Annotated in this window: 50 protein-coding genes; 27 read left to right on the forward strand and 23 right to left on the reverse strand. The window is 65.3% G+C overall.

Annotated elements, in window-relative coordinates:
- Positions 1–191: 191 nt before the first annotated feature.
- On the reverse strand, positions 192–1,139 hold the full coding sequence (locus ACK41V_RS13385; protein ID WP_409783090.1) for an EamA family transporter: 948 nt from the start codon (positions 1,137–1,139) through the stop codon (positions 192–194).
- 97 nt (positions 1,140–1,236) lie between these two features.
- On the opposite strand from ACK41V_RS13385, the gene ACK41V_RS13390 reads away from it, so the two are divergent.
- The 5 genes from ACK41V_RS13390 (at position 1,237) to ACK41V_RS13410 (ending at position 5,049) form a co-directional block, all read left to right on the forward strand.
- Positions 1,237–1,698, forward strand: a complete 462-nt coding sequence (locus ACK41V_RS13390; RefSeq protein ID WP_409783091.1) for an Lrp/AsnC family transcriptional regulator — start codon at positions 1,237–1,239, stop codon at positions 1,696–1,698.
- Positions 1,695–2,417 carry a DUF1045 domain-containing protein gene (locus ACK41V_RS13395; RefSeq protein WP_409783092.1) on the forward strand — a complete coding sequence of 241 codons (723 nt, stop codon included), beginning with the start codon at positions 1,695–1,697 and terminating at the stop codon, positions 2,415–2,417. The genes ACK41V_RS13390 and ACK41V_RS13395 overlap by 4 nt, the downstream gene beginning before the upstream one ends.
- 56 nt (positions 2,418–2,473) lie before the next feature.
- Positions 2,474–2,896 (forward strand): arsenate reductase (glutaredoxin), encoded by a 423-nt coding sequence (gene arsC / locus ACK41V_RS13400; protein WP_409783093.1) that lies wholly within the window; start codon positions 2,474–2,476, stop codon positions 2,894–2,896.
- The gene (arsH, locus tag ACK41V_RS13405; protein ID WP_409783094.1) at positions 2,889–3,665 is read left to right on the forward strand and encodes an arsenical resistance protein ArsH; all 777 of its coding nucleotides are present in this window, start codon (positions 2,889–2,891) and stop codon (positions 3,663–3,665) included. The genes arsC and arsH overlap by 8 nt, the downstream gene beginning before the upstream one ends.
- A 151-nt stretch (positions 3,666–3,816) precedes the next feature.
- Complete coding sequence (locus ACK41V_RS13410) at positions 3,817–5,049, forward strand: MFS transporter (RefSeq protein ID WP_409783095.1); 1,233 nt, start codon at positions 3,817–3,819, stop codon at positions 5,047–5,049.
- Here the strand turns inward: ACK41V_RS13410 and ACK41V_RS13415 are convergent.
- Both ACK41V_RS13415 and ACK41V_RS13420 read right to left on the reverse strand, forming a co-directional pair.
- Positions 5,046–5,291: a hypothetical protein gene (locus ACK41V_RS13415; protein WP_409783096.1), complete on the reverse strand. Its 246-nt coding sequence runs from the start codon at positions 5,289–5,291 to the stop codon at positions 5,046–5,048. The two genes, ACK41V_RS13410 and ACK41V_RS13415, sit on opposite strands and share 4 nt — an antisense overlap.
- A gap of 299 nt (positions 5,292–5,590) precedes the next feature.
- On the reverse strand, positions 5,591–6,250 hold the full coding sequence (locus ACK41V_RS13420; protein ID WP_409783097.1) for a DNA-3-methyladenine glycosylase I: 660 nt from the start codon (positions 6,248–6,250) through the stop codon (positions 5,591–5,593).
- 72 nt (positions 6,251–6,322) lie between these two features.
- On the opposite strand from ACK41V_RS13420, the gene ACK41V_RS13425 reads away from it, so the two are divergent.
- The 4 genes from ACK41V_RS13425 (at position 6,323) to ACK41V_RS13440 (ending at position 9,782) form a co-directional block, all read left to right on the forward strand.
- A complete protein-coding gene (locus ACK41V_RS13425; protein ID WP_409783098.1) occupies positions 6,323–7,477 on the forward strand; it encodes an aminopeptidase in 1,155 nt (384 codons plus the stop codon).
- Between the two features lie 11 nt (positions 7,478–7,488).
- Positions 7,489–7,914 (forward strand): polyhydroxyalkanoic acid system family protein, encoded by a 426-nt coding sequence (locus tag ACK41V_RS13430; RefSeq protein WP_409783099.1) that lies wholly within the window; start codon positions 7,489–7,491, stop codon positions 7,912–7,914.
- 11 nt (positions 7,915–7,925) lie between these two features.
- Positions 7,926–8,663, forward strand: a complete 738-nt coding sequence (locus tag ACK41V_RS13435; RefSeq protein WP_409783138.1) for a nitroreductase — start codon at positions 7,926–7,928, stop codon at positions 8,661–8,663.
- 144 nt (positions 8,664–8,807) lie between these two features.
- The gene (locus tag ACK41V_RS13440; RefSeq protein WP_409783100.1) at positions 8,808–9,782 is read left to right on the forward strand and encodes a hydroxymethylglutaryl-CoA lyase; all 975 of its coding nucleotides are present in this window, start codon (positions 8,808–8,810) and stop codon (positions 9,780–9,782) included.
- A 91-nt stretch (positions 9,783–9,873) separates the two neighbouring features.
- On the opposite strand, the gene ACK41V_RS13445 is transcribed toward ACK41V_RS13440, so the two are convergent.
- Positions 9,874–10,128 carry an acyl-CoA-binding protein gene (locus ACK41V_RS13445; protein WP_409783101.1) on the reverse strand — a complete coding sequence of 85 codons (255 nt, stop codon included), beginning with the start codon at positions 10,126–10,128 and terminating at the stop codon, positions 9,874–9,876.
- A 160-nt stretch (positions 10,129–10,288) separates the two neighbouring features.
- Between ACK41V_RS13445 and ACK41V_RS13450 the strand changes: the two genes are divergently transcribed.
- Together ACK41V_RS13450 and ACK41V_RS13455 are read left to right on the forward strand one after the other, a co-directional pair.
- A complete protein-coding gene (locus ACK41V_RS13450; RefSeq protein WP_409783102.1) occupies positions 10,289–11,923 on the forward strand; it encodes a wax ester/triacylglycerol synthase family O-acyltransferase in 1,635 nt (544 codons plus the stop codon).
- Positions 11,920–12,513: a DUF922 domain-containing Zn-dependent protease gene (locus ACK41V_RS13455; protein ID WP_409783103.1), complete on the forward strand. Its 594-nt coding sequence runs from the start codon at positions 11,920–11,922 to the stop codon at positions 12,511–12,513. Before ACK41V_RS13450 ends, ACK41V_RS13455 begins: the two co-directional genes overlap by 4 nt.
- 27 nt (positions 12,514–12,540) lie before the next feature.
- On the opposite strand, the gene ACK41V_RS13460 is transcribed toward ACK41V_RS13455, so the two are convergent.
- Positions 12,541–13,140 carry a TetR/AcrR family transcriptional regulator gene (locus ACK41V_RS13460; protein ID WP_409783104.1) on the reverse strand — a complete coding sequence of 200 codons (600 nt, stop codon included), beginning with the start codon at positions 13,138–13,140 and terminating at the stop codon, positions 12,541–12,543.
- Between the two features lie 89 nt (positions 13,141–13,229).
- On the opposite strand from ACK41V_RS13460, the gene ACK41V_RS13465 reads away from it, so the two are divergent.
- The 6 genes from ACK41V_RS13465 to ACK41V_RS13490 all read left to right on the forward strand — a co-directional run bounded on the left by ACK41V_RS13465 (position 13,230) and on the right by ACK41V_RS13490 (position 19,636).
- Positions 13,230–13,697 (forward strand): DUF1348 family protein, encoded by a 468-nt coding sequence (locus ACK41V_RS13465; protein ID WP_409783105.1) that lies wholly within the window; start codon positions 13,230–13,232, stop codon positions 13,695–13,697.
- Positions 13,698–13,811: 114 nt separating this feature from the next.
- Positions 13,812–14,237 carry a PaaI family thioesterase gene (locus ACK41V_RS13470; protein ID WP_409783106.1) on the forward strand — a complete coding sequence of 142 codons (426 nt, stop codon included), beginning with the start codon at positions 13,812–13,814 and terminating at the stop codon, positions 14,235–14,237.
- A gap of 429 nt (positions 14,238–14,666) precedes the next feature.
- Entirely contained in the window at positions 14,667–16,229 is a 1,563-nt protein-coding gene (locus ACK41V_RS13475; protein ID WP_409783107.1) for an acyl-CoA synthetase, read from the forward strand.
- 53 nt (positions 16,230–16,282) lie between these two features.
- Entirely contained in the window at positions 16,283–17,425 is a 1,143-nt protein-coding gene (locus ACK41V_RS13480) for a MaoC family dehydratase N-terminal domain-containing protein (RefSeq protein WP_409783108.1), read from the forward strand.
- A gap of 3 nt (positions 17,426–17,428) precedes the next feature.
- On the forward strand, positions 17,429–18,637 hold the full coding sequence (locus ACK41V_RS13485) for a CaiB/BaiF CoA transferase family protein (RefSeq protein ID WP_409783109.1): 1,209 nt from the start codon (positions 17,429–17,431) through the stop codon (positions 18,635–18,637).
- 33 nt (positions 18,638–18,670) lie between these two features.
- On the forward strand, positions 18,671–19,636 hold the full coding sequence (locus tag ACK41V_RS13490) for a Bug family tripartite tricarboxylate transporter substrate binding protein (protein WP_409783110.1): 966 nt from the start codon (positions 18,671–18,673) through the stop codon (positions 19,634–19,636).
- Positions 19,637–19,711: 75 nt separating this feature from the next.
- Here ACK41V_RS13490 and ACK41V_RS13495 read toward each other — a convergent pair whose 3' ends face one another.
- The 3 genes from ACK41V_RS13495 to ACK41V_RS13505 all read right to left on the reverse strand — a co-directional run bounded on the left by ACK41V_RS13495 (position 19,712) and on the right by ACK41V_RS13505 (position 23,088).
- Positions 19,712–20,536 (reverse strand): IclR family transcriptional regulator, encoded by an 825-nt coding sequence (locus ACK41V_RS13495; RefSeq protein WP_409783111.1) that lies wholly within the window; start codon positions 20,534–20,536, stop codon positions 19,712–19,714.
- Between the two features lie 151 nt (positions 20,537–20,687).
- Positions 20,688–21,785 carry a M14 family metallopeptidase gene (locus ACK41V_RS13500; protein ID WP_409783112.1) on the reverse strand — a complete coding sequence of 366 codons (1,098 nt, stop codon included), beginning with the start codon at positions 21,783–21,785 and terminating at the stop codon, positions 20,688–20,690.
- Positions 21,786–21,876: 91 nt separating this feature from the next.
- Complete coding sequence (locus tag ACK41V_RS13505; RefSeq protein WP_409783113.1) at positions 21,877–23,088, reverse strand: M20 aminoacylase family protein; 1,212 nt, start codon at positions 23,086–23,088, stop codon at positions 21,877–21,879.
- A 78-nt stretch (positions 23,089–23,166) separates the two neighbouring features.
- Between ACK41V_RS13505 and argE the strand changes: the two genes are divergently transcribed.
- Entirely contained in the window at positions 23,167–24,324 is a 1,158-nt protein-coding gene (gene argE, locus ACK41V_RS13510; RefSeq protein WP_409783114.1) for an acetylornithine deacetylase, read from the forward strand.
- Between the two features lie 45 nt (positions 24,325–24,369).
- On the opposite strand, the gene ACK41V_RS13515 is transcribed toward argE, so the two are convergent.
- On the reverse strand, positions 24,370–25,500 hold the full coding sequence (locus ACK41V_RS13515) for an ABC transporter substrate-binding protein (protein WP_409783115.1): 1,131 nt from the start codon (positions 25,498–25,500) through the stop codon (positions 24,370–24,372).
- 131 nt (positions 25,501–25,631) lie between these two features.
- A complete protein-coding gene (locus tag ACK41V_RS13520) occupies positions 25,632–26,780 on the reverse strand; it encodes an ABC transporter substrate-binding protein (RefSeq protein ID WP_409783116.1) in 1,149 nt (382 codons plus the stop codon).
- Positions 26,781–26,909: 129 nt separating this feature from the next.
- On the opposite strand from ACK41V_RS13520, the gene ACK41V_RS13525 reads away from it, so the two are divergent.
- Entirely contained in the window at positions 26,910–29,021 is a 2,112-nt protein-coding gene (locus ACK41V_RS13525) for a molybdopterin-dependent oxidoreductase (protein ID WP_409783117.1), read from the forward strand.
- 163 nt (positions 29,022–29,184) lie between these two features.
- On the opposite strand, the gene ACK41V_RS13530 is transcribed toward ACK41V_RS13525, so the two are convergent.
- The 5 genes from ACK41V_RS13530 to ACK41V_RS13550 all read right to left on the reverse strand — a co-directional run bounded on the left by ACK41V_RS13530 (position 29,185) and on the right by ACK41V_RS13550 (position 33,000).
- Entirely contained in the window at positions 29,185–29,865 is a 681-nt protein-coding gene (locus ACK41V_RS13530; RefSeq protein ID WP_409783118.1) for a type 1 glutamine amidotransferase domain-containing protein, read from the reverse strand.
- A 120-nt stretch (positions 29,866–29,985) separates the two neighbouring features.
- Positions 29,986–31,149 (reverse strand): iron-containing alcohol dehydrogenase, encoded by a 1,164-nt coding sequence (locus ACK41V_RS13535; RefSeq protein ID WP_409783119.1) that lies wholly within the window; start codon positions 31,147–31,149, stop codon positions 29,986–29,988.
- 89 nt (positions 31,150–31,238) lie between these two features.
- Positions 31,239–31,586: a hypothetical protein gene (locus ACK41V_RS13540; RefSeq protein ID WP_409783120.1), complete on the reverse strand. Its 348-nt coding sequence runs from the start codon at positions 31,584–31,586 to the stop codon at positions 31,239–31,241.
- A 3-nt stretch (positions 31,587–31,589) separates the two neighbouring features.
- Positions 31,590–31,934, reverse strand: a complete 345-nt coding sequence (locus ACK41V_RS13545) for a hypothetical protein (protein WP_409783121.1) — start codon at positions 31,932–31,934, stop codon at positions 31,590–31,592.
- Positions 31,935–32,040: 106 nt separating this feature from the next.
- On the reverse strand, positions 32,041–33,000 hold the full coding sequence (locus ACK41V_RS13550; RefSeq protein WP_409783122.1) for a LysR substrate-binding domain-containing protein: 960 nt from the start codon (positions 32,998–33,000) through the stop codon (positions 32,041–32,043).
- A 141-nt stretch (positions 33,001–33,141) separates the two neighbouring features.
- On the opposite strand from ACK41V_RS13550, the gene ACK41V_RS13555 reads away from it, so the two are divergent.
- Positions 33,142–34,281 carry an alkene reductase gene (locus ACK41V_RS13555; protein ID WP_409783123.1) on the forward strand — a complete coding sequence of 380 codons (1,140 nt, stop codon included), beginning with the start codon at positions 33,142–33,144 and terminating at the stop codon, positions 34,279–34,281.
- A gap of 58 nt (positions 34,282–34,339) precedes the next feature.
- Entirely contained in the window at positions 34,340–35,362 is a 1,023-nt protein-coding gene (locus ACK41V_RS13560; RefSeq protein WP_409783124.1) for a zinc-binding alcohol dehydrogenase family protein, read from the forward strand.
- Positions 35,363–35,468: 106 nt separating this feature from the next.
- Here the strand turns inward: ACK41V_RS13560 and ACK41V_RS13565 are convergent, their stop codons facing one another.
- Both ACK41V_RS13565 and ACK41V_RS13570 read right to left on the reverse strand, forming a co-directional pair.
- Complete coding sequence (locus ACK41V_RS13565; protein ID WP_409783125.1) at positions 35,469–36,449, reverse strand: Bug family tripartite tricarboxylate transporter substrate binding protein; 981 nt, start codon at positions 36,447–36,449, stop codon at positions 35,469–35,471.
- A gap of 248 nt (positions 36,450–36,697) precedes the next feature.
- Positions 36,698–37,708 carry a fumarylacetoacetate hydrolase family protein gene (locus tag ACK41V_RS13570; protein ID WP_409783126.1) on the reverse strand — a complete coding sequence of 337 codons (1,011 nt, stop codon included), beginning with the start codon at positions 37,706–37,708 and terminating at the stop codon, positions 36,698–36,700.
- 104 nt (positions 37,709–37,812) lie between these two features.
- Between ACK41V_RS13570 and ACK41V_RS13575 the strand changes: the two genes are divergently transcribed.
- The 3 genes from ACK41V_RS13575 to ACK41V_RS13585 all read left to right on the forward strand — a co-directional run bounded on the left by ACK41V_RS13575 (position 37,813) and on the right by ACK41V_RS13585 (position 40,438).
- On the forward strand, positions 37,813–38,595 hold the full coding sequence (locus ACK41V_RS13575) for an IclR family transcriptional regulator (RefSeq protein WP_409783127.1): 783 nt from the start codon (positions 37,813–37,815) through the stop codon (positions 38,593–38,595).
- A gap of 23 nt (positions 38,596–38,618) precedes the next feature.
- Entirely contained in the window at positions 38,619–39,794 is a 1,176-nt protein-coding gene (locus ACK41V_RS13580; RefSeq protein WP_409783128.1) for a DUF3108 domain-containing protein, read from the forward strand.
- Positions 39,795–40,138: 344 nt separating this feature from the next.
- Positions 40,139–40,438, forward strand: a complete 300-nt coding sequence (locus tag ACK41V_RS13585; RefSeq protein ID WP_291434102.1) for a DUF3567 domain-containing protein — start codon at positions 40,139–40,141, stop codon at positions 40,436–40,438.
- Positions 40,439–40,536: 98 nt separating this feature from the next.
- On the opposite strand, the gene ACK41V_RS13590 is transcribed toward ACK41V_RS13585, so the two are convergent.
- The 4 genes from ACK41V_RS13590 to ACK41V_RS13605 form a co-directional block, all read right to left on the reverse strand.
- Positions 40,537–41,616 (reverse strand): AbrB family transcriptional regulator, encoded by a 1,080-nt coding sequence (locus ACK41V_RS13590; protein ID WP_409783129.1) that lies wholly within the window; start codon positions 41,614–41,616, stop codon positions 40,537–40,539.
- Positions 41,617–41,908: 292 nt separating this feature from the next.
- Positions 41,909–42,505, reverse strand: coding sequence for a hemerythrin domain-containing protein (locus tag ACK41V_RS13595; protein ID WP_409783130.1), 597 nt, complete (start codon positions 42,503–42,505; stop codon positions 41,909–41,911).
- 79 nt (positions 42,506–42,584) lie between these two features.
- Positions 42,585–43,289 carry a nitroreductase gene (locus ACK41V_RS13600; RefSeq protein ID WP_409783131.1) on the reverse strand — a complete coding sequence of 235 codons (705 nt, stop codon included), beginning with the start codon at positions 43,287–43,289 and terminating at the stop codon, positions 42,585–42,587.
- A 67-nt stretch (positions 43,290–43,356) separates the two neighbouring features.
- Complete coding sequence (locus tag ACK41V_RS13605) at positions 43,357–46,914, reverse strand: LAGLIDADG family homing endonuclease (protein ID WP_409783132.1); 3,558 nt, start codon at positions 46,912–46,914, stop codon at positions 43,357–43,359.
- 265 nt (positions 46,915–47,179) lie between these two features.
- Here ACK41V_RS13605 and ACK41V_RS13610 point away from each other — a divergent pair, with 265 nt between their 5' ends.
- Complete coding sequence (locus tag ACK41V_RS13610) at positions 47,180–48,088, forward strand: ChaN family lipoprotein (protein ID WP_409783133.1); 909 nt, start codon at positions 47,180–47,182, stop codon at positions 48,086–48,088.
- A 64-nt stretch (positions 48,089–48,152) separates the two neighbouring features.
- On the opposite strand, the gene ACK41V_RS13615 is transcribed toward ACK41V_RS13610, so the two are convergent.
- Entirely contained in the window at positions 48,153–50,456 is a 2,304-nt protein-coding gene (locus ACK41V_RS13615; RefSeq protein ID WP_409783134.1) for a putative bifunctional diguanylate cyclase/phosphodiesterase, read from the reverse strand.
- Positions 50,457–50,507: 51 nt separating this feature from the next.
- On the opposite strand from ACK41V_RS13615, the gene purU reads away from it, so the two are divergent.
- Both purU and ACK41V_RS13625 read left to right on the forward strand, forming a co-directional pair.
- The gene (gene purU / locus ACK41V_RS13620; protein ID WP_409783135.1) at positions 50,508–51,356 is read left to right on the forward strand and encodes a formyltetrahydrofolate deformylase; all 849 of its coding nucleotides are present in this window, start codon (positions 50,508–50,510) and stop codon (positions 51,354–51,356) included.
- Positions 51,357–51,373: 17 nt separating this feature from the next.
- Positions 51,374–52,279 (forward strand): LysR substrate-binding domain-containing protein, encoded by a 906-nt coding sequence (locus tag ACK41V_RS13625; RefSeq protein WP_409783136.1) that lies wholly within the window; start codon positions 51,374–51,376, stop codon positions 52,277–52,279.
- A gap of 31 nt (positions 52,280–52,310) precedes the next feature.
- Here ACK41V_RS13625 and ACK41V_RS13630 read toward each other — a convergent pair whose 3' ends face one another.
- On the reverse strand, positions 52,311–52,745 hold the full coding sequence (locus tag ACK41V_RS13630; RefSeq protein WP_409783137.1) for a hypothetical protein: 435 nt from the start codon (positions 52,743–52,745) through the stop codon (positions 52,311–52,313).
- Positions 52,746–53,096 lie beyond the last annotated feature (351 nt).

The following is a 53,096-nucleotide window of genomic DNA, read 5'->3' on the forward strand; positions in this document are numbered from 1 at the left end:
ACTGGGGGTCGCCTTTTCTTTGGTGACTTTCTTTTGGCGACGCGAAAGAAAGTTACTCGCTCGCCGGGCGACTCCCGGCCTCCGCCCTCAACACAAGCATGCTTTCCCAACCAGCACGCCAAGGCTTCGACAAGCTCAGCCCGAGCGGACCACAGAAGCGCACACAGCTTCAATACCCCCAACGCCAAGCCCTAGCCCGCGCGATACCCCGTCACCGAAGCCCGCCGCCCCGACCACCACCCCTGCAACGCCTTTCCATACAAGATAAAACCCAGCGCCGCCCCAATCAGCGGCAACGCCGCAAACACCCACCCCGTCAACAACTCCCCTCCCAGCGCCACCCCCACCAACAACGCCACCGCCGGGTTCACAAACGAATAACTCCCCGCCAATGCAGCCGACGTGTTCTGCAACAACCACAAATACGCATTGAGCGCCACCAGCGTGCCAAACACCAGCAGATAGATCCACGCCGCCCAGGACCTGGCACTGACCTGCCCCAGCGCACTCAACGGCTCAAAACACAACGCAACCACCAGCCCCATGGCCCCACCCGCAAACCACTGCGCCGCAGATGCCATGGCCGGTGCTGGCAACGACAGCTTGCGCGATGCGTACGACCCAACACTCCAGGCCAAGGGCGCACCAAAGGCCAGCAACGCACCGAGCCAGGTGGCCGAAAAATCGCCCTCCAGCGCCAGCAGCAGCGCGCCCACCACGCCCAGCGCCAAGCCGACCCAACTGGTCACCGGCACGCGCTCGCCGCCCCAGCGCGACCACAGCGCCAGCCACATGGGCATGGTGGTGACCACCGTGGCCATCAGGCCCGAGCCAATGCCCAGCTTTTGTGCAAAGCCGATGAAGTTCATCGCCAGAAACACCATGAGCCCGCCCACCAGCGCAGAGTTGCGCCACTGCAGCGCCGTGGGCAGCGCGTGCCCCTGCCACAGGGCAACCAACAGCATCACGCCGCCCGCGCACAAAAACCGGATGGCATTCATCAACAGGGGCGGCATGCTTTGGAGCGCAATGCCAATGGCGAAGTACGTGGTGCCCCACACCACATAGACCAGCAACAAGGCCACGGCAACCGCCAGGGGGCGGTGCACACGGGCTTGCGCATTGAAAATTGCCGGCATATTCTTCACCTTACCGAATAATTTATGGAAACCACGAGGTTTTCGGAATTTTTACCAAAATCAGGCGGCTATGCAAGCAAATATTCAGACAGATGACATGGACGCCAGAATTATTTCAGCCCTAGGGGCAGATGGCCGACGTTCGTATGCCGATGTGGGCGCTGAAGTGGGCCTGTCTACCGCCGCGGTGCACGAGCGGGTGAAGAAGCTGCTGGACAAGGGTGTGATCCGCCGGTTTTCGATCAGCGTGGCTCCCGAGCGGGTGGGGTTGAACTTCACGGCGTTTGTGGCCATTCGCAACGACGGCGGCATTCATTGCCGCGACGTGGCGCCCCGTCTGCGTGCCATGCCCCAGGTGGAAGAGCTGCACAGCGTGGCCGGCGAATACGATTTTTTGGCCAAGATCCGCACCACCCACGCGCGGGCGCTGGAAGACGTGATTTACGAGATCAAGGCCATTGCGGGCGTGGCGCGCACCACCAGCACGGTGGTGCTCAACACCGAGTTTGAAGACCGCCCCCTGGACCTGGGGTGGATGACGGCGGACAAGGACCTGTGAGCCGCGTGCCCCCTGTGGTCTGCCCGCCCATCAGCAGCCCACCCACAACGGCGCACCGCTATGCCGTGTGTTTTGCGCCTAACCCCGGCAGCCTGGGCTGGCTGGCTGGCAGCCACTGGCTGGGACGCTGCGCCGCCTTGTTGCAGCCCTTGCCACAACTCGACATCCACGGCGTTGCCGCCGAAGACCTGGTCCGCCTGACGGCCGCGCCCCGCCGCCAGGGCTGGCGAGCAGCGCTCATGGCACCTTTTGCGCTGGCACCAGGCGCCGACTGGATCACGCTGCACCAAACCGTGCAGGCCTTGGCGCACAGCCTGAAACCCTGTGCGTTGCCCCCGCTGCAGGTGGAACGCATCGGCGACATGCTGGCGCTGGTGCCACCCGCCTCCCATGCCACAAATGGGTTGATCCACCAGGCCGCTGCCGCCTGCGAGGCGCAGTTGCAGCCGCTGGTCGAAGCACCACGAGGCGATACGGAAGACCTTGCCGACCTGCGCGCGGCCGGGCCGACGCCGCAGCCCAGCGGGTTCCGGTTTCACTTGCCGATCACGGGCAGCCTCGACCTGGTGGATGTGCCAACACAGGCCTTGGTGCTGGACGCTGCACAAGAGTTCTTCTCGGACCTGCCGATCCTCCAGTTCAACAGCCTGGCCCTGTTTGCCGAGCCCACGCCGGGGGCAGACTTTGTGCTGCTGGACCATCTGGAAATGGCACCCTGAGCATGCCTGTTCTGGCCCCGCAGCCCTTTCCCAAAGACTGACCCATTGACCCCACCATGCCGCACGTCACCATCTATCACAACCCCCAATGCGGCACGTCCCGCAACACCCTGGCCATGATCCGCAACAGCGGCATCGAGCCCGAGGTGATCGAGTACCTGAAGACGCCGCCCGACCGCGCCACACTGCAAGCGCTGATTGCCGCCACGGGCGAGCCGGTGATCAACGCCGTGCGCGCCAAAGAGGCTGTGTTCACCGAGCTGCAATTGGGCGCTCCCGGCGTGACGGACGAGCAGCTCATCGACGCCATGCTGGCGCACCCCATCCTGATCAACCGGCCCATCGTGGTCACGCCGCTGGGCACGCGGCTGTGCCGCCCCTCTGAAGTGGTGCTGGACCTTCTGCCAGCGCCGCAACAAGGCGCGTTTACGAAGGAAGACGGCGAGGCGGTGGTCGATGCGGAGGGGAAACGTGTCTGAGCCTCTTGCACTACCCACACCACCCACGCTTCCGACACCAACGTCTCCGTCTCTTGTGGACCTGCCCCAGCTACAGGCCGACCTGTTTCGCGTGCCCGACGTGGCGCAGTTGCTGCCGCTACAGCCCAGCAGCCATGCACCGCGGTTCTTGCTGCTGTATGGATCGCTGCGCGCCCGCTCGTTCAGTCGCCTGGTCACCGAAGAGGCCGCGCGGCTGCTCACCGCCATGGGTGGCGAGGTGCGCATCTTCAACCCTAGCGGCCTGCCGCTGGCCGATGACGCGCCCGACACCCACCCCAAGGTGCAGGAGCTGCGCAGCCTGGCCCAATGGGCCGAGGGCATGGTGTGGTGCTCGCCCGAGCGCCACGGCGCCATGACCGGCATCATGAAAACGCAGATCGACTGGATCCCGCTCGCCGTGGGCGCGGTGCGCCCCACGCAGGGCAAGACGCTGGCGGTGATGCAGGTCAGCGGCGGCTCGCAGTCGTTCAACGCCGTCAACCAGATGCGCGTGCTGGGCCGCTGGATGCGCATGGTCACCATCCCCAACCAGTCGTCGGTGGCCAAAGCGTTTCATGAGTTTGGCAACGACGACCGCATGAAACCATCGGCCTACTACGACCGGGTGGTGGACGTGGTGGAAGAGCTTTTCAAGTTCACGCTGCTCACGCGCGATGTGGCGCCCTACTTGGTAGACCGCTACAGCGAGCGCAAGGAGAGCGCTGAAGCGCTGTCGCGGCGGGTGAACCAGGCCAAGGCGGTTGAGTGACAGCGTCTCCCTTCACCCCACCCACCACCGTTCGGGCTGAGCCTGTCGAAGCCTGGGCGCACATCAGTGAGAGCCCTTCGACAAGCTCAGGGCGAACGGGTGACGGGAGGTCGCGGATTCTGAAACCTCTACGGCCCCCAGCATCGACGGCATGACCGCCCCTTCACAACGCTGGGCCGTGGCGCGCCTGGGCACCGCGCAGACGCTCGCCTGGGCCTCGTCCTACTACCTGCCCGCCATGCTGGCCGTGCCCATGGCGCGCGACCTGGGGGTGGCCACGCCCACGGTGTTTGCAGCGTTTTCCGTGGCGCTCATCGTGTCTGCGCTGCTCGGGCCGCTGGCAGGCCGAGCCATCGACCAGCATGGCGGGCGGCCCGTGCTGGTGGGCACCAACCTGTTGTTTGCCGCGGCCCTGACTGGGATGGCGCTGGCACAAGGCCCGGTGGGCCTGTTTGCCGCCTGGGTGCTGATGGGGGTGGCCATGGGGTCGGGCCTGTACGAGGCTGCTTTTGCCACACTGGTGCGGCTGTATGGGCAGGGCGCGCGCGGCGCCATCACCGGCATCACGCTGATTGCCGGCTTTGCGAGCACCGTGGGCTGGCCGCTGTCGGCCTGGATGGAGGTGCAATGGGGCTGGCGCGGCGCGTGTTTTGGCTGGGCAGCGCTGCATCTGCTGGTGGGCGTGCCACTCAATGGATGGCTGCCGCGCGTTCGCCCTGCAGCCCAGGTGGATGATGCTCTGGCCGCGGCTGCAACGGCTGCACCCATCGCCAACGCCGCCACCGCAACGTCTGCAGCACCGTCAACGGCAGGCTCCACCCCGCCCACCCAGCCACTGCGCGCCACCGTGCTGCTTTCGTTCGTGTTTGCCGTCACCTGGTTCACCAGCACGGCCATGGCGGCGCACTTGCCACGGCTGCTGCAGGCCAGCGGCACATCGCTGCAAGCTGCGGTGGCGATGGCAGCGCTGGTGGGCCCCGCGCAGGTGGTGGCGCGTCTGCTGGAGTTTGGCCTGTTGCGCCGTGTGCATCCTTTGCTGTCGGCACAACTGGCGGCGGCAGCCCATCCGGTCGGCGCGGTCATCTTGCTGGTGGTGGGTGGGCCCGCCGCCGCGGTGTTTACCGTGCTGCACGGTGCGGGCAACGGCATTCTGACCATTGCCAAGGGCACGCTGCCGCTGGTGTTGTTCGGCCCCGCGGGCTACGGCGCGCGCCAGGGGCTGATGATGGTGCCCGCCCGGGTAGCGCAGGCCTTTGCCCCGGTGCTGTTTGGCATGCTGCTGGACGGCGTGGGCGCTGCAGCCGTGTGGCTTACTGCGTTGCTGGGCGTGGCGGCACTGGGGGCGTTGTGGGCCCTGCGGCCCGCACGCACATTCCACAGTTAGCCGAAGAAGACAAAGACGGCAGCAAAAAAAGTAGCGGCCCAGCTGGCGCGATTGGCAGCCTGCGCGGCCTGTTTTTCGATGGGAAACAACTCGCAGCGGCGCCACATCCACACATTGCCGACGACCATCAACAACAACCCAGCCGCCACAATCCACCCGGACGACAAGACCACACCCAGCACCAGACAGCCAATCAGTGTCATCCAGGTGAACACGCCGATGCCGCCAGAGGTGCTGGCCAACACATGAGAAAGCCCCGTGCAATAACTGCATTGCGCAGGGCTTTCTCGCGTGGCCCAGCGAAGTGCTGCATTGCTGACGCCAGGCTTTTGGCAGTGGGGGCAAATGTGCTTCATGCGGGAGAGGTGGATGGATGAATGGATCTCTGGCCTGTCATGGTATTTCAGTCGCCAGCCTTGGACTTAAAACACCCGTTCGGGCTGAGCTTGTCGAAGCCTCGCGCAGCGCTTCGACAAGCTCAGCGTGAACGGTTCCGAGTGGATTGGTGCCGACTCCATAGTTGAACAACGCTGCGCGCCCCTCATGGCACCACGAACTCTGCCCGGGCTTTCAACGCCAAGGCGCGCGAGTGGCAGCCTTCGAGGTGGTCGTTGACCAGCCCCATCGCCTGCATGAAGGCATACACGGTGGTGGGGCCTACAAAACTCCAGCCGCGTTTTTTGAGGTCTTTGGACATGGCGATGGACGCGGGCGATGTGGACAAGGTGCGAGCCACCGCGCGCGTGATGCGCTCGGGCCTGTCTGCGGCAGCGGGTTCAGACCGCCATACGTAGTGCGCCAGCGAACCAAACTCGTGCTTTAGCTCCAGCACGCGCTGCGCGTTGTTGATGGTGGAGGTGATCTTGCCGCGGTGGCGCACGATGGCGGCGTCCTGCACCATGCGCTCGACGTCCTGCTCGCCAAACGCGGCGACCTTTTCTGCGTCGAAGTTGGCAAAGGCGGCGCGAAAGCCTTCGCGTTTGTTCAGGATGGTGAGCCAGCTCAGACCCGACTGAAACCCCTCCAGGCACAGTTTTTCGAACAACCGCCGGTCATCTGCGACCGGGAACCCCCATTCGTTGTCGTGGTACTGGCGGTAAAAGGGGGTCGCTTGGCACCAGGTGCAGCGTGGGCGCCCAGCGTCGTCGGCAAACAGGCCATCGGGTAGGTTGGCAAGGGGTTCTGCGGTCATGCTGTGCATTCTAGAAACCGCCGCGGCCAGGCTGCTGACAGGCGAACGGCGCAGCGCACCATCTGCCCATAAACTGCCTGTATGCGCCAGCCTTTCTCCCGCCTGCGGGCTTCGTCCACCCTTGCGATCAGCCTTGCCTTGGCGGGCTGCGCCAGCACCACCGGCCCCACCAGCGCGTTGGGCTACTACTGGCAGTCGGTGCGGGGCCACATGCAGCTGATGCACGCGGCCGAGCCCATTGACCGCTGGATCGCCCGCACCGACATCCCGCCCGCATTGCGCGAGCGCCTGCAACTGGCGCAGCGCGCCCGCGCCTTCGCGGTGGCCGAACTGGGCCTGCCCGACAACGCCAGCTACCGCCGCTATGCCGACCTGAAGCGCCCCGCCGCCGTGTGGAACGTGGTGGCCGCGCCACCGTATGCGCTGACGTTGCACACCTGGTGTTTCCCGGTCACGGGCTGCATCGGCTACCGCGGCTATTTCACCGAGGCCGATGCGCAGGCCGAAGCAGCCGAGCTGGCCGCGCAGGGACTGGAGGTGGAGGTGTATGGCGTGCCCGCCTATTCGACGCTGGGCTACATGAACTGGGCGGGCGGCGATCCGCTGCTGTCCACCTTCATCGCCTGGCCTGAGGGCGACTTTGTGCGCCTGCTGTTCCACGAACTGGCGCACCAGGTGGTCTACGCCAAAGACGACACGTTGTTCAACGAATCTTTTGCCACGGCGGTCGAGCGCATCGGCATTGCGCAGTGGCTGTCCACACAATCTACGCCCGAGGCGCGCGACGCCTTTGCCACCAGCGAGGCGCGGCGCAGCGCCTTTCGCGCGCTGACACGGGCCACGCGGGCACGGCTGGCCACGGTTTATGAGCAAAAAGAGGCTCTAGCGCTTGATGTACAAGCGCTAGCAGCTATGAAAACAGAAGCAATGCAACAGTTTCACGCAGACTATGCCGCACTGCGCACACGCTGGCTGCAGCCACAGAACGGCAGCGCGCCCCAGGCGAGCACCGCGCAAGTGGCGGGCTACGACCGCTGGGTGGCCAAGGCCAACAACGCCAGTTTTGCCGCCCAGGCCGCCTACGACGAATTGGTGCCCGCGTTTGAAGCCCTGTTCGAGCGCGAGCGCCGCGACTGGCCCCGGTTTTATGATGCGGTGCGACAGCTGACCCAACAACCGCTGCCGCAGCGCCATGACACCCTGCGCGCATTGCTGCCACCCAAGAACACGCCCTAAGGAGACGCCCCGTGCCAGACATCCACATCCACCGCGACCACCAACTGGGCTTCAAGGAAGCCCGCAAGATTGCGTTCTCGTGGGCCGAGAAGGCCGAAGAAAAGTTCGACATGGAGTGCACCTACGAAGAAGGCGACACCGAAGACACGCTGACGTTCAGCCGCTCGGGTGTCAAAGGCACACTTCTGGTGGATGCCCACCAGTTCGAGATGAAGGCGCAGCTGGGTTTTCTGTTTGGCGCGTTCAAGGACCGCATCGAATCCGAAATTGGCGAGCAGTTGGACGCGCTGCTGAACGCCCCGCACCCTGCCGCCAAAAAGGCTGCGTCCACCAGCGCAGCCAAGAAGAAAGACAAACCCGACAAAGCCGAGAAGGCGGCCGACAGCGAACCGAAGAAGGCCGCGGCAAAGCCTGCGCCCAAAGCCAAGAAGGCGTGAACGGGCGCACCATGACAGCGCCCGGCACCGCCCCGCTCCATCCCGCTCTGGCCCCAGCGCCCGCTGCTGTGGCAGACAGCGCGGCGTTCCACACGCTGTCGGAGCTGCTCCACACGCGCTACAGCTGCCGCGCCTTTCTGCCCCAGCCCCTGCCCCGCACCACTATCGAACGCATGCTGGCCACGGCACAGCGCACCGCATCCTGGTGCAACGCTCAGCCCTGGCAGTTGCACATCGCCAGCGGCAACACCCTGGAACGCCTGCGCAGCGCGCTGCAGGCGCATGTGGCCGCCTCTGCACCCACCCCCGACCTGCCGTGGCCGCGCGAATACCGCGGGGTGTACCAGGAGCGCCGCCGTGAATGCGGCTACGGTCTGTACGAAGCGCTGGGCATCGCCAAGGGCGACCGCGAAGCGTCGGCCCAGCAGGCGGCACAAAACTTCGCCATGTTTGGCGCCCCGCACGTGGCCATCGTCACCAGCGACGAGGCGCTGGGTGTGTATGGCGCGGTGGACTGTGGCGCCTATGTGTCGAGCTTCATGCTCGCGGCGCACAGCCTCGGGGTGGGTTCCATCGCGCAGGCAGCGCTGGCGGCGTACCTGGGCGTGTTGCGCGAGGTGTTGGGCATTGGCGCCGACCGCAACGTGGTGTGTGGCATCTCATTCGGCCTGCCCGACCTGGCGCACCCTGCCAACCAGTTTCGCACCACACGCGCCGGGGTGGCCAGTGCCGTGGTGTGGAAGGACTAGTGCAGTGTTTAACGCTATCTGGCACATAAAAAGGCGTCTTTTCGCCTCTGGCAGCGTTGCAAATCCTCGCGATACACACGGTATCGCTCCGGTTTGCGCCTTGCCAGTGCCAAAAATCCATCCTTTTTGTTGGTGCCATCAAGCATGAAACATTGCACTAGCGCCATGGTCGCAGACCCCATCCCAGCGCCGCTGGACGCGGTGCTCATCAGCGAAGTGGGCCCGCGCGACGGCCTGCAGTCGGTAAAAGCCACCATGCCCACCGCCCACAAGCTCTTGTGGATTGACGCGCTGGTGGCCGCGGGCCTGCGCGAGATTGAGGTGGGCTCGTTTGTGCCCGCGCGCCTGTTGCCACAGATGGCCGACGTGGCCGAGGTGGTGCGCCACGCGCTCACCCACCCGGGCGTCACGGTGATGGCGCTGGCCCCCAACCTGCGCGGCGCCCAGGCAGCCATTGCGGCAGGTGTGCACAAGGTCACGCTGCCGGTTTCTGCCAGTGCTGCGCATTCGCTGGCCAACGTGCGCAAGACGCGCGAGGCCATGGTGGACGAGCTGCGTGCGGTGGCGCAGTGGCGCAACGACGTGGCGCCCGGCGTGCTGGTGGAGGTGGGCTTGTCCACAGCGTTTGGCTGCACGCTGCAAGGTCAGGTGCCCGAGGACGAGGTGCTGTGGCTGGCCGCCCAGTGCGCCGAGGCGGGCGCTGACGAGGTGGGGCTGTCGGACACTACCGGAATGGCCAACCCGGCCCAGGTGCGACGCCTGTTTACCCGCTTGCAGGCCGAGCTGGGCACCCGCGCGGGCGCGGCCCACATGCACAACACCCGGGGACTGGGCCTGGCCAACTGCCTCGCAGCCTATGACGTGGGTGTGCGAACGTTTGACGCATCACTGGGCGGGCTGGGTGGCTGCCCGTATGCGCCGGGCGCGTCAGGGAATGTGGTGACCGAAGACCTGGTGTTCATGTTCGAGGCCATGGGAATTGCCACGGGGGTCCACCTGGACCGGCTGATGGCGGCGCGCCAGCCACTGCAGGCGGGGCTGCCGGGCGAGCCGATCTATGGGATGACGCCTGAAGCGGGGTTGCCCAAGGGCTGGGCGCAGGGCGCCGCAAGCCGTTGAGATCACTGCGCTGCAACGCAAAAAGGCGACCTGGGTCGCCTTTTTTTTGATGTCTGGCACTGCGGCCAGATGACACACAGCAGCGGTCGGATCAGCTCAGTTCGGCGATCAGGTCGATGTACTGCTGCTTGGCCGCATCGGCCTCGGTGCCCTTGAGTTTTTCCCAGGCGTCCCACTTGGCGCGGCCCACCATGTCGGTGAAGCTGGGCTTCTTTTCGGCGTTGTCGCCCGTGGTGGCCTGCTTGTACAACGCGTAAATCTTGAGCAGCGTGGCGTTGTCTGGACGCTCGCTGAGGTTCTTGGAATTGGCCACAGCGGCTTCGAAGGTGGCGTTCAGATCGGCCATGTCGGTTGCTCCTTGGATGGAAAACGAAAGAAGATGGGGGAGGGAAAGAACGGTGTCAGCAAGGGATTGCGGCGTTGTATCTTACGGGCTGCGCGCCACGCCAAGTAGCGCCATCCATAGAGGCAAGCCCCCAAAAACAACCACAACAGGTGTACATCTGATGGTGACCCGCATTTCATCCCCCCCTGCTACAGCCGCAGAAAGCGCCGCCCCCATCTTGCGCAAGGTGCGCGCGCAGGCTCCCGACGTGGCGCGCAAAGCCGCCCAGGCCCTGCCCCCCGCCGCCCGCAAGGCCGCCACTGTGGTGCAAAAGAACATGCGGCGCGCGGCCACCGGCATGCTGGGCCTGTCGGGTGAGCGCATGAGCAAGGTGGATACCGCCTGGCTGCGCATGGACTCGCAGAGCAACCTCATGATGATCAACGGCGTGTGGACGCTGTCGCCCGGGGTCTCCTGGGCGGACCTGTGCGAACGCGTGCAGCAGCGCTTGCTGCAGTACCCAAGATTTCGCCAGCGGGTGGTGGAAGACGCCGCAGGTGCCACCTGGGTCGAAGACCGCAACTTTGACATCGCCGCCCACATCCTGCGCGAAACGCTGCCCGTCACTGCGGGCCGCAGCATGCAGCGCGCGCTGCAAGACCGAGTGGGCGAACTGGCAATGCAGCCTTTGGACAAGCGCCGCCCGCTGTGGCAGATGCACCTGATCGAAGATTTTGTGGGCGACGACGGCCAGCCCGGCAGCGCGCTCATCGTGCGCATCCACCACTGCATTGCCGACGGCATTGCGCTGATTTCCGTGACCATGACCATCGTAGACGGCGGTGCCGAGCCGCCCAAGCGCACCCGCAAGGAGCGCGAGCAGGCCGCCACGGCCGAGGACTGGATTGCAGACGCGCTCATCAAGCCCTTTACCGACATGACTGTGAAGGCGCTGGATCTGGCCGGGGACGGTGCCGCCAAGTCGTTCAAGATGCTGAGCGACCCCGAGAAAACCATGCACCATGGGCTGGCTGGCACCATGGACATGGCGCGGGTGGCGTACCAACTGGTCAGCGATGCCGCTGCGCTGGCACTGATGCCCGACGACTCTCCCACGCGCCTCAAAGGCCAGCCGGGCAGCGCCAAGCGTGTGGCGTGGTGTCCGCCCATTCCTCTGGAGGAAGTCAAGGCGATAGGCAAGGCACTCAACTGCTCCATCAACGATGTGCTGCTGTCGTGCGTGGCGGGCGCCATCGGTGGATATTTGCGCAGCCAGGGCGACGACCCCACGGGCCAGGAGATCCGCGCGATGATCCCGGTCAACCTGCGCCCTATGGAAGAGGCGTGGAAGCTGGGCAACCGCTTTGGCCTGGTGCCGCTGGTGCTGCCCATCGGCGTTGCCAACCCGGTCGAGCGGGTGTACGAGGTGCGCAAGCGCATGAATGCCCTAAAGGGCAGCACCCAACCCATCCTGGCGTTTGCGATGCTGGCGGTGGCGGGCCTGATGATCAAGCCCGCACAAGACGCATTGCTCAACCTGTTCGGCCGCAAGACCACAGCGGTGATGACCAACGTGCCCGGCCCCAAGGAGCAGCTCACGCTGTGCGGCGCGCGCGTCACGCAGTGCATGTTCTGGGTGCCGCAGTCGGGCGACATTGGCCTGGGCGTGTCTATCCTGAGCTATGGCGGCGGCGTGCAGTTTGGCGTGATCACCGACACCACGCTGTGCCCCGAGCCGCAGCTGATCATCGATGCGTTTGCGCCCGAGTTCAACCAGCTGTCGCTGCTGACGCTGATGCTGCCCTGGGGCGAATGACCACGATGGGCGCAGCGCTGACGCCCGCAGCGCGCCTGGGCGTTGTGGCAGCCGCCTTGGTCGCCTCCAGCACGGCGCTGGCGGCGGTGCAGGAAGAGTTGCTCGCCAAGCCTTACGCGGTGCACGCTCGGGCTGACGAGCCCCTGCTGCAGGCAATCAACGCGGCCACACCCATCACCGTCAATGGACAGCGGTTTCATGGCTACACGCGCTGGAATGTGCGCTGGACGTTTCGCTGGTGGCGGGAGACGTCGGGGCGCTGCACCATCACCGCAGTGACCACGAGGCTGCATGTAGAGCTGCAACTGCCCGAGCTGCAGCGCGCCACGCCCAGCCAGCAGGCCGAGTTCGACCGCTATCTGCCCGCACTGAAGCAGCATGAACAAGGCCACGTAAAGTTTGGGCGCGACGCCGCACGCGCAGTGGACGAAGGCATTGCGCAACTGCCCGCCGAGACCGAATGCGCCACGCTGGAGCGCCGTGCCAACGCGCTGGGCCAACGCATCGTGCAAGACCACGTCGAGCGCGAAAAGCGGTACGACCTGGACACCAGCCACGGCGCCACACAAGGCGCCAAGCTGAAGCGGTGATCGCCTCCTGCTGCTTGCGTCGCTTGCTCAGCAGCTCTGGACCGCGGCGATCCCCCGCAGCAGCCGCTCCACACCGGCCAACACATCCTTGAGCGGCTCACCCATCTGCACCCGCACGATGGCGCCTTCCACCACGAGGGTCAGCGCCTGTGCATCCGGCTCGCGCGCAGGGGCGGGCGGCAATAGCGCAGCCAACAAATCCGTCATGTCACGCTTGTGCCGCCGGGCGATCTCAACCACCTCGGGCAACGTGCCCCCCAGCTCGGTCACTCCGTTGATGAAAGCGCAACCGCGATAGTCGTCGCGACCCAGCCATTCGGCCAGCGCGGGGGGCAACGCAGCCAGTCGCTGGCCCGGATCTTCATGAGCACCACCATGGCGCAACAAGGCCGCGGAAAACCACGCGATCCAGCGCGTGTGCCGATACTCCAGGTACGCACACACCAGGTCGTTCTTGCTGGGGAAATGCCGGTAGAACGTGACCTTGGTGACACCCGATTCGGCGATCACGCGGTCAATGCCCGTGGCGCGAATACCGTCGCGGTAGAACAGCGCGTGTGCAGTGTGCAGCAGGCGGTCGCGGGCGGGCTGGTCTTTCCAGCCCGGGGGCTGAGGCGCAGGGATCATTCGGCCATTGTAGACAAGTCGGTCTACATACCTTTATGATGCACACATAGACAGATCTGTCTACATCTAAACCACTCCGAGGTACGCCCATGGAAGGCCGCCCGCCCCCGCCCCCTTTCACCCTGGAGACTGCGATCCAGAAAGTTCGCCTGGCCGAAGACGGCTGGAACTCGCGCGACGCGGCCCGTGTGGCTCTGGCCTACAGCGAAGACACCCGTTGGCGCAACCGCGCCGAGTTTCCGGTGGGGCGTGCCGCCGCACAGCAGTTTCTGGAGCGCAAGTGGGCAAGCGAGTTGGACTACCGCCTGATCAAGGAACTCTGGGCTTTCAGCGACCACCGCATTGCTGTGCGGTTTGCCTACGAATGGCATGACGACGCAGGCCAATGGTTTCGCAGCTACGGCAACGAGAACGGGGAGTTCAACCATGCGGGCTTGATGGCCGTGCGCCACGCGAGCATCAATGACCTTCCCATCGCCGCGGCGGAACGGTTGTTTTTCTGGCCACTGGGCCGCCGCCCGGACGGACATCCGGGGCTGACGGAACTGGGGTTGTAAGAATTTTTTTGCGATCTCCCAGTCGTTGGTAGACGGCAAAAATTTTGTACATACGCAATCTGATTTCATATGTAGAATTTTTTTCCCGAACGCCACCCCCAGGAGCCACCCGCCATGACAACCGCACTTCGTCACCAGTTGCAATCCGTCGGATGGCAAGAGCGCACCCTGCCAGGTTTCATTCAAACCGCCGGGCCTTTGTGGACGCGGCGGGAGTCTGATGGATGGGCCTACGGAATGCTGTTTGATCAGCAACATCTGAACCCTGCAGCCCGCGTTCATGGGGGCGCATTGATGACCTTGCTCGACCATGCCATCAGCTCAACGGCCTGGGAGGCCTGCGACCGCCAGCCCTGCGTGACGGTGCAGATGGACACCCAGTTTCTGGGTGCGGTAGAGGCGGGGCAGTTTGCGCAGGCGCGTGCCAGCATCTCCCACAGGACGCGCGGCACGGTCTTCTTGCGCGGGTCCATTGATGTGGATGGCACGCCCGTTTTGATGGCGCAGGCCATTCTCAAAGTTCTCTCCAACCATCGCTGACCGCGTTGCAGCGCAGGCGGCTTGGGCACCTCTGCGCGACGCCAAAACGCCCTGCATTTGATCGCAACGCAGCGCGCACCAACACGCCCGCTCCCAGGTGACTAAGGCGCCGCCCACGCAGGCGGCTCAGTCACATGCGCAAGTTAGCGCGACGCCTCCAGACACAACCCCGTTATCGCGAATCCAACCGCACAGCCGCAGTGCGGTTGCTGCTGCGCGGGCTCTTCGCCACACCCCAATGCGCGGCGCGTATTCAAACCACTCCGACGGACTGGAATGAATCAGAGGCACGGAGTCACTCCCTCAAAACCACCGGAACAGATTTGATGCTGCTTTCAATTTTTTGTACCAATACAATTTAAAGTGCTTATTGACAAAACAATTCAAAATACACAAACTGCATAGCACTACCACTGCAGACCCAAAGACATGACACGACTGACTGACACCCTGCGCTATGCGGACGCCCAGGCGCTCTTTTCATCCGACCGGCTTTGGGAGCTGTTTGATGGCAATCGCGAGTTCTGCAACATTGCCCACGAATGTGTGGACCGGCATGCGGCGTCGGGCCGCGACGCGCTGATCGTTGCGCATGCCACTGGCGAAGACGAGGTGCTGACTTATGCAGAGCTGTCGGCCGATTCGTCGCGTTTTGCGAACTACCTGGAGCAGCAGGGCGTGTTGCCGGGCGAGCGCGTCGCGATCATGTTGGAGCCCTCACGGGCGTTCTACACAGCCATGTTTGGCGTCATCAAACGTGGCGCCATTGCGGTGCCACTGTTCACGCTGTTTGGCCCCGACGGCATCCGCTTGCGTGTGAACGACTGCCAGCCGCGCCTGCTGGTCACCAACGAGCAAAAGGCCGATGTCGCCCACTCGATCACCGAGACCACCACCGTCGTGTTCCACGCCGCTTTTGCCGAGCGCCTGCAGGCGTTTTCTGCAAGCTACACCGTGCAGACACGGGCGGATGACCTGGCGGTTTTCCAGTACACGTCGGGCACCACCCGGGAGTTGCCCGAGGCGGTGAAACACACCCACCGCGCGCTGGTCACCTTGATGGTGGCGGCGCTGTATGGCACGGGTTTGCGCCCTGGAGACCGATTCTTCTGCCCCTCTTCGCCCGCCTGGGGACATGGCTTGTGGCACGGCACGCTCGCCCCGCTGGCACTGGGCCTGACGGTAGGTGCCTACAGCGGGCGGTTCAATGCAGAGCGCTTGTTGAAAGCGCTGTCAGAGCACCGCTTCACCAACATGTCGGCCGCTGCTACGCACTACCGCATGATGCGAAACAGCGGCAAGTCGGACGACTTCCGCTTCAGCTTCGAGAAGCTGTCGTTCACAGGCGAGCCCATCGATGACGAAACGGCGCGCTACATCTGGAAGACCTTTGGCCTGGAGGTTTGCAGCATGTATGGCACGACCGAAATCGGCGTCGTGCTGGTCAGCTACCCCGGCGCTCCCGACTTCATCGTCAAGCGTGGCTCGCTGGGCAAGGCCGTTCCGGGCACGCGTGTCGAGGTGCACGACCCCGAAGGCAATGTCTGCCCGCCGGGCGTTACCGGCCAACTCATGGTGTGGCGCCGCAGCGGCTGGGTGCCCACCAAGGACCTCGGGCGCACCGATGCCGATGGCTATTTCTACCATGGGGGCCGCGCGGACGACGTGATCATTTCCGCGGGCTGGACCATGAGCGCGGTCGAGATCGAGAACGTGGTGCTGATGCACCCCGATGTGCTGGAAGCCGCCGTGATTGGAGTGCCCGACGCCCTGCGCGGCCAGGTGGTGAAGGCCTTTGTCGTGAGCAGCCGCGGCGCCGATGAGGCGTTTGCCCAAGAGATCCAGGAGCTGGTGCGCACCAAGCTCAGCCAGCACGAGTACCCGCGCCACGTGGCCTTCGTGGCGGAGCTTCCCAAAACCCCCGCAGGAAAAGTCCACCGCAAGGTGCTTCGCGAGCGCGAGCTTGCAAGCCTTGCGGCGGCCACCGCCTGATTCCCCCTCCCTTTTTCACCCCGGCCTACTTTTACAACCAAGGAGACTTGTCCATGTCCGAAACCACCCAACGCAGCTTCCCTAAGATCACCGAGAGCGGGCTCGATGAGCTGCGACAACGCATTGGCATCAAGATCGGACAGACGGCCGAGCCATGGTGCTACGAAGCCACCCGCGACAACATTCGCCACTATGCACACGGCATTGGCGACGACAACCCACTGTGGTGCGATCCGGACTACGCGGCCAAATCGCACTACGGCGGCCTCGTGGCGTTGCCAAGCTTCCTGTTCTCCACCAGCCGCATCGTGTCGGGCTATGTGGGCGGCCTGCCTGGCGTGCACGCTATGTGGTCGGGCGCCGACTGGACCTGGCACAAGCCTGTGCACCGCAATGACGTGATCAGCACAGAAGCCCATCTCAAGGACCTGATCGAACACCAGACCAAGTTTGCGGGCCGTGCCGTGCAGCAGATTTACCACGTGGACTTCTTCAACCAGCAGGGGGACAAGGTGGCCGAGGCCGACAGCTGGTGCTTTCGCACCGAGCGCGACCATGCCCGCGAAGTCGGCACCAAGTACAAGGAAGCGCGTTCACGTGAGCCACGCCGTTACACCGATGAAGAGCTGGCGGAAGCCTACAAGCTGTACCGCGACGAGGAAATCCGCGGTGCGACACCCCGCTATTGGGAAGATGTGAAAGAAGGCGAGGCACTGCCCGTGATGTTCAAGGGACCGATGACGGTGACCGGGTTCATTGCCTACGCCCAGGGCTGGGGCGGCCTCTACATCCGCGCCAACAAGCTGGCCTGGAAGCTCATCGACGCGCACCCTGGCGTCGGCATCAAGAACCGTTTTGGCATTCCAGACTGCCCAGAGCGTGTGCACTGGGAAGAAGACTTCGCGCTGGAAGTCGGCGCCCCTGGCGCCTATGACTACGGCCCGGAGCGCACCTCGTGGCTCACCCACCAGTTGACCAACTGGATGGGCGACACCGGCTTCCTGCACAAGGCCAGCTGCAAAATCCGCCGCCACAACCCCGAGGGCGACATGCTGTTCATCAAGGGCAAAGTGGCGCGCAAATGGGTGGAAGACGGCAAACACATGGTCGAGATCGAGCAAGAGGCCCGCAACCAGGACGACGAACTGTCGGTGCTGGGCACCGGTATCGTGATCTTGCCCAGCCGAGGCCAATGAGCCATGCGCACCACCAGCGGTGGTGCGCTGCAGGGCCTGCGAATTGTTGACCTGACCCGGGTTCTCGCAGGCCCTTTGTGCACCCAGATTCTTTCAGACCACGGCGCCGAAGTCGTCAAGGTCGAGCCGCCTTCGGGGGACGAAACTCGCCGGTTGGGCCCGCCGTTTGACAGCTCGGGGAGCGCGGCGTACTTCTCGGCCCTGAACCGGGGCAAGCAGGCCATCAGCCTGGACCTGTCCATGCCCGACGCCCAGGAGGTGCTGCACCGGTTGCTCAGCGAGGCCGATGTGCTGGTTGAAAATTTCATGCCCGGCACCCTGGAAAGGTGGGGCCTGGGCTACGAGCAGACGCTGGCGGCACGTTACCCGAAGTTGGTCTACTGCAGCATCACCGGCTTCGGTCAGGACGGCCCGCTGGGTGGCCTGCCGGGCTACGACGCTGTGCTGCAGGCGCTGTGTGGGCTGATGAGCGTGAACGGTGACCCTGCCAGCGGCGCCACGCGCATAGGGCTGCCCGTGGTGGACCACCTCACAGGCTACGTCGCGCTGTCCGGCATTCTGTTGGCACTGCAGGCGCGCCAGCGAACGGGGCTGGGGCAACGGGTAGAAGCCACGCTGTACGACACGGCCATGAGCTTGCTGCTGCCGCATGCCTCCAACTGGTTTTCGTCCCACCAATCGCCTGAACTGCTGGGCAGCGCACACCCCAACATCGCACCGTACGAGAAATTCCGCGCGAACGATGGCGAGGTGTTTATCGGCATCGTCAGCGACGGACAGTTCCGAAAGTTCTGCAGCCACATTGGCCAAGAAGGCTTGGTCAGTGATGAACGTTTCCATACCAACGCGGCGCGGGTCACACACCGCGCCGAGCTCAAGGCGGTGATCGAAAACGCCATTGCCAGCCTGGGCGGCGGCCCACTGTGCGAGTCACTGATGCGCGCTGGCGTACCGGCAGGCGTGGTCAATTCCTTGCCCCAAGCCTTGAATCACCCTCACACAGAGCACCGCCAGATGCTGGTGCGGCGAGGCAACTACACCGGCTTGCGCGCCCCCATGCGCCTGTCAGCCACCCCCGACCAGCCGGGCGCAGCCCCGCCCACTTTTTCACAAGACTCCGGCGACATCCTTGTTCGCCTGGGTTTTTCAACACAGGAGATTTCCACCCTGCGCACATCCGGCGCAGCGCCTTGTCCCGCATCGCCCTCGTGACTTTGATACCAATACCTATATAAGGAGACAATCATGAAAGTGTTCGCTGCCATCTTGAGCCTCGCGTGTGCCGCTGCCGTGCTACCGGCCGGCGCCTCACCCCCGCCCTATCCCAACAAGCCCATCCGCATCGTGGTGGCCTACCCGGCGGGACAGGGCACCGACATTGCCACACGCTACCTGGCCGAACAACTGTCCAAAGACCTGGGCCAGCCGATCATCGTGGACAACCGGCCGGGCGCTGGCGGAAACCTGGGGACCGAGCTGGCAGGCCAGGCTGCGGGGGATGGCTACACGTTGACCATGGGCACCAACGCCACCCACGTGCTCAATCAGTACCTCTTCGCCAAACTGGCGTTTGACCCGGACAAGGACTTTGAGCCGGTGGCGCTGGTGGGCACCTTCCCCATGGTGATCGCCGTGCACGCCAACTCTTCCCTGACATCCATGGCCGACCTGTTCGGCGCGGTGCAAAAGAACCCACGCTCGGCCGATATCGCCATGCCCAGCACCACAGCGCGGCTGGTGGTAGAGCTGCTCAAGGAGCGCTCCAGCGCCGCCCTGTTTGGCATTCCGTACAAAGGCTCGGGCACCGCAATGACCGAAGTGCTGGGCGGACAGTTGCCGGTGATGGTGGACACACCCACCGCCCTGCGACCGCACCTGGCGGCGGGCAAGGTGCGCGCCATCGGGGTGACCTCCAGCAAGCCCAGCAGCCTGGCTCCGGGCGTGAAGCCCGTGGCAGACCAGGGCATCAGCGGTTTTGAAGTGATTGCCTGGAACGGCTTGTATGCGCCCAAAGGCACTCCCGCACCCATCATCGCCCGCCTCAATACCGCCATGAACTTGGCCCTCGCCCGGCCCGAAACCCAGCAAAAGCTGCTGGACCTGGGCTTTGAACCGGCCGGCGGCACACCAGCACAGCTGGCGGATTTCGCCCGGGCAGAGCGCACCAAGTGGCAGCCGCTGATCAAGGCGGCAGGGCTGAAGGCAGACTGATCACTCGCGGGCCCACCGCGCGGGTGGGCATGCGCTGCAGCAACCGCGGTAACGGCAGCGGCAGCGCTGCGGACATCAACCGCCGCGGGCCAGCATCAGGTCCGCAACGGCCTTGGCCTCGTACTGCATGGCCTGGGCCACCTTGACGGTGGTGGCGGGGTTGAGCTGGCTGGACAACCCCGCGGCCACCAGCGTGTGGGTCAAGCGGCGGGACGCATCAAAAATGGGTACCGCCACCACCGTGAGACCGCCAATGAAGTTGTCGCGGTCCACGCTCCAGCCTTGCACCCGCGCCAGTTCGACCTCTTCCTTCCAGGTGTCAAACGATGGGGCTTTGTCCCACTGGATCGCCTGGAACTTCTTGCGCAGCTGGGTCCAGTTCTCGTCGCCGCAGGCAGCAATCAGGCGCCCGGTGGCACTGGCCAGGTGATTGAACTGGCTGCCCACATCGGTGTGCAGCCGAAACGGCTGGCTGGACTTGGACAGGGCCAGCACCACCACGCTTTGTTTGGGCGTCACCTCCACCCCCATGGCGGTCACACTGAAGGTGGATGCAATCTTGTCGAGCGCTGACTGCGCCAATTGCGCAAAACCGCTGCCCGCCAGCACACTGCGCGCCAGCGCAATCATTCCGCCCGCCAATGAATACCGCTTCGACGCCGGGTCGACATGCACCAGTTCTTCTGCCACCAGCACCCGCAGAATGTGCAGGCAGGTGCTGGGGACCAGATCCAGCGTGTCGGCAATGGCCTTGACCCCCATTCCGGCCTTGTTGTCCCCCAACAAGCGCAGGATGGCGATAGACCGGCTGACGGCGGGCACGGGGCGCAATCGCACCCCTTTGACGGGCTTGGCGTCGGCTTTGGTGTTGTCTTTCAGGGGGGCGCTCTTGGGGGGCATGTCTTCACTCGGTGGCGGCGATGCGCGATGGTAACGCCGCAGCCCGCAGCGACCGTTGGCGGCGGCGGGGGCTGAGCAACCCTCAAAATACTCAAATTTGATAGCTACTAGCGCTTATCCATCAAGCGCTAGAGGCCATTTTCATTCAAATTTAGGCTGCCAACCCATCCACGGCCTGAAACATCGACTGCCGCGCCTGGCTCACGATCTGGCCCTTCCACTCCGGCGTGTCGGTGTAGAACGCGGCCAGCATCTGCGCCTTGATCTGCGCGGCCTTGTCTGCGGGGGTGTCGGGGTGCAGATTGAGCCATTGCTCGGCGCGGACGGCGTTCATCACGTCCAGCACCGGCACCGTGCCGTACTCCATCGCGATGCCGGTGGTCTCGGCGTGTGGGCATTCGTCATAGATAGCGCCCCACATCAGGCCCGTGAGAAATGCTGAGGTGGACGATCCGTCATAGATCGACGTGACTGGCGTGGCCCCGCCGCCATCCCACCACGCGCGGGCGCGGGCGATGGACACCGCGTCGTCCTCGCCGGCATAGATGCGCTCGCCGTGGCCGCTGGGGCCCAGGCCCGTGTGCAAGTCGATCCACGCGATGCTGCGGGCGCTGGCGCCATGCTTGTGCAGCACACCGCGAAGCGTGCGGTTGCTCCAGGTGGGCTCGGTACCGCCAAAAAAGATGCCGTCCGCAAACTCATGCTGACCCTGCGAAATCGCCGCCTGCCACGCGGCCTCACCCTTGGTCGCGATGTACTGCATCACGGCAGCCTGGTTGTCTGCTGACGGAGGCCATTGCTCGGGCAGCAACAAGGGATGCACCTCGCGGTACGCCTCGTTCACGGGCAGGGGTTTGGAAAAATCCTGGAAGTTGCGGTTCAGGTCCACGTTCTCGTGCGTGAAGCGGCGCACGTGCGAGAAACCATAGGGGTTGAGCGCATGGATGTAGAGCGTGGCCACACCCGCGGCATGCGCCTTGGCGCGCCACTCGGCGTCGTGCAGCGCAAACACCTGCACACCGCTGCCGCAGTAACCCTCCACACCGTGGCAGGCGCTGCTCACGATGAGCAGTTTGTCGGCGTCCACCGGGCCGTCCCGTACCACGTCCATCGCCAGGTCTTCGCCGTCGCGGCCCTTGAGCGGGTGCGCATGCGATTCAATCGGCAGGCCTGCTGCGGCCGCGGCCTCCAGAAACTTCTTGCGGGCCTGGGCGTAGCTGGGCGAGAAGGCGTCGACGAGTCCGGTCATGGGCGTGGGCTTTCACAAAAGAGGGAGAGAGGAAAAAAGAAAACCCGGGCACGCGCGGTGTGCGCCCGGGGTGGGGTCAAGGCAACAAGCGTCAGGCCGAGGTGGTGGGCTGTGCCAGCCACTCTTCGGCCAGCTTGACCCAGTACGTGGCACCCAGCGGGATCAGGTCGTCGTTGAAATCGTAGCTGGGGTTGTGCAGCATGCAGGGGCCGCCGCCATGGCCCATCTCGCGGTGCGTACCGTCGCCGTTGGCGATGAAACAGTAGGCGCCCGGTTTGGCCTGCAGCATGTAGGCAAAGTCTTCGCCCCCCATGGTGGGCTCCTGGGCCAGCACCCGCTCCTCACCCACGATGCCGATCATCACCTTGCGCGCAAATTCGGCTTCGGCAGGCGAGTTGATGGTGGGCGGATAGTTGCGGTCGAACTCGAACTCGCAGGTGGCGTCGTGCGCGGCGCAGGTGTGCTCTGCCACCTGGCGCATGCGCTTTTCGATCATGTCGAGCACTTCCACAGTAAAGGTGCGCACCGTGCCCTGCAGCTCGACGCTGTCGGGCACCACATTGGTGGCCTCGCCCGCGTGGATCATGGTGACCGAGATCACGCCCGCGTCCACCGGCTTCTTGTTGCGGCTGATGATGGTCTGGAAGGTCTGCACCATCTGGCAGGCAATCGGCACCGGGTCGATGCCCGTGTGTGGCAGCGCCGCGTGGCCGCCCTTGCCACGCAAGGTGATCTTGAATTCGCTGGTCGATGCCATCACCGGGCCGGGGCTGACGGCAAACGTGCCCACCGGCATGCCGGGCCAGTTGTGCATGCCGTACACGGCCTGCATGGGGAACTGCTCGAACAGGCCGTCTTCGATCATCACGCGGGCACCGCCGCCACCTTCTTCGGCGGGCTGAAAGATCAGGTACACGGTGCCATCAAAGTTGCGGTGCTTGGCAAAGTGCTGCGCCGCCGCCAGCAACATGGCCACATGGCCGTCGTGGCCGCAGGCGTGCATCTTGCCTTTGTGGACGCTGGCATGGGCGAAGGTGTTGAACTCCTGCATGGGCAGGGCGTCCATGTCCGCGCGCAGGCCAATGGCCCGGCCGCTGGCGCCGCCGTCACGCCCCTTGACGATGCCCACCACGCCGGTCTTGCCCAGGCCGCGGTGGATGGGAATGCCCCATTCGGTGAGCTTTTGCGCCACCACGTCGGCGGTGCGCACTTCTTCGAAGCACAACTCAGGGTGGGCGTGAATGTCCCGGCGCACCGCTGCAATACTGGCCGCCTGGGTGACGATGGAGTCAATAACGTTCATGATATGTATCCTTACGATCTGACAGTCTAGCCCGACTCCGCCCCTCGTGTCAGCACGGGTTATTCATCACACCCCTCCATGATTTCACCCTACGCCCTCGAACTTGCGCAAGCCCTGGTGCGCATGAACACCGTCAGCCACAACTCCAACCTGGAGCTGATTCACTTCATCCGCGACATCCTGGCCAAGCTGGGCGTCAAAAGCCGCCTGACCTACAACGCCGAGAAAACCAAGGCCAACCTGTTTGCCACGCTGGGCGAGGGCAAACCCGCCGGAGTGATCCTGTCGGGCCACACCGACACCGTGCCATGGGACGGGCAGGACTGGACGATGGACCCGCTGAGCGCCTTGGTGAAAGACGGCAACCTGTATGGCCGTGGCAGTGCCGACATGAAGGCGTTCATCGGCATTGCCGTCTCGCACGCCGAACAGTTTTTGAACAGCGACGCCCCGTTTGCGCTGCACTTTGCGTTCAGCTATGAAGAAGAGATCGGCTGCTTTGGCGTGAAGGAGCTGATTGCCGACCTGCGCGACGAAGGCATCAAGCCGCTGGCCTGCATTGTGGGTGAGCCCACCAGCATGGTGCCTGCGATTGCGCACAAGGGTGTGTACCGCTACAAGTGCTGCGTGCGCGGCAAAGAGGCGCATTCGTCCCTCACGCCGCAATCGGTCAACGCCATTGAGATGGCCGCCCGTGTGGTCAGCCGTCTGCGCGACATGGGCGAAGGATTCGAGAAGAACGAGCCCCGGTTTGAAGGCTTTGACGTGCCGTTTTCCACCACCAGCGTGGGCCAGTTCCATGGCGGCATTGCCGACAACGTGGTGCCGCGCGACGCGGAGTTCCGTTATGAGTTTCGCGACCTGCCCACGGCCAACGCGGAGCAGATGCAGTCGGAGATGGTGGCCTACGCCAAATCGCTAGAGCCTGCCATGAAAAAGGTGGCGCCCGCAGCGGGGTTTGATTTTGAAACCATCTGCGAGATCCCGAGCTTTCTGGGCAGCAAGGACGACCCCGTGACGCGCCTGGCGCAAGAGCTGAGCGGCGAAGCAGGCACCACGCTGGTGGCGTTTGGCACCGAGGCGGGTCTGTTCAAGAACGCAGGCATCTCTACCGTGGTGTGTGGCCCAGGCAGCATTCAGCAGGCCCACCAGCCTGACGAATATGTGAGCCTGGACCAGCTGGCCCGGTGCGAGGCATTCATGCAGGGGCTGGCGCGCACCCGCACGCTGGGTTGACCAACAGGCAGTGCGGGGTGGCGGACGGCGGCCCTGCTACTCCAGCTACTCCCGCACCCGTCCCTGGGCGTCGATCAGGCCCAGTTCCAGCAGCCGTGACGCCACCCGCTCGCCCGCAAAGTGCACGCGAAAGCCGCCCAGGTTCAGCTCTTCCATGGTTTCCAGCGTCTTGCGCAGGCGGGCGCGTGTGATGTCCTTGCCCATGCGGCGCAGCGCCTCGGTCATCACTCGGGCGGCGATGTAGCCCTCCAGCATGTACACATTGGGCTTGCCCAGTTTGCCCGCCGCAGCGTCGGCCTGCAGGTCGCGCACGATGGCCAGACGGGCGTTGTCGCTGCGGGGCACGCCACGCACCACCACCACACCCGCGCCCGCACTGCCCAGCAGGTCGGCCAGCAGGCTTTCGCCGGTGTTGGAGAACCCGTACACCTGCCCACGAAAACCCTGCGCGCGCAGATCACGGATGGCGGCGGCTGCACTGCGCGCGTCGCCAATCACCAGCAGCGATTCAGGCTTGGCAGCCAAGGCCTTGTCCGGCGCGGTGATGGCGCCCTTGAAGACCAGGTTGGCACCCAGGCCGTTGAGCGTGTTCTCGGCCGACTCCAGCGCCGCCATCGAGTCGCTATCGGCCGCATGCAGGATGGCCAGTTTGCGCGCGCCCAGCGTAGCGGCATGGCGCATCACGGCCATCGCTTCTTCGGAATAGCCGGGGCGCAGCGTGAACACGTTGGGGTAGACCGCGCCGCGGAACTCGTCGCCACCCGCCATGGGGGCGAACAACAACACATCGCTGTCCTTGATGAGCTTGTAGCTGGCCGCGACCTGCGGCGAGCCGTAGTAGCCAAACAGCGCCAGCGGGTTTTGCGCCAGCAGCTTCTGGGTGTTGGCGGCGGCCTGCTCGGGGACGCCTGCGTCATCCAGCGTGACCAGCTCGATAGGCCGGCCACTGATACCCCCGGCGGCATTCACCCGGTCGAAATGGAGCTTGGCGCCTTGCTGAAAGGGCAGCGCCAGCGCCGCGCCCGCCCCCGTCAGTGCCACGGACTGCCCGAGCACGATGGGCGCTGCGGCAGCGACACCCGCCGTTGCCTGCGCCCACGCGACGGATGCGCCCATCGACAGCAGCACCACGCACAGCGCGCGGCCCCACCGTGCTGCAGAGTGTTTGACAACCATCGCCGCCTCCCGGACCTGCCCCGAACGCGGCGCAGTGGGCGCGAATATAGGAGCGGCGTGGAGAGCACGCCATCCGCATTGGCCCTAGGAGACACACCGCCAGAAAGCGCCCCGGTGGCAGACCAGAGCGATCAGGTCCGCACGCGCCCGTCGCCCGTCAGCATCGACATTTCCACAAACTTGGACGCCGCGTGGCTGGTGCCGCTGTACGACACCGGGAAGCCCGAAATCACCTGGTTCCCAATGGACTCAATGCCGGTGATGAGGCTGTCGCGCGTGAGTTTGCCGCTGCCCTGGGCCTGGCGCAGGCCTTCAGTGAATACACGGGCCGCCAGGAAACCCTCCATGCTGGAGTAGTTGGCCTGCACCTTGTCGCCACCCTTCTTGATGGCCTCCAGAAACTCGCGCGTGATCTGGCGTGACGGCTGGTAGGGCGAAGGCACCACCTGTGACACCACCACGCCCGCGCCGTCTTTGCCCAGCTCGTCGGCCAGCGCCTGCGTGCCCACAAACGACACGTTGTAGAACGTGCCGCCAAAGCCTGCCTTGCGCGCGGCGCGCACAAAAGCCGCGCTGCCAGCGTAGGCCGCAATCTGCACGATGGCATCCGGCATGGCGGGCACCAGCTTTTCCACTGCGGTTTTGACGTCGGTTGAATTGCGCTCCACCGTAGCCGTTGCCACCGGTGCCAGCTTGAGTTCGGTCAAGGCCTTGGTCACGCCATCGAGTCCGGCCTTGCCATACGCGTCGTTCTGATAGAACACCGCGATCTTCTTGAGGCCCAGGTTGGTGAGCTGGCGCACGATGAGCGCGGTTTCGTCGTAGTACGAAGCGCGCACATGAAAGATGAGGCGGTTGAACGGCTGGCGCAGGGCCTCAGCACCGGTGAACGGCCCAAAAAACGGCACACGCTCTTTGGTAAAGATGGGCATGGCCGCCAGGCTGGTGGGGGTGCCGATGTAGCCAAACAGTGCAAACACATCGTCGGCAATCAGCTTGCGGGTGTTTTCGGCACAGCGGTCGGGCTCGTAGCCGTCGTCCATGGTGCGGATTTCTACCAAACGCTTGCCCACGCCGCCTTGGGCATTGAGCTGGTCAAAAAACAGCTTGGCGCCCAGGTTGAACTGCACGCCCAACTGCGCGGCAGGGCCGGTGAAGGCTGCGGACTGGCCCAACACAATGCGCCCTTCGCTTTGCGCATGCGCCAGGTTAAAGCCCCCCAGCGCTGCGGCACCCAGGCCCACGGAAAACTGTCTACGTCCCAATACCGCTTGGTTCATGGTGAAATCTCTGCTCTTGTGAATCGAGGGCGATCCCTCTGCGCTGCCGGTAGGCAGCCTCCTTGGAAGGGTGCTAGATATGCACACCCGTTCCAACCCTGATTGCCAGTTTAACGATCAACCTACCAAATGCCCACGTCTTCTGCTGCAAATACCCCTCTATCTGAGCCGATTCAGGTGCGCGGAGCCTGTCCCCACGACTGCCCAGACACCTGCGCCCTGCTCACCACCGTAGAAAACGGCGTGGCCACCCGCGTACAGGGCAACCCCGCCCACCCGCACACCGACGGCGTGTTGTGCGCCAAGGTCAGCAAGTACACCGAACGCAGCTACCACCCTGAGCGCGTGCTCACGCCGCTCAAGCGCATTGGCCCAAAAGGACAGATCGGCAGCGGGCAATTCACCCCCGTCAGCTGGGACGAGGCGCTGAACGACATTGCGCAGCGCCTGAAAACCATTGCCGCGCGCGCACCAGAAGCCGTGCTGCCTTACAGCTACGCCGGCACCATGGGCATGGTGCAGGGCGAGAGCATGGACCGGCGGTTCTTTCACAAGCTGGGCGCATCGCAGCTCGACCGCACCATCTGCGCGTCGGCCGGGGCCGAGGCGCTGGTGCAGACCCTGGGCGGCAAGGTGGGCATGAAGGTGGAGTTTTTTGCCGAGTCGCAGCTCATCATCATCTGGGGCAGCAACTCGATTGGCAGCAACCTGCATTTCTGGCGCTATGCCCAGCAAGCCAAGCGCAACGGCGCCAAGCTGGTGTGCATCGATCCGCGCAAGAGCGAGACGGCCGACAAATGCCACGAGCACATTGCCCTGCGCCCGGGCACCGATGCCGCGCTGGCCCTAGCGCTGATGCACGAGTTGATCGCCAACGACTGGCTGGACCATGACTACATCGCCCGCCACACGCTGGGCTGGGAGCAGCTGCGCGAGCGCGCCCTGCAATGGCCGCCCGAGCGCGCGGCCGAGGTCTGCGGCGTGCCGGTGGAGCAGATCCGCCAGTTAGCGCGCGACTACGGCACCACAAAACCCGCCGCCATCCGCCTGAACTACGGCATGCAGCGCGTGCGCGGCGGGGGCAACGCGGTGCGTGCCGTGGCCTGCCTGCCTGCGCTTACCGGCGCCTGGCGCCACCGCGCGGGCGGCGTGTTGCTGTCCAGCTCGGGGCAGTTTCCCGCGCAGCGTGCGGTGCTGCAGCGGCCCGACCTGATGCCCGCTGGCAAGACGCCCCGCACCATCAACATGTCCACCATCGGCGACGACCTGCTGCGCGAGGCATCGCCTGCCTTCGGGCCCAAGGTCGAGGCCATCGTGGTCTACAACAGCAACCCCGTGGCCGTGGCGCCCGAGTCGGGCAAGGTGGTGCAAGGTTTTGCGCGCGAAGACCTTTTCACCGTGGTGTTGGAGCACTTTCAGACCGACACGGCCGACTATGCGGACTACATCCTGCCCGCCACCACGCAGCTCGAAGCCTGGGACATTCACCTCTCCTACGGCCACACCGACGTGCTGCTCAACCGCCCCGCCATTGCGCCGCTGGGCGAGGCCCGCAGCAACGCCCAGATCTTCCGCGACCTGGCCGCGCGCATGGGTTTCACCGAGCCGTGTTTTGCCGACAGCGACGAGGCGCTGTGCCGCCAGGCCTTTGGCGATGCGGTGGACTACGCGTTGCTCGAATCGCAAGGTTTTGCCACGCTGGCCATCCCCGATGCGCTGTTTGCTGAGGGCAACTTTCCGTCACCGTCCGGCAAGTGCGAGTTCTACAGCGCCCGCCTGGCCGCGCAGGGCCTGGACGGCCTGCCCGACCACCTGCCCAACTATGAACTGCAGGGCACCGATGCACGCCACCCGCTGGCGATGATCTCGCCGCCCGCGCGCAACTTCCTCAATTCCACCTTCGTGAACGTGCAGAGCCTGCGCAACATCGAAGGCCGCCCGGTGCTGGAGATTCACCCCGACGACGCCGAAGCCCGCGGCATCGCCAACGACGCCGTGGTGCGCGTGTTCAACGACCGCGGCAGCTATCTGTGCCACGCCACCGTCTCGCGCCGCGCCCGCCCGGGCGTGGTTAACGGCCTGGGCATCTGGTGGCGAAAGCTGGGACTCGATGGCACGAACGTGAACGAGGTCACCAGCCAGGCGCTGACGGACCTGGGGCGTGCGCCGACGTTCTACGACTGCCTGGTGGAGGTGGAACTGAGCGATACATCGACCGCAGAGGCGACGGCAACCGCCTGATGCCAGGGATTTGCGCTGCACAAAAACACTACTATTTTGATAGCTAACAGCGCTTTACCATCAAGCGCTAGAGGCCATTTTGGCTTGAATTTTCAACCTAAAGACTGCGCGGCATTGCAAAAGAACAAGGGGCCGAAGCCCCTGTCTTTTTGGATGTCCGCCCTCAACCCAGCAGCTTGAGCAGCGCGTGCGCGCCCTGCTCCGACGATGCCGGGTTTTGCCCCGTGATCAGCATGCCATCGGTCAACACATAGGGCGCCCAGTCGGCCCCCTTGGAATAGTGGCCGCCATTGGACTTGAGCATGTCTTCCACGAGGAAGGGCACAACCTTGGTCAGTTGCACAGCCTCTTCTTCGGAATTGGTGAACCCCGTGACCTTTTTGCCTTTGACCAGTGGCGACCCGTCGGGCGCCTTGGTGTGGCGCAGCACGCCGGGGGCGTGGCACACCAGGGCCAGCGGCTTGCCCGCCGCAAAGATTTTTTCGATGAGCGCAATGGACTGTGCGTCTTCCGCCAGATCCCACAGAGGGCCGTGGCCGCCGGGGTAGAACACGGCGTCAAAGTCTTCGGTCTTCACGGTGGACAGCAGCACAGTGTTGGCCAGTTCTTTCTGCGCGGCCGCATCGCCCTTGAAGCGGCGGGTGGCATCGGTTTGCGCATCGGCGTCATCGCTTTTGGGGTCGAGCGGCGGCTGGCCGCCCTTGGGGGATGCGAGCGTGATGTCTGCGCCTGCATTTTTGAACACGTAATACGGGGCGGCAAATTCTTCCAGCCAGAAGCCGGTCTTCTTGCCGGTGTCTCCCAACTGGTCGTGGGAGGTCAAAACCATGAGGATGCGGGCCATACAAATCGCTTTCGGTAAATGATGCAGTCGGTGGGGTTTGTGTTGCACAAACAGGTAACGACCACCGTACCAGCGATCTCCCGCATACCGGCCCGGCTCCGGCGGATTCGCGGCGTTGGCTTACAGCGCGGCTTCGAGAATGCGTCGGCTGACGGCCGGTGTCACCTCGCGCTGCTCGCCCAGCTGCACCATGCCGTGCGCTTCGAGCTGCGCCACCACGGTGTCCACCACTTCGGCGCCCAAGCCGTAGCCCGACAGGCGCGTGGCGATGCCCATGCTTTCAAAAAAGTCGCGCGTGCGCTCGATGGCGGCGGTGATGCGCTCGTCGTCCGTGCCGGTGGTGATGCCCCACACGCGCTGGCCGTATTGCAGAAGCTTTTCGCGCTTGGGCACACGGCGCTCGTGCAGCAGGGCGGGCAGCACGATGGCCAGCGTGCGCGCGTGGTCGATGCCGTGCAGCGCGGTCAGCTCATGGCCGATCATGTGCGTGGCCCAGTCCTGCGGCACGCCCGCACCGATGAGGCCGTTGAGCGCCATGGTGGCCGCCCACATGAGGTTGGCGCGGTCGTCGTACACGGGCTCAGGGGCGGTGAGCAGGCGCGGGCCGATCTCGATCAGCGTCTGCAAAATGCCTTCGGCAAAACGGTCCTGCACGGGCGCATTGACGGGGTAGGTGAGGTACTGCTCCACGGTGTGCACGAAGGCATCGACCACGCCGTTGGCCAGCTGCTGGGGCGGCAGGGTGTAGGTCTTGGTGGGGTCGAGCACCGAGAACACGGGGTAGGTGTGTTTGCTGCCAAACGCCAGCTTGGCGCCCTTGGCGCGGTGGGTGATGACGCCGCCGTTGTTCATCTCCGAGCCCGTGGCGGGCAGCGTGAGCACGGCGCCAAACGGCAGGGCGCCGGTGATGTTGCGGCCGTGTTTTTCCAGAATGGCCCACGGGTCGCCGCCCTCGAACGGGACGGCGGCGGCGATGAACTTCACCGCATCAATCACCGACCCGCCGCCCACGGCCAGCAAAAAATCAAACCCGCCCTCACGGATCTGCGCTACGGCTCTCATCGAGGTCTCGTAGCTCGGGTTGGGCTCGATGCCGCTGAAGGTGGCGTGCTGGCGGCTACCCAGTGCGGCGCGCACTTCAGCCAGCGTGCCGGTCTTCTCGGCGCTGGCGCCGCCCACCAGGATGAGCACCTTGGCCGCAGCGGGCACGAGCTTGGCCAGGTCGGCGATGCGGCCCTGGCCGAAGGCGATGTGGGTGGGGTTGTGGAAGTCGAAATTCAGCATGGCAATCCTTCTGTGGGGTGCGGCATTGTGTCCCGCGCTGGGCCGGGGCACCCGTCGCCTGCGCAACAGCGCGAGCGGGGCTGCCCCCCCTACCGCAACACCACCAGCACCGCAAACCCGAGCAGCAGCACCATCGCCAGCGCGATGACGCCAGCGATGCTCGCCGTCAGCACCTTGGCCACGGAGAAGCCCCCGCTGCGGCGCATGGTGACCAGGCCCCGCAGCAGCAGGACGAGCGAGGCACACACGGTGCACAGCACCATGCCAAAAGCCGCGGCGATGCAATCAAGCCCGAACGTACCGCAGGCCATGGACTGCCCAAAGCCGGTGAGCAGGGCCAGCGACACGCCCAAGCCAACGACCAGCACACCCAGCCCCGCCCAGACCGACATCGGCACGCGCGCCGCCGCCGCCGAAGTTGTGGTGGTGGTGGCCACCGATCAGCCCTCAGCCTCTTCCAGGGCAGCCTGCCAGGGCAACGCCGGGTCGGAGAAGGCCGGTTGCCACAGGTCGGCATAGACGGGAAACGCCTGCCTGCGGGTCTCGTCCGACTCCAGCTCGACCGCGGCATCATCAAGCCCGCGCACGCTCCAGTCGGCCAGCACGGCGTAGCGCCGCTGTGCCGTGTCGATCAGCACCGAGTGCAGGGCATGGGTCGTGCACGCCACATAGCGCCTGCCGGGGCTGACCAGAAAGTAGTCCACGTCGCCGGGCTGCAGGGCAGCCAGTGGCAGCGCGCGGCGCAATGCGTCGGTCCATTCGGCGGGGGCGGCGGGTACGGGCATGGAAAGAGCGGTCTCCTGGTGGGCGGTGGACCTGTCGCGCCGCGAAGGCGGGCCAAGCGTGGACCGACTGTAGCGGCAACAGCAACTTCAACACTGATGGGCCGGGTCAACCGATCGTGGTCGCACCTGCACCGAGGGGGTCGCCCACACACTCTGAACCGCCGCGCGCCAGCCCCTGCAACCGACCGACCACAAAGTCGCGCAGCGCGCGCACCAGCGGCGTGAGTTGTCGGCGGCTGGGGGCCACCAGGAACAGCGGGACTGCCTCGGTGGTCCAGTCCGAGCACAACGCCACCAGTCGCCCGGCGGCCATATCGCTGACCACGTCAAACGATGATTTGTAGGCAATGCCCCGGCCCATCACGGCCCAGCGGCGCACCACGTCGCCGTCGTTGGAGACGTTGTGGCTGGACACCCGCACCTGGGCCTCCTGGCCAGCAGCATCCCAAAAGCGCCAGCGGTCGTGCACATCCTCGCCCAGCATGAAACACAGGCACTGGTGGTCGGCAAGTGCGTGCGGCGTGCGCGGCGTGCCATGCGCCGCAAGGTAGGCCGGGGCTGCGCACAACACGCGCCGGTGCTCCGCAGCCAGCGGCAGCGCCACCAGACTTGAATCCAGCGGCTCGCCGTAGCGAAAGGCGGCGTCCACCGGCTCGCTGTAGACGTTGGCCATGCGGTCTGACAGCTGCAGGCGGATGTCGATGCCCGGATGCAGCGCCTGAAACTCGTCCAACCACGGCAACAACACGTTGCGCCCCAGGTCCGACGGCGCCGCTAGTTGCAGCGTGCCGCGCAACTCGCCCGCGCGGCCACCGGCCAACTGCCCCTGCACCTGATGCAGGGCAGCCAGTGCGGGGCGACCATGCTCCAGCAGCAAGGCGCCCTCTTGCGTCAGCCGGAGGCTGCGGGTGGAACGCACGAACAGCAGCACGCCCAATTCAGCCTCCAGCCGCTTGAGCGCGGCACTCGCCGCCGCCGGAGTCATGTCCAACGCCCGGGCCGTGGCAGACAGACTTCCGCTGTCGGCCGTGCGCACAAAGATGTCGAGGTCCTGCAGGTTTTTCATGCTTTGAGTGGATGGTATGGACGTTGATTTTCAAATTTTCTTTGAATATTCATTCAATCGCCAGCCTATTTATCAATGAATCTGGCGAAGCGACCATAGGGGCCTGATCAGCCATCCGCCCCACACCACGACAAAACCACCATGACCAACGCTTCCACCCCGTCTCTTTTTGCCCCTCTGCCACTCGGGCCTCTGGCACTGCCCAACCGCATGGTGATGGCCCCCATGACCCGCGCCCGCAGCACCCAGCCGGGTGATGTGCCCAACGCAATGATGGCCGCCTACTACGCCCAGCGCGCCAGTGCCGGGTTGATCGTGAGCGAAGCCACGCAGATCTCGCCCCAGGGCCAGGGCTACAGCTTCACGCCCGGCATCTACTCCGAGGCGCAGGTACAAGGTTGGCGAAGGGTGACTGACGCCGTCCACGCCGAAGGTGGCCGCATGGTGCTGCAGCTGTGGCACGTGGGCCGAATGTCGCACCCCAGCTTCCACCCTGACGGCCTGCCGGTGGCACCGTCAGCCTTGTCGCCTGAGGCCAAGGTGTGGGTGGTGGGTGATGACGGCGTAGGCCACATGGTCGATTGCCCAGTGCCCAGGGCGCTCGACACCGCCGAAATCGCAGGCGTGATCGATGACTTTCGCCGCGCAGCCGCCAACGCCATGCGGGCGGGTTTTGACGGCGTAGAAATCCACGGCGCCAATGGCTACCTCATTGACCAGTTCCTGCGCACCACCTCCAACCACCGCACAGACGCCTACGGCGGTGCCATGGACAACCGCACCCGCTTCGCCCGCGAAGTGGCAGCCGCTGTCGCCAGCGAGGCCGGTGCCGAACGCACCGGCATGCGCCTGGCCCCGTTCATCACCCAGCGCAACATGAACTGCCCCGAGATCATCCCCACCATGCTGCACCTGGCGCGCCAGTTGGATACGCTGGGTCTGGCCTACATCCACCTGGCCGAAGCCGACTGGGACGACGCGCCCAGCATCCCTGATGACTTCCGCCAGGCCCTGCGCAAAGCCTACAGCGGCCGCGTGATCGTGGCGGGCAAATACACGCCCGATCGCGCGCAGCGGATCCTGTCGTCGGGTATGGCCGACCTCGTGGCCTTTGGCCGTCCGTTTATCGCCAACCCGGATTTGCCAGCGCGCTACGCCGGTGGATTGCCGCTGGCCACCTTCGACCCAGCCACCTTGTTCGGCGGCAACGAACAAGGCTACAGCGACTACGGCCCCGTCAATGCGTCCGCCGCGCGGCCTGCCTTTGCCGCAATGGCGTGATCCGCTCGCCCCTTTTCATTCGTCCACCATCCCCTGTCCACCCCCAAGGAACCACACCATGAAAGCCATCGGCTACCAAACCGCCCACCCCCTTGACCACCCCGAGTCGCTGCTCGACATCACCCTGCCCGACCCCGTGGCCACCGGCCGCGACCTGCTGGTGGAGGTGCATGCGGTCTCCGTCAACCCCGTGGACACGAAGGTGCGCAAAAGCAGCTCGCGCAGCGGCGACGGCCCCGACCAAAAGGTGCTGGGCTGGGACGCCAGCGGCATCGTGCGCGCCGTGGGCCCGGAGGTGACGCTGTTCCAACCCGGCGATCGCGTCTGGTACGCAGGCTCCATCGCGCGCCAGGGCACCAACAGCGAGCTGCACCTGGTGGACGAGCGCATCGTGGGCCACGCGCCAAAGTCGCTGGACTTTGCCGAAGCCGCCGCCCTGCCGCTGACCACCATCACCGCGTGGGAACTGCTGTTTGACCGACTGGGCGTGGCGCCCGGCAAGCAGCCGTCGAACAAGTCTCTGCTCATCATCGGCGCGAGCGGCGGCGTGGGCTCCATCCTCACGCAGCTGGCGGCACGGCTGACCAGCCTGACCGTGATCGGCACCGCATCACGGCCCGAAACACAGCAATGGGTGCGCGACCTGGGAGCCCACCATGTCATCGACCACAGCCTGCCGCTGACGCAAGAGCTGGCCCGCATCGGCCACCCCACGGTGGACATCATCGTGAGCCTCACGCAGACCGACGCGCACTTCGACCAGATCGTGGAAGCCATCGCGCCACAGGGCCAGTTCGGGCTGATCGATGACCCCACCACGCTGGACGTCACCAAGTTCAAACGTAAGTCGGTGTCGGTGCACTGGGAGCTGATGTTCACGCGTGCGCTGTTCGGCACCGACGACATGATCGGCCAGCACCGCCTGCTGACCGAAGTGGCGCAGTTGGTGGACGCGGGGCTGATCCGCACGACGCTGGACCAGCGGTTTGGAAGCATCAACGCCGAGAACTTGACGCGCGCGCATGCACTGATTGAGAGCGGCAAGGCGCGGGGGAAGCTTGTGCTGGAGGGGTGGAACTGAGCCACTCCGCCAGAGACAACGTCTTGCTCCCAAAAAAAGAGCTGCTAGCGCTTTATTGACAAGCGCTAGCAGCTCTTTTTATGCCGAGATCGGTGAAAAAAACGGATCAATCCAGCTTCACCCCCGCCGCCTTGATGATCTCCCCCCAACGCTTGGACTCAGACCGCGCCATCGCACGGAACTGTTCTGGCGTGCCGGGCAATGGCTCCATGCCGAAGTCGGTCATGCGCTTGACCACGGCGGGGTTGAGCAGGGCCTTGTTCAGGTCGCCGTTCAGCCGCGCTGTGATGGCGGCAGGCATACCGGCCGGGGCCAGGATGCCCTGGAACGCGTAGACCTCGGTGTTGGGCACCCCGGCTTCGGCCAGCGTGGGCACGTCGGGCAGTGCGGCCACGCGCTTGGACGAGCCGATGGCCAGTGCGCGCACCTTGCCCGAGGTGATGACGGGCAGGCCAGCGGCCAGGTCCAAGAACATGCACGGCACCTGGCCGCCCATCACATCCTGCATGGCAGGCGCTGCGCCGCGGTAGGGGATGTGTGTGAGGAAGGTGTTGGTGCGGTTCTTGAACATCTCCATCGCCAGGTGGTGCGGCGAGCCGTTGCCGGGCGATGCGTAGTTGAGCTTGCCGGGGTTGGCGCGGGCGTAGGCCAGGAATTCCTTCACCGTCTTGGCTTCGAACGATGGGTGCACCACCAAGGCCAGCGGGAAACGGCTGATGCCGCCCACGTAGGTGAAGTCCTTGTCGGGGTTGAACGGCAGCTTGGTGAACAGGTGCTCGTTGAAGGCCAGGATGGCGTTGTCGGCCGACATGAAGGTGTTGCCGTCGGGCTTGGCCGTGGCTACGGCTTGGCCGCCGATGTTGGTGGCGGCGCCGGGGCGGTTGTCCACAATGATCTGCTGGCCCAGCGTCTGGCGCATGGCTTCGGCCACGGTGCGGGCCAGCACGTCGGTGCCACCACCGGCTGGGTAAGGCACGACCCAGCGCAGGGGCTGGTCGGGCCATGCGGCTTGCTGGGCAGCGGCCCAGGGGGCGGCGGCGGTGGCGCCTGCGGCGGCCAGGGCGGACAAGAGGGTTCTGCGTTGCATGGGTTGTCTCCTATATGTAACTATCAAATTAATAGCTGCTAGCGCTTACCCAATAAGCGCTAGAGCCTGTTTTTGCTTGAATTTTTACTGCTATCGATGCGTTTTTACGCTTTCACGCCTTGTGGTTGCCGAAGACGGCCTACCGCACTGCCCAGGCTTCGACGGGCTCAGCCCGAACGGATGGGTGGAGCGGGTGCGTGGGGGGCCTGCCTTCCTGCGATGCAGCGGTTCAGCGACCCCACACCGCCTCAGGCTTCGGGTGCGGCAATCGCTTGGTCAATGGCGCCAAAGATGCTGGCGCCGTCCTTGCCCTTGACCTCGATGCGGATCGTGTCGCCGAACTTCATGAACTCGGTGCTGGGCTTGCCGTCCTGAATCGTCTCAATGCAGCGCTTTTCGGCGATGCAGCTGTAGCCCTTGGGCCATTCGGTGCGGCCGTCCTTCTCCACGCCTTTGTTACTGACGGTGCCGCTGCCAATGATGGAGCCAGCGCGCAGGTTGCGCGTCTTGGCGACGTGGGCGATCAGCTGACCGAAGTGGAAGGTCATCTCGGGGCCCGCGTCGCACATGCCGACCTTGCGGCCGTTCCAGGTGGACTGCACGGTGAGGTTGACGCGGCCGTGGTCCCAGGTGTCACCCAGCTCGTCCAGCGTGACAGCCACGGGGCTGAAGGCGGTGGCGGGCTTGGATTGGAAGAAGCCGAAACCCTTGGCCAGCTCGGCCGGGATCAGGTTGCGCAGGCTCACATCGTTGGCAATCATCACCAGGCGGATGCCGTCGAGCGCTTGGTCTGAGTTGGTGCCCATCTTCACGTCGCCGGTGATGACGGCGATCTCGGCCTCAAAGTCGATGCCCATGGCTTCGCTGGGCACCACCACGTCGTCGCAGGGGCCGATGAAGTCATCGCTGCCGCCCTGGTACATCAGCGGGTCGGTGTAGAAACTTTCGGGCACTTCGGAGTTGCGCGCTTTTCGCACCAGTTCGACGTGGTTGATATACGCCGAGCCGTCAGCCCACTGATAAGCGCGGGGCAGCGGGGCCATGCACTGCTTGGGGTCAAACGGGAAGGCGTGGCGTGCGCGGCCGCTGTTGAGCTGGTCGTACAGGTCCTGCAGCTGGGGCGACAGGAAGCCCCAGTCGTCCAGCACCTGCTGCATCTTGCTGGCAATGCCGGTCGCATAATGGGCTGTGCCCAGGTCGCGGGAGACGACAACCAGTTGGCCGTCGCGCGAGCCGTCTTTGTAGGTAGCGAGTTTCATGGTGGCAGGACCTTTGTCTCAAGGGGTTGATGAAGGCTCACCCAACACGAATTACGCTTGGGTAAATTGATTTAACTAAACAAAACTCCCAAATTTTAGTGCACATGGACAAAGAACGTGCAGGAATTCAATCGGTCGAGGTCGGGTTTGCCCTGCTGGAGGGGCTGACACGCTCGCGTGGGCCACTGATGCTCAAGGACGTGGCGGCCTCGGCCGGCATGAGCGCAGCCAAGGCGCACCGGTATCTGGTGAGCTTTCAGCGCCTGGGCCTGGTCACGCAGGACCCGCGCAACGCGCGCTACGACCTGGGGCCCGCCGCCCTCAAGCTGGGGCTGGCGTCACTGGCGCGGCTCGATGCCGTGCGCCTGGCGCGCGAGCGCATGCCCGAGCTGATGGAAAGCATCGGTCACACGCTGGCGCTGGCCGTGTGGGGCAACCACGGCCCGACCATCGTGCACTGGGAGGAGTCCCCGCAGGCCGTCACTGCCAATCTGCGCCTGGGTGATGTGATGCCGCTGCTGTCGTCGGCCACTGGCCGCTGCTTTGCGGCGCACATGGCGCCCGATGTGGTGGCGCCGCTGCTCAAGGACGAGCTGGCCCGCGCCGTGAAGATGCGGCGCACCGACCTGCCCGCCACCATGGCAGAGGTGAACGCCCTGCTGGCCGAGGTGCGGGAACGCGGTGCGGCGCGGGTGGTGGACACCTTGCTGCCCGGCATCGTGGCGTTTTGCGCGCCCGTGTTTGACTCGGACGGCCACCTGGAGCTGGGCATCACCACGCTGGGCTCCATCGCCACCTTCGACCCTGAATGGGGCGGCGCCATCGACGCGCCCCTGCGCGCTGCGGCGGCCCAGTTGTCAAGCGACCTGGGCGCGGGCAGCACATGACGACGGCCCCGGCACGCAGGTAGATGCCACGGCGCGCGCTTTTTTTGATCACCGCGCTGGTGCTGGCCCTGCACTGGCTCGTGCTGAGCGGCGTGCCGCTGAGCTGGGACAGCCCGGCCGAGCCCTCGGGGCGCGTGTTCAGCACCCGCAGCATTGCAGCACCGGCACCGCCGCCGCCTGCCACTACAACCCCCGCCGCGCCCACCGCACCGCGGTCTGCTGTGCCCCCCAAGCAGCCCCCACGCCCCAAACCACCGGCTCGACCTGCGCGCCCAGCGCCTCCTGCTGACGACGCAGCCCCCACGCCCGTGCCCGCGCTGAACGACACTCCGGACGCGGGCGCTGAAGGGCCGACCGATGTGGCATTGGCGCCCCCCGGCGAAACGGTTGTGCCGCCCGAGGAGCCGAGCACAGTGCCAGCAGCGCCAGCCGAACCCGCAGCGTCGGCCCCGGTGCAGGCGGCATCGGCCCCGCCCCTCGCCTCCGAGCCCGCTGCGGCCGTGGACATCACCCCGCCGGGTGCGGGCACCGGCCATGCGCCCAGCACAGCGCCACCCCCCGTGCGCCTGCCACCACCCACCCGGCTGATTTTTGATGTGAGCGGACAGGCCAAGAAATTTGCCTACAGCGCACGCGCAGAGCTGCTGTGGCAACACGATGGCAGCCGTTATCAGGCCCGGCAGGAGGTCAGCGCGTTTTTGGTGGGCTCACGGTCGCAAAACAGCGTGGGGCAGATCAGTGCGCAAGGCCTTTTGCCCGAGCGGTTTTCTGACCGCGCGCGCAGCGAACAAGCCGCCCATTTCGACTACGCCAAAGGCCGGGTCACCTTCAGCGCCAACACCCCGGAAGCCCCCGTGGGCCCGGGAGCGCAAGACCGGCTGAGCGTGTTCATCCAGCTGGGCGCCCTGCTGGCTGCCGACCCGGGCCGTTTTGTGCCCGGCACCCAGGTCACGCTGACCACGGTGAGCGCCCGCAGCGCCGACCGCTGGACGTTTAGCGTGGAAGCCCCCGAAACACTGGACCTGCCCGCAGGCGCCACGGCGACCCTCAAGCTGCAGCGCCTGCCCCGCAAGGACTACGACCAGAAAGCCGAACTGTGGGTGGCGCCAGCGCTGGGTTATCTGCCGGTACGCATCCGGCTTACGCAGGCCAATGGGGACTTTGCAGACCTGCAACTGCGCAGCAGCAGCGCGCCCTGAAAGAACTGCCCCTCCCCCGCTCCGCCGTTGCATAGGTCACTGCTCCCAATAGGGGCCGCGTTTTGCCTTGGGGCGGCCAACGGCGAATACCCTTCACTCACTCCTCCGGATGCAGATCAGTGTTGCGCCAGAGCGCCACCCCGGTAATAAAGCCCCACGAACCCGGCGCGCTCCGGTTTTCGTGAAATACTGCAATGCAGCAGGCGCGCAAACGCGGCGGGAGCCCTGGCCAGGCGGTCAGACACCACGCCACGCCGCTGCAAGGGTTTACCGCAAGCCACCCCCGGGGCTTGAACTCTGCGTGACTGCTGTCATCTGATTTTCTAATCAACCAGGGGAACACGATGCACATGCTCTACGACTCAGAATCCTTCGTGGTGGTCCACATGCTGCCCGACGCCGTGGAGAAAAAGAGCACCCAGGTGCTCAACGACACCGCCCCCGCCATTCCCCAGCTCGCACGCCACGGTTTCGAAATCGTGGACAAACGCTCCGGCAAAGAGGTGTATCTGGACGGCTCATGGGCCGAGATGTTCCAGGAGCAGATCCTGGCCTGGCAACGCGACACGCCCACCCAGGAAGAAGTGGAAGATGCGCTGGACCGGTACGCTGGCTTGGCGCAGAACCCTGTCGTCGTGCATTGATCACCCTGAAGCGCTGCGCCCCTGGAGGAAACCCCGGTGGCACGGCAAAGCTGGTTCCACGGGTGCACGGGCGCACGGACGGTAGCGCCGCGCTGGGTTCAACGGCCTGCCGAATTCTCCTGCGGCGGGTAGATCCACCGGTACAGCGGGTCCACCAGCATCAGCACCGCAATCAACCGGCACACCTGAAACGCGGTAACCACCGGCACCCCCAGTTGCAGCACCTTGGCGGTAATGGCCATTTCGGTGATGCCGCCGGGGGACGTACCCAAGAGTAACGTGACCCAGGGCAGCCCGGTGGCCCAGGCCAGCAGCGCCGCAAACAGCGCGCAGATGCCCATCAGCCCCAGCGTGCCCACGGCCACCGACGCCAGCCAGCGGGGCGCGGTGTGCAAGAACTCTTTACGAAAGCGCACGCCCAGGCTCACGCCGATCACCAGCTGAGCGGCATTCACCAGCCACTGCGGCACGGCAGACAGGCTGTATCCGGCCATGGTGATGCCCATCGACACCAGCATGGCACCCATGAACCAGGGGTTGGCGCGACCCAGGCGGTCCATCAGCAATGCACCGGCGCCGGTCAGCAACGCCATCAGCGCCAGCCCGGGCCAGTCCACCACCCGCAGCGTGGGCGGCAGGATGTCCAGGCCGTGCAGGCCGCTCCACTGCAACGCAAACGGGATGGTCACCGTGACGATCAGCAGGCGCAGGCTGTGGCTGGCGGCCACCAGGTCGGTGCGGGCGTTTTCGCGTTCGGACAGCAGTGTCATCTCGGACGCCGCGCCAATCGCCCCCGCAAAATAACTGGTGGCGCGCATCATGGGCGCGGGCACGCCGTGCATGCGCGGTGCATGCACCCGGTACAGCCAGGCGCCAAACAACCAGCCCAGCACCAGCGCCCACACAATGCCCAGCGCAATCGCCCACCACAGGCCGCCCACCAGCGCCACCACCTGGGGGGTGAAGTACAGGCCCAGCGCGGCGCCGATGGTCCACTGCCCGGCATTGCGCAACGGGCCCCAGCTTTCGGTGGGCCCGCCCAGAATGGACACGACGGAGGTGGCCAGCAAGGGGCCAATCATCCAGGGCAACGGTGTGTTCAGCGCGACGCAGGCTGCGGCGGCGGCCCAGGCCAGCGCAAGGGTGGCGAGGGTGCGAAGGGCAAAAGTCAGGCGCATGCGCGGGCGGGAGCGGGGATGAGGGGTTGCGGAGAACGAGACACAAGGCACAGACGGAGCGTGCAGCCCAGCGTGGCATCAGAAGCCGCCAAGTATCGCGCCCCTGCCCACTTGCTGCGGCTGCCTGGGTACTGCCCAGGTGGCATGGCTGGCATCGCCAGAGGGAAGCGGTTGCAGCCACAGCATCTGAGGCGCGACGCACCCCAATGCACACCTCAGCATCAAAATATGAGTCAAATTTGCCTCTAGCGCTTATTCCATAAGCGCTAGCAGCTCTACTATTTATAGCAACCTAACGCGCGCCCCGCCGTGCCGCCATCTCACGCCCCATGGCGGACAAGCTTTCGGGCGGCAGCAACTGCAGGGCAGCGGGGTAGGCAACGCCCTCTTCGGCCTGCATGTGGTCGGCGTAGCGGATGGCAAAGCGGTCCAGTGCGGCGCTGTCGTCCGGGCTGAAAACCGTGGGGTTGAGGCCGCCACCATCGCCAACATCTCCATCCGGCACCCAGTCCACCAACGCCTGCAGCGGCGCCCGCGCTGCAGCCCAGTCGGCCGTCATGTGGGCGTGGTCGGTGCGCAAACGCTGCACCAGCGCCTGCACCTCGGCAGACGCACCGGCCATCAGCAGCGGAAACACGTGCAGCTCTTCGTCCTGGTGGTGCAGCGGTGCGGCGATGTCGAAATACCGCAGCACATCGCGCGCAGCCTGGCGGGCGTTGTTATCGGCGCCATGCTGCAGCACATGCGCGCGAAGGCGCGCCAGCAGGGCCAGGGTGCGCTGCACCCGCTCGTGGCAGGCTTGCAGCATGGCGAAGGGGTCGTCAAACCCCGCAGCGGGCGCGCTGAATCCGGGAATGTGGTGGACGGTTGGGGAGTTGAATGCGGGCATGGGAGCGGTAAGGCTGTGGCGCAGCCAATGAGCCGATGGCCAGTTCGACAGGTGGGTTGGGCGGGTTGACGTCTGGTGCTCAGAACCCTGGCACAACGCCGCGCTCGGCGTCCAGCGTGCTCACATAGGCCTGCGCAGCGGGGCGGGGCCGCGCCGATTTGCGCGAGAGGACGGTGCCGATGCTCAAGAAGCACAGCGCCAGCTCCGATGGTGCCAGCCCAAACAACCCGCGCAGTGCCTCTGCCTTGAGCGCCTTGCCGCTGGTCAACGCCGAGCCAAAGCCTTGCGCCGTCGCCATGAGCATCATGTTCTGCACCGCACAGCCAGCGGAGGCCAGGCGCTCGTGCAGGTCGACTTCGGGGTCGCCGCGCTCGCCGTCGACCACCACCAGCAACAGCAACGGGGCGCGGTAGGCCTTCTCACGCGCCTGGGTCTGTTGCACTTCGGTGGCAGCGTCGTCACGCTCGCGCAGCGCGGCGGCAAACGCCTCGGCCAGCTGGGGCCGCGACGCCTCGGGTAACAGCACAAACCGCCAGGGCAGCAGCTGACGGTGGTCGGGCGCATGCGCTGCCGCACTAAGGATGTTCGCCAGTTGCGCGGGATTGGGCGCCGGCGCCCCCAACCGCTTGGGCAAATGGGTCTGGCGCGACTCGATCAGCGTGGCTGCCATGTCGGCCAGATCGTCTGCAGCGTTCCGCTCCGAGGCCGCCGCAGGACGCCGTGAACCCACCTGAGCAGTGTTGCCCACCGCGCGGATCTTGCGAGGCCAGGGGATCACGGTCATGGCATGGGGCTCCTTGAATCGATACGCTGTGCTGCTTGCAACGGATGTGGTGCAGGTGCGCAGCACGTCAGCCGCACGCTCCCAGGTGCCCACACTGTGTGCAGTAGTCACAACCATCCTTGCGGATCACCGCGTGGGCACCGCACTCGCTGCACTTCTTGCCCGCCATGGCTTGCGGCACGGGCAGTGGCGGCGGCGCGGGTTCGTCCAACGGCAGTTGCTGCTGCACGGGGTCGGCCACGCGGCGCGCCAGAATGTTCTGGATGGCATAGGCCATCGCCGCCACCTCGGAGTCATGCCACATGGGCACCACCGCGCCGTCGTCCTTGCGGTGGGTGCCCAGGCGCACGGGGCCCCGGTCCCAGGCCACCTTGCGCATGTCGCTCAAAGCCCGCTCCAGAAAACCGCCACGCGCCGCCAGCGACAGCATGCGCATGCTGGAGGTGATCCACTGCTGCGACTCGCCGCTTTGCCCCACGGGCATGAAAAACTCGATGGCGCGGTCTACCGTGCCGCTGCCGACCCCGGTGGGCACGGGCAGGAAGGACACGATGAGGTACAGCGTCTTATGCCCCTCCTGCGTCCAGTATTCGAGCTTTTCGGCCACGGCGGAGAGGCCGCCCTGCGGGCGGCTTTCGATGACGGTGCGCATGGGATCCACCGGATGCGCCACCGGCGCCGCAGCGGGCGCTGAATCTGGCACTGCATGAGTCTCCAGCACCGACCCCAGGATGGCGTTGGGCCGGTAGGTGGCCAGCCCCTTGAGCTTGGCGCGCCAGGCCTGCAGGTACAGATCCTTGAAGTCTTCGTAGGGGTAGTCCGCCGGGATGTTCACTGTCTTGGAAATGGCGGTGTCCACAAAAGGCTGCACCGCCTCCATCATGGCGATGTGGCCTTCGGCGGGCATGGCCAGGGCCGAGACGAAATACGCGGGCAGCGCATCCACATCGCCCCCCAGTTCGCGGTACAGGCGCCAAGCATGGTCCTCTACCGCGTATTCGCTGGTGCTGCCATCAGACTCGCGCTTCTTGCGCTTGTACATCCACGAAAACGGCGGCTCGATACCGTTGGAGGCATTGTCAGCAAAGGCCAGGCTCACCGTGCCCGTAGGCGCGATGGAGAGCAAGTGGCTGTTGCGGATGCCGTGCTGGTGGATGGCGGCCTTCAGCGACTCGGGCAGGCGGCTGGCAAAGGTGCCCTCCGCCAGGTAGCCGATGCTGTCGAACTTGGGGAACGCCCCCTTCTCCTGCGCCAGCGCTACCGAAGCCGCATACGCCGCATCACGCATGCATTCGGCAATGCGTGCCGCCATGGTGCGGCCCTCGGGCAGGTCGTAGCGCACACACAGCATGGCCAGCGTGTTGCCCATGCCGGTAAACCCCACCCCAATGCGCCGCTTGGCCATGGCCTCGTCGCGCTGCTGCGGCAGCGGCCAATAGGTCACGTCCAGCACGTTGTCGAGCGCGCGCACCTGCAGCGCGACGGCTTGGGTGAAGGCATCAAAATCAAACGCTGCCTCGCCGCCGACACCAAAGGGGTGCTGCACAAAGCGGGTCAGGATGATGGGGCCGAGGTCGCAGCAGCCGTAGGAGGGCAAGGGCTGTTCGCCGCACTGCCCTGTGACCAGTCCATTGAATATGACGGTATTGCAGTCGGCCTGGGTCGTATCGAACACGGCCTCCCTGCCTGCATCCGCAATCTCCACGATCCGACTGGCAAACCGCTGTGTCTTTCTCAGCACCTTGTCGGCCACCCATTCGCGGTACCGGGCTGTCTTGTAGTCGAGCAGAAAGCCGACCTCATCCATGAATCGCTCGCGGGATTCGCCGTCAATGATGAGTTCGTACTGCTCCTTGCAGGCGTATTCAGCCTGCCCGCCTTTTCCGTCAGGCATGTTCTTGAACCCGGCCTCCCGACGGAGGCGCACCCGGCTGAAGACACCCAAGTTGACCAACAGCACCTGCACGTCCTTGAGCAGTTGCGGGTAGCTGGAGCTCAGGCGGATGGAGCAGCTCTCTCTGGCGCCGGAAATATTGACCGTGCCGTCGGTCTGGAAAAGGGCCCGCAGATAGGCCTTCACACAGGCTTCGCTGCCTTGCCAGACTACCTCCGGCACCCGGAGCTTGGTGGCACGCGTGAAGCCCCAGCTTGCTAAGGCACGCGCCAACAGCACGGAGCGAATGAAGACATGATTGCGCTCTGCCACGGCCACGGGTGCCACTTGGTAGCGCCTTGGCGAACGTGCCAAGCCCGCAATCATGCTATTGACTGTGATGGCCACCCGATCAGCAAGCTCGCGCTCCTGATTCCAAAGGTTGACGCAAACGACTTCCAGGCCTTTTCCCCGGTGGGTGAAATGGCCGTCCCCCGTGATCAGCCCCAGCAGAACACCCAGCTCTTCGCTGCCTTGCTGCCCAAACTGTCCCTTGCCCGACTGCACCCACAGCTCGTCGCCCACCATCAGTTCCGACAGCTTGATCTTGCCGCGGGGCGTGTAGAAATCGTGCCATGCCGTGGCCTTGATTTCGTATCCGTCTTCCGTGATGACCTTGAACACCTCGGCTTCGCGGGCCGTCATGAAAGCCGCCTTCGCTGGTCGGGTCTCAATGCCCCGGCCGTCCTGCCCTAACGCACGGCGGTCTACCGTGACCTCAAGTGGCACTCGGCGAGAGCACAGGTCCCCGATCTGAACCAACCCATATTGAGTGGCCAATCGGGTGTCCGCCGTCACGCACGGGTTGGTCGCCGCAATTTCCTCGCAGTAATGCAGGTTGTTGTCCTCATTGATACGCCCCAGGAACAGGATGCCGGGCTCCGCAAAGTCGTAGGCCGACTTCATGATCGTGTCCCACAGCTCGCGTGCGGGCACCGTGGCGTACACCCACTGCCCGTCTGCACGCTGGCGGGCGCCCTGCGACAGCAGAGCATCGCCCGGCCTCGCCTTGTGCACCAGTTCCCACTGCGCGTTGTTCTGTACTGCGTGGATGAATTCGTCAGACACACCGACCGATACATTGAAGTTGTTCCAGCGGCCCGGTGTGCGCTTGGCGGTGATGAACTCGTGCACATCGGGGTGGTCGATGCGCAGCACGCCCATCTGGGCGCCGCGGCGTGCGCCTGCGCTCTCTACCGTGGAGCACGACTGGTCAAACACGTTCATGTAGCTGCACGGGCCCGAGGCCATCGACGCCGTGGCCTTGACCCGCGCACCCTTGGGGCGAATGCGCGAGAAGTCGTAGCCCACACCGCCGCCGCGGCGCATGGTTTCGGCGGCCTCGCGCAGGGCCTCGTAGATGCCTGGGAAACCTTCCTCGTCCACGCCCTGGATGCAGTCGCCCACCGGCTGCACAAAGCAGTTGATCAGCGTGGCCTGGATATCGGTGCCTGCGGCGCTCATGATGCGGCCCGCACCGATGGCGCCCGCTTTCAGATTCGCCAGGAACAGCGCTTCGTACTTGTCACGCAGCTCTGGCTTTTCGACCGAGGCAAGGGCCCGGGCCACGCGCTGGTAGAGCTGCTCCACCGTGGTTTCGCCGGATTTGAGGTATTTCTCGCGCAGCACGTCCAGGCTGATGGGCTGGATGGTGCTGGCGGGGGGCAGGGAGGAGTGAGGTTCGCGCTTCATGGGTTCCGATGATTTGGTGTCCACAGGGTGGCGGCCTTGCGCTCGGTCAAGAGTGGTTCATCAAAGCCCGGCCTGAGCCGTACCAACACCCATGCGCCAGACAGGGCAGCCTGTGGGCTCAGGCAGCACACCGGTCCGCACAGCGGGTAAATGCGACGGCAGTGCCGCACAGTATGAACCTCGTGCCGGGCGCGGCGCAATGGTGGCGGGCAGAATCCCGTCGCGCCGCACGCAGCGGGTGGAACGATGCGCGTAGCATGGCGCCATGCATCTTTTTCCCCTGTCCACTGCCTGGCAGCAGCGCCCAGCCCGCGAGGCGCCACCACCGACTTTCCGCTTGCTGGGCGCCACAGCGCTCGCCTGCCTTCTGACCTTGTCGGGCTGCGCTGGCATGACTGCCGCCCATGACGCAACAGCCCCCTGGCCCGACCGCCTGCAAACCCTGCTGCCCGCCGATGTGCTGCTGCTGGGCGAGCAGCACGACGCCGCCGACCACCAGCGCCTGCAGCGCGAAGCCGTGGTGTGGCTTGCCGGGCGCAACCAGCTCGCCGCGGTGGTGCTGGAGATGGCCGAACGCGGTCACACCACCGCCGGCCTGCGGCCCGGCGCTACCGAGGCCGAGGTGCAAAAGGCCTTGGGATGGAACGACACTGCCTGGCCCTGGAAGGCCTATGGCCCCGTGGTGATGGCCGCCGTGGGCGCAGGCGTGCCGGTGCTGGGTGGCAACCTGCCGCGCAGCCGCATGCGTGCGGCCATGGGCGAAACGGCGTGGGACCAGCACCTGCCCGCCCCCGCGCTGCAGCGCCAGTACACCGCCCTGCGCGACGGGCACTGCGGCCTGCTGCCCGAAACCCAGATTGCGCCCATGGCGCGCATCCAGATCGCACGCGACGCCAGCATGGCCCAAACCGCTCAATCGGCCTTGCGCCCTGGCCAGACCGTGGTGCTGGTGGCCGGGGGCGGGCACGTGTTGCGCAGCCTGGGCGTGCCCACGCACTGGCCGCAAAATTTAGTGTCAAAAGTGGCTCTAGCGCAGGCAGGACAAGCGCTACCAGCTATCAATTCTGATGCAGATGCTGTTGTCTCCACCCCCGCCCCGCCAGCCAAGGACCACTGTGCCGAGCTGCGCAAGCAGTGGGCGCCGCGCGCCCCGGCGCCGTCGGCGCCTCAGTAGTTAACCGTCGGCGCACAAGTAGCAAACAAACCCCTGCCTCTTATCAACCCCCAGGGGGCGCCAACTACGCTGCCGCGGCCCGCGCCCCCAGCAGCGCCGCGAAGTCATCAGCGGGCACCGGGCGGCTGCACAGGTAGCCCTGGTACGTGTCGCACCCCCGCGCACGCAAAAACGCCAGCTGCCCCTCGGTCTCCACGCCCTCGGCCAGCACCGACATCCCCATGCTGTGCCCCATGGCGATGATGGCGGCGCTGATGGCCATGTCGTCCTCGCTTTGCGGAATGTCGCGGATGAAACCCTGGTCGATCTTGAGCACGTCGATGGGAAAACGCTTGAGCTGCGCCAGCGACGAATAGCCGGTGCCAAAGTCGTCCACCGCAATGCGCAGGCCCAGCGCCTGCAGGCGCATCAGCACCAGGCGGGCTTCGTCGGTGCGCTCAGCCAGGGCAGACTCGGTGATCTCCAGCTCCAGCAATTCGGCAGGAAAGCCGGACTCGGCGAGCGCTGCCGCCGCGCAACCCGCCAGATCGGTCAGATGGAACTGCCGCGGCGACACGTTGACGGCCAGCGTCAGGTCCGGCAGACCCGCTGCGCGCCACTGCTGGCCCTGGCGACACACCTCGTGCACCACCCATTCGCCCAGCGGGCCGATAACCCCTGAGGTCTCAGCCACCGGGATGAAACGCGCGGGCGATATCAGCCCCTCCACCGGGTCGTTCCAGCGCACCAGCGCCTCGGCGCCCACGATGCGGCCGCTGGCAATGTCCACCTGGGGCTGGTAGTACATCTGCAGATGGCCCTGCGCCAGGGCCAGGCGCAGGCGCGACTCCAGCGCCAACCGCTCGCGGGCGGCCTGTGTCATGGCCTCGTGAAAAAAGCACCACGCGCCCCGGCCCCGCGCCTTGGCGCCGTACACAGCCGCGTGCGCGCCTTGCAGCAGCAGATCGGCGGTGGCGGCATGTTCGGGGTACATGCAGATGCCCACGCTCACCCCCGCCACCACTTCAAACCCGTCGGGCGAGTGCCAGGGCTGGGCCACCGCAGTGATCAGGTGGCGGGCCACGGCGGCGGCGCCGTCGGAATGGCGCAGGTTGCGCGCCACCACGGCCAGCTCGTCGCCCGCCAGACGGCCCAGCACATCGCCCGGCCGCAGGGCCGACAACACCTGGCGCGCAATGTGTTTGAGCACCTCGTCGCCCGTGGCGTGGCCGTAGCTATCGTTCACGTCCTTGAACCGGTCCAGGTTGAGCAGCAGCACGGCAATGTGCTCGCCGCTGGAGCTGGCCTCCTGCACGGCCAGCTCCAGTTGGTGGCCGAACCAGGTGCGGTTGCAAAGGCCGGTCAGCGCATCGTTGTGCGCCATGTATTCCAACTGGCGCTGCTGCGCTTTTTCTTCGGAAATGTCGGTGAACATGCACACGTAGTGCGTGATGTCGCCCGCAGGGTCACGCACCACCGACAGGGACATGTGCTCGGGGAACACCTCGCCATTCTTGCGGCGGTTCCAGATCTCGCCTTGCCAATGGCCCGTGTGCAGCACGGTGCCCCACATCGCGTCGTAAAAACCCTTGTCGTGCCGGCCCGATTTGAAGATGCGGGGCGTTTTACCGAGCAACTCTGCCTCGGTGTAACCCAGCAGGCGCGTGACCGCAGCGTTGGCCGACAGGATGCGGCTTTGCGCATCGGTCACCACCACGCCTTCCATGGTGTTGTCCACCACCGTGGCGGCAAGCCGCTGGCGCGCTTCACTTTGCTCCAGCGCGGCGCGGGCCACCGTGATTTCGTGGAGGTCTTGCAACAGGCAGATCAAGTGCACCGGCTTGCCTTCTGCGGCCGGCACCATCGTCACGGTGCACAGCACGGGCACCGTTTTCCCGTCGTGCCGCAGGCACTCGCGCTGGCTCACGTAGTCGTCGATTTCGCCTGCCACCAGGCGCGAGAGCTGGACACGGGTCTCATCCAGATCGTGGAGCGGCGAGACGTCACGCACCCGAAGCGTCAGCAGGCGCGACACGGGCATGCCCAGCAGTTCGCCCATCCGGTCATTGGCCCACAGAATCTGGCCGTCCAGCGCCAGCCGCGCCACCCCCGCCGGTGCGTAGCGCACGATCTGCGACAGCTCGCGCGCCACGGCTTGCCGCAGCCTCTCGGCATGCCCCACCCGGCGCAACAGCCACCAGGCCAGGGCACTGGTCACCAGCACAAAAGCCCAGCCTTTCCAGGTCTGGATCCTGGTCAGCCACTCGGGATCGGAGACCCAGTGCGCGAGCACCGCGTCGCCCGCAAACACCCAGCCCACACCAATCCCCAAGTACAGGAGCATTCCCCGCCAAGGGGCTAAACCCGGCGCTTCAGCTGGATTGATCATCAAAACCCCGTTCCATTGACGCCGAGGCCATGCTGCGACAATCGCACCGCTATGACCACCGCCTACATCCTTACCCTGTCCTGCCCCGACCGCCTGGGGCTGGTGCACGCTGTCTCCGGCTTTCTGCTGGAGCACGGCGGCAACATCGAAGAAGCCGCGCAGTACAACGACCACGCCACGGGCCTGTTCTTCATGCGCGTGCAATTTGCTTGCGACCAGCACGACCACGCCACCCTGAAGGCCCGCCTGACCGCGTTTGCAGAGCCGCACCAGATGCGCTGGACCCTGCACGCCACGGCCTCCCCCATGAAAACCGTGCTCATGGTCAGCAAAGAAGGCCACTGCCTGAACGACCTGCTGTTTCGCTGGAAAAGTGGCCTGCTGCCCATCGACATCCGCGCCATCGTCAGCAACCACCGCGACTTTTATCAGCTGGCGGCCAGCTACAACGTGCCGTTCCACCACATCCCCGTGACGGCAGCCACCAAGCCCCAGGCCGAGGCCAAGCAGCTGGAGATTATCGAGGCCGAAGGGGCTGAACTGGTGGTGCTGGCGCGCTACATGCAGGTGTTATCTCTTGATCTGTGTCAAGCATTGGCCGGACGGGCCATCAACATCCACCACAGCTTTCTGCCCAGCTTCAAGGGCGCCAAACCGTATTACCAGGCGCATGACCGCGGCGTGAAGCTGATTGGCGCCACCGCCCACTACGTCACAGCCGACCTGGACGAAGGCCCGATCATCGAGCAGGACGTGGCCCGCGCCGACCACACCGACACAGTGGAAGACCTGACCGCCCGCGGCCGCGACACCGAAAGCCAGGTGCTGGCCCGCGCCGTGAAGTGGCACAGCGAGCACCGGGTGGTGTTGAACGGCCACAAGACCGTGGTTTTTCGATAGCCCATCCGCCACCCACCATGGCCACCGCCGCTCAGTCCTCCTTCCTCAGCAGTGCGGCGCGGCGCATTCCGCCCATCCAGTGCCTGCTGACATTTGAAGCCCTGGCCCGCTTGCGCAGCGTGACGCAAACCGCCGACGAGTTGTGCGTCACGCCCAGCGCGGTCAGCCACCGCGTCAAGCAGCTCGAACAGATCCTGGGCGTGCGGCTGTTTGGCCGCGCGGATTTTTCGCTGACCACCGAAGGCAGCGCTTACCTGGCCCATGTGCGCGAAGGGCTGGGTGCGCTGCAGCGGTTCCCGGGTCAGGCGGCAGCGCCCGGGCGGCGGCGGCTCAAGCTGGCGGTCACCCCCACGTTTGCGCGCACCATCCTCATCCCGCGCCTGCGGCAGTTCACCGAGGCCTACCCCGAGATCGATCTGGCACTGCAGGTGTCCATTCCGCTCCTGGACGTGGTGGCCGAGGACGCCGACCTGATGGTGCGTTTTGGCGCGGGCCACTATGCCGATGTGGAGCATGTCGAAATTGCGCGCGATGTGGTCACGCCCCTGGCTTCACCTGCGTTTGTGCGCGAGCACGGGCCGTTTGAACGCCCGGAAGACCTGGAGGGCGTGCCCCTGCTGCGCAGCCCGCTGGAGCCCTGGCGCACCTGGTTTGCCGCCACGGGCCTCGACTGGGCCGAGCCCAGCGAAGGCTCGCAGTTCAACGACATCGGCCTGATGTGCGATGGTGCTGCCGCTGGCATGGGCGTGGCGTTGGTCCGGATGAAGCTGGGCGCGCCCTGGCTGGAAAACGGCACGCTGGTCCGCCTGTACGCCAACGACACCGCGAGCCCGCACGCGCACTACCTGTGCTGGCGCACCGGAACCATGGACCGGTGGGAATGTGCGGCGTTTGCCGAGTGGCTGCGCAAGACGATGGTGTGAGCTGTTGCCCCGCCGCGCAGCGTGCGCCTAGCTACTTGGTGCAGCCGTTGACCTTTTGCTGAGCCTGCAAGGCTGCAATTTCCTTCTGAACGGCTGCGTCCTTCAGGTTACCGGTTTGCATGATGCTGAGCAGCAGCTTGGCGAGGGTCTCGCAATCCAACTGTTTTCCGCCAGCGACCAAAGGCGGCGTCGGCTTGCCAGCGAGAGGATCGGGGCAGACGATTTGGTCAACCGACAGCGAGCGGCATTCGGGTGGCCAATCGGATGCGTTCAAGCAAGTGTTGTCGCGACCCGTTTGTAGTTGATAGCAATCGCCAGGTCGGAAAGTTATCCATGGCACCCCGGAAGCATTGATCTCGGGTTGGGTGACCGGCGGCAGCGCGGCTGTCACGGAAAGAGTATCAGGGCACACGATGCGGTCAACAGACAACGAGCGGCATTGGGGTGGCCAATCGGATGCGTTCAAGCAGGTGGCCTGACGACCCGTTCTCAGCCCGTAGCACTCACCAGGTCGGAAGGTTGTCCATGGCACCCCGGAAGCGTTGATGTCGGCTTGGGTGACTGGCGGCAGCGTTGCCGTCCTGTAAGGAGCATCAGGACAGACGATGCGGTTAACAGCCACCGAGCGGCATTCGGGTGGCCAGTCAGATGCACTCAAGCAAGTGGCGGACCGACCCGTTCTTATGCCATAGCACTCACCAGGTCGGAAGGTTGTCCATGACACCCCGGAAGCGTCGATTTCGGCTTGGGTGACCGGCGGCAGCGCTGGCGTGCGGGAGGGGGCCGCAGGGCAGACGAAGCGGGGCGTAGAACGCGA

It is taken from the genome of Acidovorax sp. (assembly GCF_046291265.1).
Classification (GTDB): Bacteria; Pseudomonadota; Gammaproteobacteria; order Burkholderiales; family Burkholderiaceae_C; genus Acidovorax.

Bases quoted from the DNA above. Each gene is read 5' to 3' on its own strand.
- ACK41V_RS13385 (WP_409783090.1), bottom strand. From the start codon at position 1,139: ATGCCGGCAATTTTCAATGCGCAAGCCCGTGTGCACCGCCCCCTGGCG.
- ACK41V_RS13390 (WP_409783091.1), top strand. From the start codon at position 1,237: ATGGACGCCAGAATTATTTCAGCCCTAGGGGCAGATGGCCGACGTTCG.
- arsC (WP_409783093.1), top strand. From the start codon at position 2,474: ATGCCGCACGTCACCATCTATCACAACCCCCAATGCGGCACGTCCCGC.
- ACK41V_RS13410 (WP_409783095.1), top strand. From the start codon at position 3,817: ATGACCGCCCCTTCACAACGCTGGGCCGTGGCGCGCCTGGGCACCGCG.
- ACK41V_RS13420 (WP_409783097.1), bottom strand. From the start codon at position 6,250: ATGCACAGCATGACCGCAGAACCCCTTGCCAACCTACCCGATGGCCTG.
- ACK41V_RS13425 (WP_409783098.1), top strand. From the start codon at position 6,323: ATGCGCCAGCCTTTCTCCCGCCTGCGGGCTTCGTCCACCCTTGCGATC.
- ACK41V_RS13435 (WP_409783138.1), top strand. From the start codon at position 7,926: ATGACAGCGCCCGGCACCGCCCCGCTCCATCCCGCTCTGGCCCCAGCG.
- ACK41V_RS13440 (WP_409783100.1), top strand. From the start codon at position 8,808: ATGAAACATTGCACTAGCGCCATGGTCGCAGACCCCATCCCAGCGCCG.
- ACK41V_RS13445 (WP_409783101.1), bottom strand. From the start codon at position 10,128: ATGGCCGATCTGAACGCCACCTTCGAAGCCGCTGTGGCCAATTCCAAG.
- ACK41V_RS13450 (WP_409783102.1), top strand. From the start codon at position 10,289: ATGGTGACCCGCATTTCATCCCCCCCTGCTACAGCCGCAGAAAGCGCC.
- ACK41V_RS13455 (WP_409783103.1), top strand. From the start codon at position 11,920: ATGACCACGATGGGCGCAGCGCTGACGCCCGCAGCGCGCCTGGGCGTT.
- ACK41V_RS13460 (WP_409783104.1), bottom strand. From the start codon at position 13,140: ATGATCCCTGCGCCTCAGCCCCCGGGCTGGAAAGACCAGCCCGCCCGC.
- ACK41V_RS13465 (WP_409783105.1), top strand. From the start codon at position 13,230: ATGGAAGGCCGCCCGCCCCCGCCCCCTTTCACCCTGGAGACTGCGATC.
- ACK41V_RS13470 (WP_409783106.1), top strand. From the start codon at position 13,812: ATGACAACCGCACTTCGTCACCAGTTGCAATCCGTCGGATGGCAAGAG.
- ACK41V_RS13475 (WP_409783107.1), top strand. From the start codon at position 14,667: ATGACACGACTGACTGACACCCTGCGCTATGCGGACGCCCAGGCGCTC.
- ACK41V_RS13480 (WP_409783108.1), top strand. From the start codon at position 16,283: ATGTCCGAAACCACCCAACGCAGCTTCCCTAAGATCACCGAGAGCGGG.
- ACK41V_RS13485 (WP_409783109.1), top strand. From the start codon at position 17,429: ATGCGCACCACCAGCGGTGGTGCGCTGCAGGGCCTGCGAATTGTTGAC.
- ACK41V_RS13490 (WP_409783110.1), top strand. From the start codon at position 18,671: ATGAAAGTGTTCGCTGCCATCTTGAGCCTCGCGTGTGCCGCTGCCGTG.
- ACK41V_RS13495 (WP_409783111.1), bottom strand. From the start codon at position 20,536: ATGCCCCCCAAGAGCGCCCCCCTGAAAGACAACACCAAAGCCGACGCC.
- ACK41V_RS13500 (WP_409783112.1), bottom strand. From the start codon at position 21,785: ATGACCGGACTCGTCGACGCCTTCTCGCCCAGCTACGCCCAGGCCCGC.
- ACK41V_RS13505 (WP_409783113.1), bottom strand. From the start codon at position 23,088: ATGAACGTTATTGACTCCATCGTCACCCAGGCGGCCAGTATTGCAGCG.
- argE (WP_409783114.1), top strand. From the start codon at position 23,167: ATGATTTCACCCTACGCCCTCGAACTTGCGCAAGCCCTGGTGCGCATG.
- ACK41V_RS13515 (WP_409783115.1), bottom strand. From the start codon at position 25,500: ATGGTTGTCAAACACTCTGCAGCACGGTGGGGCCGCGCGCTGTGCGTG.
- ACK41V_RS13520 (WP_409783116.1), bottom strand. From the start codon at position 26,780: ATGAACCAAGCGGTATTGGGACGTAGACAGTTTTCCGTGGGCCTGGGT.
- ACK41V_RS13525 (WP_409783117.1), top strand. From the start codon at position 26,910: ATGCCCACGTCTTCTGCTGCAAATACCCCTCTATCTGAGCCGATTCAG.
- ACK41V_RS13530 (WP_409783118.1), bottom strand. From the start codon at position 29,865: ATGGCCCGCATCCTCATGGTTTTGACCTCCCACGACCAGTTGGGAGAC.
- ACK41V_RS13535 (WP_409783119.1), bottom strand. From the start codon at position 31,149: ATGCTGAATTTCGACTTCCACAACCCCACCCACATCGCCTTCGGCCAG.
- ACK41V_RS13545 (WP_409783121.1), bottom strand. From the start codon at position 31,934: ATGCCCGTACCCGCCGCCCCCGCCGAATGGACCGACGCATTGCGCCGC.
- ACK41V_RS13550 (WP_409783122.1), bottom strand. From the start codon at position 33,000: ATGAAAAACCTGCAGGACCTCGACATCTTTGTGCGCACGGCCGACAGC.
- ACK41V_RS13555 (WP_409783123.1), top strand. From the start codon at position 33,142: ATGACCAACGCTTCCACCCCGTCTCTTTTTGCCCCTCTGCCACTCGGG.
- ACK41V_RS13560 (WP_409783124.1), top strand. From the start codon at position 34,340: ATGAAAGCCATCGGCTACCAAACCGCCCACCCCCTTGACCACCCCGAG.
- ACK41V_RS13565 (WP_409783125.1), bottom strand. From the start codon at position 36,449: ATGCAACGCAGAACCCTCTTGTCCGCCCTGGCCGCCGCAGGCGCCACC.
- ACK41V_RS13570 (WP_409783126.1), bottom strand. From the start codon at position 37,708: ATGAAACTCGCTACCTACAAAGACGGCTCGCGCGACGGCCAACTGGTT.
- ACK41V_RS13575 (WP_409783127.1), top strand. From the start codon at position 37,813: ATGGACAAAGAACGTGCAGGAATTCAATCGGTCGAGGTCGGGTTTGCC.
- ACK41V_RS13580 (WP_409783128.1), top strand. From the start codon at position 38,619: ATGCCACGGCGCGCGCTTTTTTTGATCACCGCGCTGGTGCTGGCCCTG.
- ACK41V_RS13585 (WP_291434102.1), top strand. From the start codon at position 40,139: ATGCACATGCTCTACGACTCAGAATCCTTCGTGGTGGTCCACATGCTG.
- ACK41V_RS13590 (WP_409783129.1), bottom strand. From the start codon at position 41,616: ATGCGCCTGACTTTTGCCCTTCGCACCCTCGCCACCCTTGCGCTGGCC.
- ACK41V_RS13595 (WP_409783130.1), bottom strand. From the start codon at position 42,505: ATGCCCGCATTCAACTCCCCAACCGTCCACCACATTCCCGGATTCAGC.
- ACK41V_RS13600 (WP_409783131.1), bottom strand. From the start codon at position 43,289: ATGACCGTGATCCCCTGGCCTCGCAAGATCCGCGCGGTGGGCAACACT.
- ACK41V_RS13605 (WP_409783132.1), bottom strand. From the start codon at position 46,914: ATGAAGCGCGAACCTCACTCCTCCCTGCCCCCCGCCAGCACCATCCAG.
- ACK41V_RS13610 (WP_409783133.1), top strand. From the start codon at position 47,180: ATGCATCTTTTTCCCCTGTCCACTGCCTGGCAGCAGCGCCCAGCCCGC.
- ACK41V_RS13615 (WP_409783134.1), bottom strand. From the start codon at position 50,456: ATGATCAATCCAGCTGAAGCGCCGGGTTTAGCCCCTTGGCGGGGAATG.
- purU (WP_409783135.1), top strand. From the start codon at position 50,508: ATGACCACCGCCTACATCCTTACCCTGTCCTGCCCCGACCGCCTGGGG.
- ACK41V_RS13625 (WP_409783136.1), top strand. From the start codon at position 51,374: ATGGCCACCGCCGCTCAGTCCTCCTTCCTCAGCAGTGCGGCGCGGCGC.